This is a genomic window from Pseudomonas sp. UMAB-40 (assembly GCF_900095275.1).
GTDB lineage: Bacteria > Pseudomonadota > Gammaproteobacteria > Pseudomonadales > Pseudomonadaceae > Aquipseudomonas > Aquipseudomonas mandelii_B.
On record NZ_LT607569.1, the window covers coordinates 1 to 57,671 of the forward strand.

General features: G+C 59.2%; 49 protein-coding genes. 35 read left to right on the top strand and 14 right to left on the bottom strand.

Going from position 1 to position 57,671, the window contains the following annotated elements; translation table 11 throughout:
• On the top strand, nucleotides 1-1,020 hold a 1,020-nt coding region (locus K0F88_RS23715; RefSeq protein ID WP_219096727.1), incomplete at its 5' end, for a hypothetical protein.
• A gap of 63 nt (nucleotides 1,021-1,083) precedes the next feature.
• Here K0F88_RS23715 and K0F88_RS23720 read toward each other — a convergent pair.
• From K0F88_RS23720 to K0F88_RS23735, 4 genes are all read right to left on the bottom strand, one after another.
• Nucleotides 1,084-1,461, bottom strand: a complete 378-nt coding sequence (locus tag K0F88_RS23720; RefSeq protein ID WP_219096729.1) for a hypothetical protein — start codon at nucleotides 1,459-1,461, stop codon at nucleotides 1,084-1,086.
• Between the two features lie 75 nt (nucleotides 1,462-1,536).
• A complete protein-coding gene (locus K0F88_RS23725) occupies nucleotides 1,537-2,346 on the bottom strand; it encodes a putative RNA methyltransferase (protein WP_219096731.1) in 810 nt (269 codons plus the stop codon).
• The gene (gene dapE / locus K0F88_RS23730) at nucleotides 2,346-3,497 is read right to left on the bottom strand and encodes a succinyl-diaminopimelate desuccinylase (RefSeq protein ID WP_219096732.1); all 1,152 of its coding nucleotides are present in this window, start codon (nucleotides 3,495-3,497) and stop codon (nucleotides 2,346-2,348) included. The genes K0F88_RS23725 and dapE overlap by 1 nt, the downstream gene beginning before the upstream one ends.
• A gap of 214 nt (nucleotides 3,498-3,711) precedes the next feature.
• Nucleotides 3,712-6,303 carry a glycosyltransferase gene (locus tag K0F88_RS23735; RefSeq protein WP_219096734.1) on the bottom strand — a complete coding sequence of 864 codons (2,592 nt, stop codon included), beginning with the start codon at nucleotides 6,301-6,303 and terminating at the stop codon, nucleotides 3,712-3,714.
• Nucleotides 6,304-6,515: 212 nt separating this feature from the next.
• On the opposite strand from K0F88_RS23735, the gene tcdA reads away from it, so the two are divergent.
• Entirely contained in the window at nucleotides 6,516-7,334 is an 819-nt protein-coding gene (gene tcdA, locus K0F88_RS23740; RefSeq protein WP_219096736.1) for a tRNA cyclic N6-threonylcarbamoyladenosine(37) synthase TcdA, read from the top strand.
• A 92-nt stretch (nucleotides 7,335-7,426) separates the two neighbouring features.
• On the opposite strand, the gene K0F88_RS23745 is transcribed toward tcdA, so the two are convergent.
• The 4 genes from K0F88_RS23745 to K0F88_RS23760 all read right to left on the bottom strand — a co-directional run bounded on the left by K0F88_RS23745 (nucleotide 7,427) and on the right by K0F88_RS23760 (nucleotide 10,550).
• Nucleotides 7,427-7,831, bottom strand: a complete 405-nt coding sequence (locus K0F88_RS23745) for a SufE family protein (RefSeq protein ID WP_219096737.1) — start codon at nucleotides 7,829-7,831, stop codon at nucleotides 7,427-7,429.
• Entirely contained in the window at nucleotides 7,828-9,033 is a 1,206-nt protein-coding gene (locus K0F88_RS23750) for an aminotransferase class V-fold PLP-dependent enzyme (RefSeq protein WP_219096739.1), read from the bottom strand. Before K0F88_RS23750 ends, K0F88_RS23745 begins: the two co-directional genes overlap by 4 nt.
• A gap of 140 nt (nucleotides 9,034-9,173) precedes the next feature.
• Nucleotides 9,174-10,208, bottom strand: a complete 1,035-nt coding sequence (gene dapD / locus K0F88_RS23755) for a 2,3,4,5-tetrahydropyridine-2,6-dicarboxylate N-succinyltransferase (protein ID WP_219096741.1) — start codon at nucleotides 10,206-10,208, stop codon at nucleotides 9,174-9,176.
• A 33-nt stretch (nucleotides 10,209-10,241) separates the two neighbouring features.
• The gene (locus K0F88_RS23760; RefSeq protein WP_257605341.1) at nucleotides 10,242-10,550 is read right to left on the bottom strand and encodes an arsenate reductase; all 309 of its coding nucleotides are present in this window, start codon (nucleotides 10,548-10,550) and stop codon (nucleotides 10,242-10,244) included.
• Between the two features lie 290 nt (nucleotides 10,551-10,840).
• On the opposite strand from K0F88_RS23760, the gene K0F88_RS23765 reads away from it, so the two are divergent.
• Nucleotides 10,841-12,475 (top strand): Na+/H+ antiporter, encoded by a 1,635-nt coding sequence (locus K0F88_RS23765; protein WP_219096744.1) that lies wholly within the window; start codon nucleotides 10,841-10,843, stop codon nucleotides 12,473-12,475.
• A gap of 680 nt (nucleotides 12,476-13,155) precedes the next feature.
• Here K0F88_RS23765 and dapC read toward each other — a convergent pair.
• From dapC to map, 3 genes are all read right to left on the bottom strand, one after another.
• Complete coding sequence (dapC, locus tag K0F88_RS23770) at nucleotides 13,156-14,355, bottom strand: succinyldiaminopimelate transaminase (protein ID WP_219096745.1); 1,200 nt, start codon at nucleotides 14,353-14,355, stop codon at nucleotides 13,156-13,158.
• 154 nt (nucleotides 14,356-14,509) lie between these two features.
• Nucleotides 14,510-17,212, bottom strand: coding sequence for a [protein-PII] uridylyltransferase (locus K0F88_RS23775; RefSeq protein ID WP_219096747.1), 2,703 nt, complete (start codon nucleotides 17,210-17,212; stop codon nucleotides 14,510-14,512).
• 50 nt (nucleotides 17,213-17,262) lie between these two features.
• Nucleotides 17,263-18,045, bottom strand: coding sequence for a type I methionyl aminopeptidase (gene map, locus K0F88_RS23780; RefSeq protein WP_010462836.1), 783 nt, complete (start codon nucleotides 18,043-18,045; stop codon nucleotides 17,263-17,265).
• Nucleotides 18,046-18,418: 373 nt separating this feature from the next.
• On the opposite strand from map, the gene rpsB reads away from it, so the two are divergent.
• From rpsB to ispD, 23 genes are all read left to right on the top strand, one after another.
• On the top strand, nucleotides 18,419-19,156 hold the full coding sequence (gene rpsB, locus K0F88_RS23785; protein ID WP_007907989.1) for a 30S ribosomal protein S2: 738 nt from the start codon (nucleotides 18,419-18,421) through the stop codon (nucleotides 19,154-19,156).
• A 190-nt stretch (nucleotides 19,157-19,346) separates the two neighbouring features.
• Nucleotides 19,347-20,210: a translation elongation factor Ts gene (gene tsf / locus K0F88_RS23790; RefSeq protein ID WP_010462832.1), complete on the top strand. Its 864-nt coding sequence runs from the start codon at nucleotides 19,347-19,349 to the stop codon at nucleotides 20,208-20,210.
• A 209-nt stretch (nucleotides 20,211-20,419) separates the two neighbouring features.
• A complete protein-coding gene (gene pyrH / locus K0F88_RS23795) occupies nucleotides 20,420-21,163 on the top strand; it encodes a UMP kinase (RefSeq protein WP_003172271.1) in 744 nt (247 codons plus the stop codon).
• A complete protein-coding gene (frr, locus tag K0F88_RS23800; protein ID WP_010462824.1) occupies nucleotides 21,160-21,717 on the top strand; it encodes a ribosome recycling factor in 558 nt (185 codons plus the stop codon). The genes pyrH and frr overlap by 4 nt, the downstream gene beginning before the upstream one ends.
• Before the next feature lie 13 nt (nucleotides 21,718-21,730).
• Nucleotides 21,731-22,486, top strand: coding sequence for a polyprenyl diphosphate synthase (gene uppS, locus K0F88_RS23805; RefSeq protein WP_219096748.1), 756 nt, complete (start codon nucleotides 21,731-21,733; stop codon nucleotides 22,484-22,486).
• Complete coding sequence (locus tag K0F88_RS23810) at nucleotides 22,486-23,292, top strand: phosphatidate cytidylyltransferase (RefSeq protein WP_219096750.1); 807 nt, start codon at nucleotides 22,486-22,488, stop codon at nucleotides 23,290-23,292. Before uppS ends, K0F88_RS23810 begins: the two co-directional genes overlap by 1 nt.
• On the top strand, nucleotides 23,289-24,479 hold the full coding sequence (gene ispC / locus K0F88_RS23815; RefSeq protein WP_219096752.1) for a 1-deoxy-D-xylulose-5-phosphate reductoisomerase: 1,191 nt from the start codon (nucleotides 23,289-23,291) through the stop codon (nucleotides 24,477-24,479). The genes K0F88_RS23810 and ispC overlap by 4 nt, the downstream gene beginning before the upstream one ends.
• A 53-nt stretch (nucleotides 24,480-24,532) precedes the next feature.
• Nucleotides 24,533-25,885, top strand: coding sequence for a sigma E protease regulator RseP (gene rseP / locus K0F88_RS23820; RefSeq protein WP_219096754.1), 1,353 nt, complete (start codon nucleotides 24,533-24,535; stop codon nucleotides 25,883-25,885).
• Between the two features lie 74 nt (nucleotides 25,886-25,959).
• Nucleotides 25,960-28,350, top strand: a complete 2,391-nt coding sequence (gene bamA / locus K0F88_RS23825) for an outer membrane protein assembly factor BamA (protein WP_219096756.1) — start codon at nucleotides 25,960-25,962, stop codon at nucleotides 28,348-28,350.
• Nucleotides 28,351-28,395: 45 nt separating this feature from the next.
• Complete coding sequence (locus K0F88_RS23830) at nucleotides 28,396-28,899, top strand: OmpH family outer membrane protein (RefSeq protein ID WP_010462812.1); 504 nt, start codon at nucleotides 28,396-28,398, stop codon at nucleotides 28,897-28,899.
• Nucleotides 28,900-28,902: 3 nt separating this feature from the next.
• A complete protein-coding gene (lpxD, locus tag K0F88_RS23835) occupies nucleotides 28,903-29,958 on the top strand; it encodes a UDP-3-O-(3-hydroxymyristoyl)glucosamine N-acyltransferase (protein ID WP_219096757.1) in 1,056 nt (351 codons plus the stop codon).
• A gap of 108 nt (nucleotides 29,959-30,066) precedes the next feature.
• Nucleotides 30,067-30,507: a 3-hydroxyacyl-ACP dehydratase FabZ gene (gene fabZ / locus K0F88_RS23840; protein WP_008154051.1), complete on the top strand. Its 441-nt coding sequence runs from the start codon at nucleotides 30,067-30,069 to the stop codon at nucleotides 30,505-30,507.
• Nucleotides 30,504-31,280, top strand: a complete 777-nt coding sequence (gene lpxA, locus K0F88_RS23845) for an acyl-ACP--UDP-N-acetylglucosamine O-acyltransferase (RefSeq protein ID WP_131059164.1) — start codon at nucleotides 30,504-30,506, stop codon at nucleotides 31,278-31,280. The genes fabZ and lpxA overlap by 4 nt, the downstream gene beginning before the upstream one ends.
• Before the next feature lie 2 nt (nucleotides 31,281-31,282).
• Nucleotides 31,283-32,413, top strand: a complete 1,131-nt coding sequence (gene lpxB, locus K0F88_RS23850; RefSeq protein ID WP_219096758.1) for a lipid-A-disaccharide synthase — start codon at nucleotides 31,283-31,285, stop codon at nucleotides 32,411-32,413.
• Between the two features lie 11 nt (nucleotides 32,414-32,424).
• On the top strand, nucleotides 32,425-33,051 hold the full coding sequence (rnhB, locus tag K0F88_RS23855) for a ribonuclease HII (protein ID WP_010462803.1): 627 nt from the start codon (nucleotides 32,425-32,427) through the stop codon (nucleotides 33,049-33,051).
• 76 nt (nucleotides 33,052-33,127) lie between these two features.
• The gene (dnaE, locus tag K0F88_RS23860) at nucleotides 33,128-36,649 is read left to right on the top strand and encodes a DNA polymerase III subunit alpha (protein WP_219096760.1); all 3,522 of its coding nucleotides are present in this window, start codon (nucleotides 33,128-33,130) and stop codon (nucleotides 36,647-36,649) included.
• Between the two features lie 140 nt (nucleotides 36,650-36,789).
• Nucleotides 36,790-37,737: an acetyl-CoA carboxylase carboxyltransferase subunit alpha gene (locus K0F88_RS23865; RefSeq protein ID WP_010462799.1), complete on the top strand. Its 948-nt coding sequence runs from the start codon at nucleotides 36,790-36,792 to the stop codon at nucleotides 37,735-37,737.
• 148 nt (nucleotides 37,738-37,885) lie between these two features.
• Entirely contained in the window at nucleotides 37,886-39,214 is a 1,329-nt protein-coding gene (tilS, locus tag K0F88_RS23870) for a tRNA lysidine(34) synthetase TilS (protein ID WP_219096761.1), read from the top strand.
• A 274-nt stretch (nucleotides 39,215-39,488) separates the two neighbouring features.
• Nucleotides 39,489-41,120 (top strand): CTP synthase, encoded by a 1,632-nt coding sequence (locus tag K0F88_RS23875; RefSeq protein ID WP_010462795.1) that lies wholly within the window; start codon nucleotides 39,489-39,491, stop codon nucleotides 41,118-41,120.
• Between the two features lie 5 nt (nucleotides 41,121-41,125).
• The gene (gene kdsA, locus K0F88_RS23880; protein WP_007949350.1) at nucleotides 41,126-41,971 is read left to right on the top strand and encodes a 3-deoxy-8-phosphooctulonate synthase; all 846 of its coding nucleotides are present in this window, start codon (nucleotides 41,126-41,128) and stop codon (nucleotides 41,969-41,971) included.
• 156 nt (nucleotides 41,972-42,127) lie between these two features.
• Nucleotides 42,128-43,417, top strand: a complete 1,290-nt coding sequence (gene eno / locus K0F88_RS23885; protein ID WP_138964488.1) for a phosphopyruvate hydratase — start codon at nucleotides 42,128-42,130, stop codon at nucleotides 43,415-43,417.
• Nucleotides 43,418-43,588: 171 nt separating this feature from the next.
• Nucleotides 43,589-43,867, top strand: a complete 279-nt coding sequence (gene ftsB, locus K0F88_RS23890) for a cell division protein FtsB (RefSeq protein WP_008028992.1) — start codon at nucleotides 43,589-43,591, stop codon at nucleotides 43,865-43,867.
• A complete protein-coding gene (ispD, locus tag K0F88_RS23895) occupies nucleotides 43,864-44,571 on the top strand; it encodes a 2-C-methyl-D-erythritol 4-phosphate cytidylyltransferase (protein ID WP_219096763.1) in 708 nt (235 codons plus the stop codon). Before ftsB ends, ispD begins: the two co-directional genes overlap by 4 nt.
• A gap of 142 nt (nucleotides 44,572-44,713) precedes the next feature.
• On the opposite strand, the gene K0F88_RS23900 is transcribed toward ispD, so the two are convergent.
• Complete coding sequence (locus tag K0F88_RS23900) at nucleotides 44,714-45,610, bottom strand: LysR substrate-binding domain-containing protein (RefSeq protein ID WP_219096765.1); 897 nt, start codon at nucleotides 45,608-45,610, stop codon at nucleotides 44,714-44,716.
• A 107-nt stretch (nucleotides 45,611-45,717) separates the two neighbouring features.
• Between K0F88_RS23900 and K0F88_RS23905 the strand changes: the two genes are divergently transcribed.
• The 8 genes from K0F88_RS23905 (at nucleotide 45,718) to rpoS (ending at nucleotide 52,862) form a co-directional block, all read left to right on the top strand.
• Nucleotides 45,718-46,830 carry an S-(hydroxymethyl)glutathione dehydrogenase/class III alcohol dehydrogenase gene (locus K0F88_RS23905; RefSeq protein WP_027924991.1) on the top strand — a complete coding sequence of 371 codons (1,113 nt, stop codon included), beginning with the start codon at nucleotides 45,718-45,720 and terminating at the stop codon, nucleotides 46,828-46,830.
• Nucleotides 46,831-46,838: 8 nt separating this feature from the next.
• A complete protein-coding gene (fghA, locus tag K0F88_RS23910) occupies nucleotides 46,839-47,684 on the top strand; it encodes an S-formylglutathione hydrolase (protein ID WP_219096767.1) in 846 nt (281 codons plus the stop codon).
• Nucleotides 47,685-47,737: 53 nt separating this feature from the next.
• On the top strand, nucleotides 47,738-48,211 hold the full coding sequence (ispF, locus tag K0F88_RS23915; RefSeq protein WP_010462780.1) for a 2-C-methyl-D-erythritol 2,4-cyclodiphosphate synthase: 474 nt from the start codon (nucleotides 47,738-47,740) through the stop codon (nucleotides 48,209-48,211).
• A complete protein-coding gene (truD, locus tag K0F88_RS23920; RefSeq protein WP_219096769.1) occupies nucleotides 48,208-49,266 on the top strand; it encodes a tRNA pseudouridine(13) synthase TruD in 1,059 nt (352 codons plus the stop codon). Before ispF ends, truD begins: the two co-directional genes overlap by 4 nt.
• Nucleotides 49,254-50,003: a 5'/3'-nucleotidase SurE gene (gene surE, locus K0F88_RS23925; RefSeq protein WP_131059177.1), complete on the top strand. Its 750-nt coding sequence runs from the start codon at nucleotides 49,254-49,256 to the stop codon at nucleotides 50,001-50,003. Before truD ends, surE begins: the two co-directional genes overlap by 13 nt.
• Nucleotides 50,004-50,044: 41 nt before the next feature.
• The gene (locus tag K0F88_RS23930; protein ID WP_010462773.1) at nucleotides 50,045-50,680 is read left to right on the top strand and encodes a protein-L-isoaspartate(D-aspartate) O-methyltransferase; all 636 of its coding nucleotides are present in this window, start codon (nucleotides 50,045-50,047) and stop codon (nucleotides 50,678-50,680) included.
• A gap of 211 nt (nucleotides 50,681-50,891) precedes the next feature.
• Entirely contained in the window at nucleotides 50,892-51,749 is an 858-nt protein-coding gene (locus K0F88_RS23935) for a peptidoglycan DD-metalloendopeptidase family protein (RefSeq protein WP_219096770.1), read from the top strand.
• A gap of 105 nt (nucleotides 51,750-51,854) precedes the next feature.
• Complete coding sequence (gene rpoS / locus K0F88_RS23940) at nucleotides 51,855-52,862, top strand: RNA polymerase sigma factor RpoS (protein WP_010462770.1); 1,008 nt, start codon at nucleotides 51,855-51,857, stop codon at nucleotides 52,860-52,862.
• Nucleotides 52,863-53,333: 471 nt separating this feature from the next.
• Here the strand turns inward: rpoS and fdxA are convergent, their stop codons facing one another.
• Both fdxA and mutS read right to left on the bottom strand, forming a co-directional pair.
• Nucleotides 53,334-53,672 (bottom strand): ferredoxin FdxA, encoded by a 339-nt coding sequence (gene fdxA, locus K0F88_RS23945; protein WP_219096772.1) that lies wholly within the window; start codon nucleotides 53,670-53,672, stop codon nucleotides 53,334-53,336.
• 142 nt (nucleotides 53,673-53,814) lie between these two features.
• A complete protein-coding gene (gene mutS / locus K0F88_RS23950; RefSeq protein ID WP_219096774.1) occupies nucleotides 53,815-56,394 on the bottom strand; it encodes a DNA mismatch repair protein MutS in 2,580 nt (859 codons plus the stop codon).
• A gap of 199 nt (nucleotides 56,395-56,593) precedes the next feature.
• On the opposite strand from mutS, the gene K0F88_RS23955 reads away from it, so the two are divergent.
• Complete coding sequence (locus K0F88_RS23955; protein WP_219096875.1) at nucleotides 56,594-57,331, top strand: XRE family transcriptional regulator; 738 nt, start codon at nucleotides 56,594-56,596, stop codon at nucleotides 57,329-57,331.
• Nucleotides 57,332-57,671: the final 340 nt, after the last annotated feature.

Consider the following 57,671-nt stretch of genomic DNA (forward strand, 5'->3'; position numbering starts at 1 on the left):
GTACGCCTGACTGGCGTGGCCTTACGCGATGCTCCAATCCAGACCGTCTCTACGGTCGGCATACTGACGTTCAACTTGCCCAAAGCCTGGATCACCGAGAACCTCAATCGCAGTGTCAACCTCACCTACACCTACAAGGTGGGCGGCGCGGGGAGTCTGATTACGTCGTCACCGCTGGCAGTCCGGATTGTCGGCGCAGTGCCTGGAGGTGACGGTCAGCGTGTTGCCAGTGATCTCAATACGCAATACGCCGATACCCGTGAAAATTGCGGCAATGCGTCATTGCCTCCCCCGCTGTGTTCTGGCGTCATTTTGAGGGCAACAATAAATGGTGCCGGGTATCGCGCGTGGAATCCCAGTCCGCTGTCCCAGACCAATGGGGGAGTTTCTTTTTTTTACCTTCGCAAGGACGCGGCCTTCAGAGCCTTTCCTTCAAGCTATCCGAATGCCAGCGGAATCGTCTTTTTCCCTGCGCAGCTACGCCCTCAAGGTTCGGTGGAGATTCCAGTGTTGTGTATCTTTCCGATCGATGGAGGGACTGATATCAGGGGGAGCCAAGGTTGCGGTGAATCCAAAAATTACCCTTCCGTCAGTCGTTCCTGCGAGTTGCAGGGGATCACCACCGCAGCAGGCTGGCTCAGTCATTACAATCAAGGACCTGTGGGGTGGAAGTACCAGCGTCAGTGCGGTTTCAATGTACGAAGCAGTCAGGGGCAACTTACTGCTAACACATTCAATCAAGGCATTTTGGCAATGAAGCTTCTGGGAACAGAATCGTTCAATGGCTGGAATGAAATCCGCTTGGCCACCTGGCCACAGAACATCCACACGACCATCCCGATCAAGGCATTTTTTTACACGAGTAATGGCTTGGAAAACGCGAAGTTCAATCAGCAAGACTTTTACAAGTATTCAGGCAAGGCAGTGCCGATTATCAAACTGACCTTGCCCAGAACGATTGCCGAGTCCGCCCGGTTCGAATTCAACAAGTCCGATCAAACAGTGGGTAACTGGAATTGATGTTGACCCGAACGGCCGCAGATCCTGTCTTCGTCATGATCTGCGGCCGTTCGAAGCGTGATGTCACGCGGTTTTCCAGGTGATTTCTTCTTCACCATCCGCGCTGATGCGCATCCAGCGATCCGCGGTCTCTTCACCTTCTTCTTCAACCCAGCTGCCCGGTGCGCAACGCACTTCGACATTCAGCGCGGCAAACGCGGCGCGGGCGCAGGCGATGTCGTCTTCCCACGGGGTCTGGTCGCTGTCCAGGAACAGGCTGTTCCATTTGCCGACGGCTTTTGGCAGCCAGGTGACGGGCACGTTGCCGGCCTTGCACTTGTAGGTCTGGCCTTTCTGGACCCAGTCGCTGCACGGGCCGATAGCGGCGCCGAGCCAGGCCGCGATGGCCTTGTAGTCGACGTCGGTGTCTTTCAGGTAAATCTCGATATCGGGTTGGCGCATGGATGTCCTCACTGCGGGTCTGAAAAATCCATTCGCGGATTTAGCCGGCCTCGAGCTGTGGCTCGAAACCAAAAATTATTGAAGTACGAAATAATCGTAGCGCATCGACACGGTGACCTCGAACGGCTCGGCCTGCTCGATGACCGCTGCCCGGCGTTCGGCACTGGCGCGCCACCCGTGAGGCGTCATGGCCAGCAGGTTGGCGCGATCCTGACCCTTTGAAAGCGTCAGTCCGAATTCCAGGGTTTCACTGTGTTGCAGCGTCATGCCTTCCGGCACCAGGGCCAGATGCTTGTCGTCGGTGTATTCACGGACTTCGTCGTACAGCCGCTCGCGCAATTCCATCAGGTGTCCACTGGTCGGCCCGACTTTCATCAAACCGCCACCAGGGCTGAGCAGGCGCTTGGCCTCTTCCCAATCCAGCGGACTGAAGACGCTGGCGAGAAACTGGCAACTCCCCGAGGCCAATGGCACCCGGGCCATGCTGGCGATCAACCAGGTCAGCTGCGGGTTGCGTTTGCAGGCGCGTTTGACCGCTTCCCGGGAGATGTCCAGCGCGTAACCGTCAGCGTTGGGCAAGGCTTCGGCGATCTGCGCGGTGTAGTAACCCTCGCCGCAACCAATGTCCAGCCAGCGCTGGGGCGCGTACTGCGCCGCCAGTTCGGCCAGGCGCTTGGCCACCGGCGCGTAATGGCCGGCGTTCAGGAAGTCGCGACGGGCTTCGACCATGGCGAGGTTATCCCCAGGGTCGCGGCTGTTCTTGTGCTGCACCGGCAGCAGGTTCAGGTAACCCTGCCGCGCACGGTCGAAACGATGCCCGGCGGGGCAGGCCACGCCGTTGTCCACCGCGTTGAGCGGCTCGCTGCAGATCGGGCAGGCGAGCATCAGGCGAGCAACTTGATCAGGGTCTGGTAGTAGATTTCGGTCAGCACGTCGAGGTCGGCAGCCAGTACACGCTCGTTGACCTGGTGAATCGTCGCGTTGACCGGGCCCAGTTCAACCACTTGCGTGCCCATGGTCGCGATGAAGCGTCCGTCGGAGGTGCCGCCGCTGGTGGACGCCTTGGTTTCGCGACCTGTGATGTCCTTGATGCTCGACGCCACGGCATCCAGCAATGCACCTGGCTCGGTGAGAAACGGCAAGCCGGACAGCGCCCAGTCGATGTGCCAGTCCAGGCCATGTTTGTCGAGGATGTCGGCGACGCGCTTTTGCAGGCCTTCAACAGTGGATTCGGTGGAGAAGCGGAAGTTGAACACCGCCACCAGATCGCCCGGAATCACGTTGGTCGCGCCGGTACCGGAGTTGACGTTGGAAATCTGGAAACTGGTCGGCGGGAAGAAATCGTTGCCGTGGTCCCAATGCTCGGCGGCCAGTTCGGCCAGCGCCGGGGCGGCGAGGTGGATCGGGTTCTTGGCGAGGTGTGGATACGCCACGTGACCCTGCACGCCGCGCACGGTCAGTTTGGCGCCGAGGGAGCCGCGACGGCCATTCTTGACCACATCACCCACCAACGTGGTGCTCGACGGTTCGCCGACGATGCACCAGTCCAGACGCTCCTTTCGGGCGGCAAGGCGTTCAATCACAGCTTTGGTGCCGTGGTGCGCCGGGCCTTCTTCGTCGCTGGTGATCAGGAAAGCGACCTTGCCCTTGTGGTCCGGGTAGTCGGCGACAAAGCGCTCGGCGGCCACGGTCATGGAGGCGAGGCTGCCTTTCATGTCAGCCGCGCCACGGCCGCAGAGCATGCCGTGTTCGTCGATCAGCGCGTTGAACGGGTCGATCTGCCAGGCGGACACCGGGCCGGTCGGCACCACGTCGGTGTGACCGGCGAAGCACAGCACCGGACCGTCGTGTTTACCGTGGGTCGCCCAGAAGTTATCCACATCTTCGATGCGCATCGGCTCCAGGGTGAAACCAGCATCGCCCAGGCGCTGCATCATCTGCTTCTGGCAATCGGCGTCGACCGGCGTCACTGACGGACGGCGGATCAGGTCGATGGCGAGTTGAAGGGTCGGCGAAAGGTCGGCGTGGGCCGTCATGGAAAACTCCGGAGATCATGAATGTGGGCGCGGACTAAATGTGGGAGCCAGCCTGCTGGCGATGACGGTGTGTCAGTCAACTTAAACTGTGATTGTTACACCGCTATCGCGAGCAGGCTCGCTCCCACAGGGATTAGGAAGCGCCCCGCAAAATGGCGGTTATCTTAAAGCAAAACGGCGACCATTGGCCGCCGTTTAGTGCATCGGTAGAGATTTAGACTGCCGGTGCCGTTTCAACTTCAGGTGCCGGTTTCGGCAATGAAGACAGGAACGCCATGATCAGCGCCGCCAGGTACGGCAGCGACTGCACCAGCAACATGGTCACCCAGAAGCGCATGTCGTTGCTCGGCATGCCGTTCACCAGGTAGATCCCCAGCGCCGCGCCCCACAACAGCAGCATGATGAACACTTCTTCGCGCGCCTCCGAAATCGCCACCCAGAAGCCGTGGTTATCTGCGTTTTTCGGTGTGCGGAAAAACGGAATACTGCTGGTGAAGAAGCCGTACAGCACCGCTTTGGCAATGGTGTGCGACAACGCCAGGCCAGCCAGTGCCGCGCAGAACGCATCCTTCAGGTTGACCCCGACCGCACGACGGTAGAGGAAGATGATCTTGCCCACCTTGAACACGAACAGCGCCAGCGGCGGGATCGCGAAAATCAGCAACGGCGGATCGACCCGCTGCGGCACGATGATCATCGCCGCCGACCACAACAACGCGCCGACAGTGAAGAAGATGTTCATGCCGTCCGCCACCCACGGCAACCAGCCCGCGAGGAAGTGATAACGCTGGCCGCGGGTGAGTTCGGTGCCCTTGCCGCGCAACAGGCTGGTGGTGTGACGCTTGATAATCTGAATCGCGCCATAGGCCCAGCGGAACCGCTGTTTCTTAAAGTCGATAAAGGTATCGGGCATCAGGCCTTTGCCGTAGCTGGTGTGGTAATACGCCGCCGACAGGCCTTTTTCGAACACGCGCAGGCCCAACTCGGCGTCTTCACAGATGCACCAGTCGGCCCAGCCCAGTTCCTCGAGCACCGAACGCCGGGTCATGGTCATGGTGCCGTGCTGGATGATCGCGTCACGGTCGTTGCGGGTGACCATGCCGATGTGGAAGAAGCCTTTGTATTCCGCGTAGCAGAGCTTCTTGAAGGTGCTTTCGTTCTGGTCGCGGTAATCCTGCGGTGACTGCACCACGGCGATTTTCGGGTCGGCGAAGTGCGGCACCATGTGCTTGAGCCAGTTCGGGTCGACGCAATAGTCCGAGTCGATCACCGCAATCACTTCGGCATCTTTGGCGGTGTGCGGAATCAGGTAATTCAGCGCGCCGCCCTTGAAACCGGCCAGCGGCGCGACGTGGAAGAACTTGAAGCGCGGGCCGAGGGTTTCGCAATAATCGCGCACCGGTTCCCAGACCGCCGGGTCCTTGGTGTTGTTGTCGATGATCAGGACTTCGAAGTCCGGATAGTCGAGGTTGGCCAGGGCGTTGAGGGTCTGTTTGACCATCTCCGGCGGCTCGTTGTAGCAAGGGACGTGAATCGACACTTTCGGTCGGTAGTCCGATTCGCCCACCACCGGCAGGAATTCGCGCCGACGCTTGTGGGTCCAGACCGCTTCGGCCAGTTCGTGCGCCTCGGTCAGCAGTACGATAAAGACCCCGAGTGCGCCAAGGGCGAGGAGGAAACCGACCGTCAAGCTGAACCAGGTGCTGTATTGCAGGCTGTAGTCGTAACCGATCCACACCAGCACCGATCCGCAAAGGAAGGCGATAAAGGTCAGGAAGGTGCGACCGCGTTGACGCAGGGCCGAGCCGTCGATCATCAGCAGGGTCAGGGACAGCAGCGCGAGGACCACCGAACCGACCGCCAGCACGCGCCATTGCGGAATCGCGACGACCGGGCCGTCGAAGTTGAATTTCTGCTGGCGCGCGGCGTTGAAAACACCCCAGTAAGCGCCCACCGAACCTTCGTCGCTGGCCTTCCACGGTTGGTCAAACGCTTCGATCACGAAGTAGTTGAAACCCTGGCGGTTGAGCTTGTTGACCAGCGTGCGCAGGTAAATCGCCTGGTCCGCCGGCGACGCATCGGCGCCGCCGCGCATGCGGCCGTTGCTCGGCCAGCCGACTTCCGATAGCAACAAAGGCTTTTTCGGGAACATCTTTTTCAGATCACGGGCACGGTCGAGTACGAACTGCCCGGATTGCTCCATCGGCACATGTTCCCAGTACGGCAGGACGTGGGCGGCGATCAGGTCGACGTGCTTGGCCAGGCTCGGGTTTTCTTCCCAGACGTGCCATTGCTCGGACGTGGTCACTGGCACTTTCACCGCCGCGCGAACGCGATCCAGAATAATGCTGAGTTCTGCGGCGGTAATTTCCTTACGGAAGATTGCCTCGTTGCCTACAACCACGCGAACCACGCTGCGGGAGGTGTTGGCGAGTTCGATGGCGCGCAGGATTTCACGCTCGTTGCGTTCCTCGTCCGGGCTGATCCAGATACCGAGGGTGACCCGCAGGCCGAACTCTTCCGCCAGTTTGGGAATGTCTTGCAGGGAGCCGTCGACCGAGTAAGTACGGATGTTGTCCGTCAGCTTGCTCATGATCTCCAGGTCGCGACGCATTTCATCGTCGGTCGGGTACTGCTCTTTCTGCGGATACTGGCCTTGCTGGAACGGCGAGTAGGAGAAGCCGGAGATCTGTTCGGGCCAGTTGGGGGCGGTGACCGGGCGATTGATCAGCGCCCAGAAGCCGGTAAACAAGGCAGCGATGGCAAGCACCACAACCAGGTTGAGTCCAAATTTACGCGATGACATAGCTATTTCAGGTTCCAAAGGCTGTGGAACGAAGGACCGGTCGGCGTGTGCCAAGGGGCGCGCATCCTACACCGGGCATTCCCTGAGCGTATAGCTGACAGGGAAATGCCCTACGTTTGGCAATCCCGTTTCGCATAAGTTCTTACACTTGTCGCGGGAACTTAGATCTTGTTGCTGTCTAGCCCTATAATGCGCGCCGGTTTTTGGGGTTAATGGTCATGAGTACAGAAGATCCGCGGTTTGCAGGCATCGCCCGTTTATATGGCATCGACGGCCTGGAGCGTCTGCGCGCGGCCCATGTGGCCATCGTCGGCGTCGGTGGCGTCGGTTCCTGGGCGGCGGAAGCCATCGCGCGGTGTGGCGTGGGCGAGATTTCGCTGTTTGACCTGGATGACGTCTGCGTCAGCAACGCCAACCGTCAGTTGCACGCGCTGGACAGCACCGTCGGCAAACCCAAGGTCGAGGTGATGGCCGAGCGCTTGCGCGGGATCAACCCGGACTGCACGGTGCACGCGGTGGCGGATTTCGTGACGCGCGAGACCATGGCCGAGTACATCACGCCAAACATCGACTGCGTGATCGATTGCATCGACAGCGTGAATGCGAAAGCGGCGCTGATCGCTTGGTGCAAGCGCCGCAAGATCCAGATCATCACCACCGGCGGGGCGGGCGGGCAGATCGACCCGACATTGATCCAGGTTTGCGACTTGAACCGCACCTTCAATGATCCGTTGGCGTCGAAAGTGCGCTCGACCCTGCGCCGGGATTACGGCTTCTCGCGCACCGTGACGCGTCATTACAGCGTGCCGTGCGTGTTTTCCACCGAACAACTGCGCTACCCGAAACCGGATGGCAGCATCTGTTTGCAGAAGAGTTTTGTCGGCGATGGCGTGAAGCTCGACTGCGCCGGCGGGTTTGGCGCGGTGATGATGGTGACGGCGACGTTCGGCATGGTCGCGGCGACCAAGGCTGTGGATAAGATTGTGGCGGGTGTGCGGCGGCCGGCGGATCGGGTCAAACCCGGGGTTTGAAACGCGATCCTTGTAGGAGCCGGCTTGCTGGCGATCCAGGCACCGCGGTATCCCTGACACACCGCGGCGCAGGATCGCCAGCAAGCCGGCTCCTACAGGGCTAACTCTCGCATTCGCTGGAGCACGGCATTAAGGCCATTACTGCGCGAAGGCGACAGTTGCCGTGAAAGCCCAAGCTGATTGAACCACTCCGGCAAATCCACCTGCCGTAACTCATCCGCCGATAACCCATTGACCCGCGCCAGCAACAACGCCACCAACCCACGAATCAATCGCGCATCACTGCTCGCTGCAAACTGCCAATGGCCGTCATTCAACGAACCCACCAGCCACACCTGGCTTTCACAGCCATGCACGCGGTTGGCGTCGACTTTATCCACATCACTCAACGCCGGCAGACGGTCGCCCCATTGCATCAGCAACCGCGCCCGCTGTTCCCAGCCAGGCGCATTCTGAAAGGTTTCGAGTGCGATAACGGCATCGGCCGGCAAGCTCATCGCAACAACTCCAGCGCCTGATCCAGCGCTTCAAAGAACCGCTCAAGGTCTTCGGAATCGTTGTACAGCGCCAGCGACACCCGGATCGCTCCGGCCAACTCAAAGCTTTTGAGCAACGGCATCGCACAGTGATGGCCGGCGCGCACGGCGATACCCTGTTCGGTCAGCAAATGCGCCAGATCAGCGTTATGCACACCCTCGACGACAAAACTGGCCAGCGCCAGTTGCGGTTTGCCCAGCAGGCGTATGCCGTTGCGCGCCTCAAGGCCCTTCAACAGATAGTCATGCAGCGCCGCTTCATGGGCCGAGACCGCGTCCTGATCGAGGCCAGCGAGGTAATCCAGCGTCGCCCCAAGACCGATCACACTCGATATTGGCGGCGTTCCGGCCTCAAACCCCAGTGGCGCGGGGCGAAAGCGTGCGCTGTGGTAATCCGCATCCAGCACCATTTCGCCGCCGAACTGCCAATGGCGCAGTTGTTTCAGCGCTTCATGGCGACCGAACAGCACGCCCAGACCGTCGGGGCCATAGAGTTTGTGGCTGGAAAAGACATAGAAATCGCAACCCAGCGCCTGCACGTCATGGCGACCATGTACCACGCCTTGCGCGCCATCGACCACGGTTAACGCGTCGTGCGCCTTGGCCATCGCCAGCAAGGCGGGCAACGGCTGCCAGGCACCGAGCACGTTCGACAGCTGACTGACCGCCAGCAAGCGGGTTCTTGGGCCGATCAATTGCGCGGCGGCGTCGAGGTCGATCAAACCGTCAGCGTCCAGCGGCAGGATCACCAGTTTCAAGTCGCGACGCAGGGCCAGTTGCTGCCACGGCAGCAGGTTGGCGTGATGCTCCAGGGCGCTGATGACAATCTCATCGCCCGCAGTGAATAAATGCTCAAGGCCATAGGCCAGGAGGTTCAGCGCGGAGGTCGCGCCGTGGGTAAAGATGATCTGCCCGCACTCGCCGGTATTCAGCCATTGCGCGACTTTGCTGCGGCTGGCTTCGAATGCCTGGGTGGCATGGGCGCCGGGCAAGTGTTGCGCCCGATGCACGTTGGCCGCGCCGTTGGCGTAGTAATGCGCCAAAGCATCCAGCAGGGCTTGAGGTTTTTGCGTGGTGGCGGCGTTGTCCAGATAGGTCTGGTCTTGCCGTTGAAGTGCGGCGATGGCCGGGAAGTCGGCGCGCCAGGGAGAGAGAATCATCATGTTTTTCGGCCCTGGTGAAGATGGGCGGATATGCGCCTGACCTTGTGGGAGCGGGCTTGCCCGCGAAGCTTTTGGCGGCTTCAAGGGCCTCTTCGCGAGCAAGCCCGCTCCCACAGGTTCTGTTTCGTTGCCCGCGACGCTTAGTTGTGAGCGTGCAGCGCTTCGTTCAATTCGATCGCCGATTTGTGGGTTTTGCATTCCACTGCACCGGTTTCCGAATTGCGGCGGAACAGCAGGTCAGGCTGACCGGCCAGTTCACGGGCCTTGACGACTTTCACCAGCTGGTTTTTTTCATCCAGCAGCGCGACTTTGGTACCGGCGGTCACGTACAGGCCCGACTCGACGGTATTGCGATCGCCCAACGGAATGCCGATACCGGCGTTCGCACCGATCAGGCAGCCTTCGCCGACCTTGATCACGATGTTGCCGCCGCCCGACAGGGTGCCCATGGTCGAGCAACCGCCACCCAGGTCCGAACCCTTGCCGACGAAGACCCCAGCCGAAACACGGCCTTCGATCATGCCCGGGCCTTCGGTGCCGGCGTTGAAGTTGACGAAGCCTTCGTGCATCACGGTGGTGCCTTCGCCGACGTAGGCGCCCAGACGAATACGTGCCGCGTCAGCGATACGCACGCCGGCCGGCACCACGTAGTCGGTCATTTTCGGGAACTTGTCTACCGAGAACACTTCCAGCAACTCGCCGCGCAGACGGGCTTCCAGTTGGTGCTCGGCCAGTTCGGCCAGGTCGATGGCGCCCTGGCTGGTCCAGGCCACGTTCGGCAGCAGCGGGAACACGCCCGCCAGGTTCAGGCCGTGCGGCTTGACCAGGCGATGGGACAGCAGGTGCAGTTTGAGGTAAGCCTCAGGCGTGGAAGTCAGTTGAGCGTCTTCGGCCAGGATGGTCGCGACCAGCGGCTTGTGGCTCTCGGCCAGACGAGTCAGCAAAGCAGCTTGTGCAGCGTCGACGCCTTTCAGCGCTTCAGCCAGTTGCGAGGCCTGAGCGGTACTGAATGCGATGGCCTGATTGCCTTCGGTGTAGCCCAGAATCGGCGCGATGGCCGCGACCAGTTCGGCCGACGGGTTAAGCAGTGGCTGTGCGTAAAACACTTCCAGCCATGCGCCTTGACGGTTTTGAGTGCCGACACCAAAGGCCAGGCTGAACAGGGTAGTGGACATGTAAATACCTCTAACAAAATTGAACGGGCAGGCTTACTTGAGCGCCGCCGCGTAGATATCTGGCTTGAAGCCAATCAGGGTTCGGTCACCGAGATCGAGCACCGGGCGCTTGATCATCGAGGGTTGTGCGAGCATCAGTTCGATTGCTTTCGCTTGGTCGAGATCGGCTTTACGTTCGTCGTCGAGCTTGCGAAAGGTCGTGCCTGCACGGTTCAACACCACTTGCCAGCCGTGCTCGTCGCACCATTGGGTCAAGTGGTCACGGTCGATTCCGGCCGTCTTGTAATCATGGAAGTCATAGCTGACAGCGTGTTCATCGAGCCAGGTGCGCGCCTTTTTCATGGTGTCGCAGGCTTTGATGCCGAAAAGGTGCAACGTTTTACTTGAAACGGTCAAGGAATTGCCCCCTTTGCAGGTGCTGGAAATTAAAGGTGACGGATTATGCCATGACCGGACGGTTTCGCGGCGGCCGCGGTCGTTAAGTCATCGCAACCCCTGTGTGAGCCAGTTCTCTCCCGCAGGGGGGGGCAGGCAGTTCGCGACTGCATGCGACATTGGTGCAACGGTCAGCCCGCAGTCTAAGCGGCTAATATGGCACTTCAATGCTGTCGATTGCCTGGGAACCGCGCTTTATGCAAACCGCCTACACCGTCCTGATCCTGTTGATGCTGGTCGGCGTTTCACGCCTGATCGGACGGGTGATCCCGCTGCCGCTGCCATTGGTGCAAATTGCCGCGGGTGCGGTGCTGGCCTGGCCGACCCTGGGTCTGCATGTGGCGCTGGATCCCGAATTGTTCCTCTTTCTGTTCCTGCCGCCGCTGCTGTTCTCCGACGGTTGGCGTATGCCCAAACGAGAACTGTGGCGCCTGCGCGGGCCGATCCTGACCCTGGCGGTGGGACTGGTGTTGTTTACGGTGGTCGGCGCCGGCTATTTCATACATTGGTTGTTGCCGAGCATTCCTCTGCCGGTGGCCTTTGCGCTGGCGGCCGTGCTGTCGCCGACGGATGCCGTAGCGGTCTCGGCGATTTCCCAGAACCGCTTGCCGACGCCGCTGATGCACATGCTGCAAGGCGAGGCGCTGATGAACGATGCCTCGGGCCTGGTGACGTTTAAGTTTGCGTTGGCCGCAGCGGTAACCGGCGTGTTTTCACTGGCCAACGCGAGTATGACGTTCGTGTTGGTGGCGGTTGGCGGCCTGGCCGTGGGTGTGGCGCTGAGCTGGCTGGTCGGGCGTTTGAGGTCGTGGATGATCGCTCGTGGTTGGGATGATCCGGCGACCCACGTCGTTTTCATGTTGCTGCTGCCGTTTGCCGCCTACGTGCTGGCCGAGCGCCTTGGCGCCTCGGGCATTCTGTCGGCGGTGGCAGCGGGGATGATGCAGAGTTGGCTCGATCTGCTGCCGCGCCAGACGAGTACCCGGCTGCTCAACCGCAGTGTCTGGTCGTTGCTGGAGTTCGCGTTCAACGGCTTGATCTTCCTCCTGCTGGGCTTGCAGTTGCCGGACATCATCAAGGCCGTGGCCAGCCACGAAACCTCGCTGTGGCCGACCTTGCTTTACCGCTGCCTCGACGTGGTGGTGATTTTTCTGGTGCTGCTGGTGTTGCGCTTTGTCTGGGTGCAGAGCATCTGGCGTTTGTCGGTTCTGCTGCGACGATTGCGTGGCAAAGGCGACATGACTCAAGTGCCGACCGCGCGCTCCTGCTGGTTGCTGACGGTCGGCGGCGTGCGCGGGGCGGTGACACTGGCGGGCGTGCTCTCGGTGCCGCTGCTGATGGGGGGTGATGCGTTTCCCGAGCGGGATCTGCTGATCTTCATCGCCGCCGGGGTGATTCTGCTGTCCCTGATAGCCGCCTGCATCGCTTTGCCGCTGTTGCTGCGCGGCATCGAAAAAAGCCCTGACGACAAGCGGCGCAATGAAGTGCGTGACGCCTGGCGAAAAACTGCAGAAGCGGCGATTCATGCACTCGAAGCCGAAGAGGCCACTCCCCAGGACGCAGCTCAGTCCGCGTTGGCCGCCGAACTGAAGGCGCGGATCATGTCCGAGTATCGCCATCAACTGGACGTGTTCAATGATTCGGCAGAGGCCCAGGCACTGGCATTTCAGATGGATTTGCTGGAGCGGCGTCTGCGGTTGAAGGCGCTGCGAGCGCAGCGCCTGGAATTGTACAAGCTGAGCCGTCATCACCAGATTGGCGATGACGTGTTGCGAGAAGTGTTGGGGGAACTGGATTTGAGTGAGGCCAACCTGGGTCAAGTGAAGTCCTGAGCGAAGGGTCGACCTGACGGTTTTCAGCGTGGGTAAACCGAGTTGATGAACTTGATATCTTGCTCGGACAGTTGGTTGTTTTAAGGGACTTCGATCTTGTCCCGCATGACACTCGCGGGAAAGGCGTAATGCATGATTGATTTCGGGTCATAAGGTGTTTGACGGATCTGGGTCGGTGCCCAGCGTGCGGAGGATGACAGGTAGTTGCCACTCGCCTCGTTATCGCGGGCTTCGGAAACGTTAATAGTAAAGCCAGTATCGTTGAGGTCGTACCTGCGGCAGCAGGGTTTTGGAATATTTATATGTTATCGCTGCTTGTGGGTGTTAAATAGTTCTGATTTTTTAAGACGCAGGAAAACTGCTCGCGTGGCCGTTTCAAGTGCTTCGCATCCGGTAAGTTGTAATCGATATAAAGATAAGTGGCGAATGTTGTGGTGTTTCAGTATGTTTGTGGTTTTGGCTCTTTCGCATTGTATTGCGCGTTGTGAATGTTAAAAGTACTCCATTTGGTTATATGTAAGAATGGTTGCGGGAAACTGTGTGGCTTCTTTTGTTGTGGGCATGCGAAGGCGCTACTAAAGAGTTAGAAGGGCTCTCAAGTAGTTTGGAAGTTTGCAGTGGATTAAGTTCGGCTTTATAACAAAGCCCCGCGCCATGGGGTATGGCGCGGGTGGGCAGTGTTATTTATTGCGCGTAATAAAGGCGCGAATGCGTTCTGCGGCTTCTATGCATTCTGCCAGTGGCGCAACTAGCGCCAAGCGAATGCGACCTGCGCCCGGGTTGAAGCCATCCACCGCACGGGACAAATATGAGCCCGGCACCACGGTCACGTGTTCTTCCATAAACAAATCACGGCAAAACGCCTCGTCGTCGCCTTCAACATTTGGCCACAAGTAAAAACCACCATCCGGACGCTGCACGTCCATCACCGGGCTGAGGATTGCCAGCACCGCATCGTACTTCTCGCGGTACAGCGCACGGTTGGCGCGGACATGCACTTCGTCATTCCACGCGGCGACGCTGGCCAATTGGGTCTGAACCGGCATGGCGCAGCCGTGGTAGGTGCGATAGAGCAGGAAGCCTTTGAGAATGTCGGCATCGCCGGCGACAAAACCTGAACGCAGGCCCGGCAGGTTGGAGCGCTTGGACAGGCTGTGGAACACCACGCAGCGCTTGAAGTCCTTGCGGCCCAGCTCCACGCAAGCACTGAGCAGACCGGCCGGCGGGGTTTGTTCGTCGAAATACAGCTCGCTGTAGCATTCGTCCGCAGCGATCACGAAGTCGTATTCGTCAGCCAGTGCGATCAGTTTTTTCAGGGTGTCGACCGGAATCAACGCGCCGGTCGGGTTGCCTGGCGAGCACAGGAACAGGATCTGGCAGCGTTTCCAGATGTCCGGCGAGACAGCGTCGAAATCAGGGTTGAAGCCGTTTTCGTCCAGGCATGGCAGATAGTGTGGCTTGGCCCCAGCGAGGAACGCCGCGCCTTCGTAGATCTGATAGAACGGGTTCGGGCTGACCACCAGGGCGTCTTCGCCACGGTTGACCACGGTCTGGGTGAAGGCAAACAGCGCTTCACGAGTGCCGTTGACTGGCAATACGTTACGCGCCGGGTCGAGCCAGCCGTTCGGGACACTGAAGCGGCGTTCGCACCAGGCGGCGATGGCTTCGCGCAGGGCGGGGATGCCGAGGGTAGTCGGGTACACGGCCATCTGATCCAGATTGCTTGCCAGGGCTTCAGCGACAAAGCTTGGCGAGCGGTGCTTCGGCTCGCCGATGGACAGCGCGATGGCGCGCTTGTCCGGGTTTGGCGTGACGCTGCCGAGCAGGGCGCGGAGCTTCTCGAACGGGTAGGGCTGCAACTGGTTCAACGCGTTGTTCATCGGTCGATCTCGTTCAATGTGGAGGCCTGCACTCTGTAGGAGCCGGCTTGCTGGCGATAGCATCACCTCGGTGTGTCAGGTGCACTGGAGTGATCCCATCGCCAGCAAGCCGGCTCCTACAAAGGGCTGATCTCCCCAGGGGAAAATTGTTGGTTCAGATACTGATGCGTGACAGTTTGATATCCGGTTCATGGCTGACGCTCAGCTGTTCAACGATCGCATCCTGCAACCGGGTGCACAGCAGCGGGTCGGACAGCGGATGGTTGTTCGCGTCGGTGATAAAGAACACGTCTTCCACGCGTTCGCCCAAGGTCGCAATCTTGGCGTTCTGCAGCGACAGGTCGAACTCGAGGAAGATCGTGCCAATCCGCGCCAGCAGGCCGGGGCGGTCCGGAGCGCTGAGCTCAAGCACCGTCACCGGACGCTGAGCGTCGTTGTGGATCGTCACCTGTGGCGCAAACGCGAAATGCTTGAGCTGGCGCGGCACGCGGCGCTGGATGATGGTCGGGTAGTCGTCCGGGTTGCGCAGGGCTTCGGTCAGACCGTCGCGGATCTGTTTGACCCGCTCTGGGTTATCGCCGATCGAGTCGCCGTCAGTGTCGAGCACGATATAGGTGTCGAGCGTGAACTGGCTGCTGGAGGTGATGACCCGGGCGTCGTGAATGTTCAGGTTGAGCTGGTCCATCGCGGCCACGGTCACGGCGAAGAAGTCATGTTGGTCAGGTGCGTAGATGAAGATCTGCGTGCCGCCCTCGAATTCGCGCTGGGTGGTTTCCTTGATCAGCACCAGCGGCCCGCCATCGGCCGGTTGCTGGAGGATCGCGTCACTGTGCCAGGCCACGTCGCCAGCGGTGTGACGCAGGAAGTAGTCATCGCCCAATTGCGACCACAGTTGTTCGACATCGTCTGGGTCGGTGCCGCCGCGCACCAGGATGTCCAGGGCTGCGCTCTGGGTCTGGCGGATCTGCTCTTCGCGGTCCACCGGGTTTTCCAGGCCGCGGCGCAAGGCCCGCTTGGTCTCGGTGTAGAGCTGGCGCAACAGGCTGGCGCGCCAGGAGTTCCACAGTGTCGGGTTGGTGGCGTTGATGTCGGCGACGGTCAGCACGTACAGGTAATCGAGGTGGGTTTCGTCACCGACGATCTGCGCGAAATCGTGGATGACTTGCGGGTCGGACAAGTCCTTGCGCTGGGCGGTGGTCGACATCACCAGGTGGTTCTGCACCAGCCAGACGATCAATCGGCTGTCCCACACCGGGAGTTGGTGGCGCTGGCAAAAGGCTTCGGCATCCACCGCACCGATTTCCGAGTGGTCGCCATGCCGGCCCTTGCCGATGTCGTGGTACAGGCCCGCCAGGTAAATCAGCTCGGGTTTGGGCAACTTGGCCATGAGCTTGCTGGCCAGCGGGAATTTTTCCGACACCTGGGTGTACTGCAACTTACGCAGGTGCTTGATCAGATTCAGGGTGTGGGCATCGACCGTATAGATGTGAAACAGGTCGTGCTGCATCTGCCCGACAATGAAGCCGAACTCCGGCAGATAACGCCCGAGGATGCCGTAACGGTTCATGCGGCGCAGGTTGCGGTGGATGCCGATCTTGCACTTGAACAGTTCGATGAACAGGCTGGTATTGCGAATGTCGTTGCGAAAATCATCGTCGATCAGGTGGCGGTGCTCGCGCAGCAGACGAATGGTGTCGGCACGCACGCCTTTGATTTCCGGTTGCTGGGCCATCAGCACGAAGATCTCGAGCATGGCGAACGGCGTGCGACGGAACACGTTGTCGTTGCGCGCTTCGATATAGCCATCGTGCAGCTGGAATCGTGAGTTGATCGGCTGCGGCGGCGCTTCGTCTTCCGGGGCGAGGATGACTTCTTCGAAGTGCTGGATGATCAGGTCGCTGAGCTGGGCGATGCTCATGACCACCCGGTAATACTGCTGCATGAAGTTTTCGATGGCTTGCTTGGCGTCATCGCCCTCGAAACCCAGCAGCCCGGCAATCGAGCGCTGGTGGTCGAACAGCAAGCGGTCTTCGGAGCGACCGGCGAGCATGTGCAGCGCGTACCGGACCTTCCACAAAAACTCCTGGGACGAGGCGAGCAGGGCGTTTTCGCTTTCGACCAGGAAACCTTCGCCGGCCAGGGCTCTCAGGTTCAGGGTGCCGTATTCGCGACGGGCCACCCACAGAATCGTCTGAATGTCCCGCAGGCCGCCGGGCGAACCTTTGACGTTGGGTTCCAGGTTGTATTCGGTGTCGTTGTATTTGTGGTGACGGGCCTTTTGCTCGGCGCGTTTGGCCAGGAAGAAGTCCTTGCTCGGCCACATGTGCGCGGTGCTGGTGACGTCAAGCATGCGCTGGCGCAAACGCTCGGGGCCGCAGATGGTGCGGCTTTCCATCAGGTTGGTGACAACCGTCAGGTCGGCGCGGGCTTCAATGGCGCATTCGTCCACCGAGCGAACGCTCTGGCCGACTTCCAGGCCGATGTCCCACAACAGCGTCAGAAAACGCTCGATGGAATCACGGAAAACTTCGTGATCGGCGCTGTCCAGCAGGATCAGCAGGTCGATGTCGGAATAAGGGTGCAACTCGCCGCGACCGTAGCCGCCGACCGCGACCAGCGCGATGTCGGCGTCTTCGCTCCAGTTGAATTGCTCCCAGGCCTTTTGCAGGATGTTATCGACGAACCAGGCGCGATCCTCGATCAGCCGGCGAATGTCCCGGCCGCTGCGAAAGCGCCCGTCGAGCACCTCGCGGGCCTGGCGGATCGCCTTCTTGAAGGCCGCGATCGGGCTTGCCTTCAGGGCCAGTTCAGCCTGGAACTGGCCGCGGTCGAAGAGTTCGGGATCCACCTGCGGCATCGATTGGCTTTCCTATCTATCTATAAGGCTGGTAGCTGCCTGGGGTCGGATCAGGCCGAAACGCGCGGGATGGTGTCATCGGCGCGCAAGGTGAAGATCTCGTAACCGGTCTCGGTCACCAGCAGGGTGTGCTCCCACTGGGCCGACAACTTGCGGTCCTTGGTGATCGCGGTCCAGCCGTCGCCCAATACTTTGGTGTCGGCCTTGCCCTGGTTGATCATCGGCTCGATGGTGAACGTCATGCCCGCTTTCAGCTCCATGCCGGTACCGGCGCGGCCGTAATGCAGGATTTGCGGCTCTTCGTGAAACACCTTGCCGATGCCGTGACCGCAGAACTCGCGAACCACCGAGAAACCGTTCTTTTCAGCGTGTTTCTGGATGATTTCACCGATGTCGCCCAGGCGGCAGCCGGGTTTGACGATCTCGATGGCCTTGTACATGCATTCCTGAGTCACTTGCGACAGGCGCTCGGCCCAGACCGGCACGCTGCCGACGTGGAACATGCGGCTGGTGTCGCCGTGGAAACCGTCCTTGATGACGGTGACGTCGATGTTCAGGGTGTCGCCATCCTTCAGCGGCTTCTCGTTCGGGATGCCGTGGCAGACCACGTGGTTGATCGAGGTGCAGATCGACTTCGGGTAGCCTTTGTAATTGAGCGGGGCAGGGATGGCTTTCTGCTCGTTGACGATGTAATCGTGGCAGATGCGGTCCAGTTCTTCGGTGGTGATCCCCGGCTTGACATGTTCGGCAATCATTTCCAGCACATCGGCGGCCAGTTTGCCGGCGACGCGCATCTTTGCGATGTCCTCGGGGGTTTTGAGGGTGACGGTCATACAGGCTCTCTCTGCGCTCGATGGCGCTTGCTAAAACGAAATGGGCATTGCGCGATCAATCTTCGCGGCCCTGAAAAACGCGATTCTAACAGACGATCAGCGCAAATCTGAGCCTCTGTGCATCGCTTCTCTCTATAGATTGGCGCATTCTCGGGCGATTCCAAGTGCGCGGTTGAAGTCGCGCATCAGGAATTGAGAATCCGGGTTCCGTTTTTTGCAGCCCTGTGATATAAAATGCGCCGCTTTCCGGGGATACCCCGAAAGGCTTAAATCCACACACGTGTCGACACGATGACCTGGGTGCCTTCAGCTGATGCTGCTGGTTGGTCATTGGGATACGTGGAGGCCAAACCCGACTTATTAAGGAACTATCATGTCCCAAGTCAACATGCGCGATATGCTGAAGGCCGGTGTGCACTTCGGTCACCAGACCCGTTACTGGAACCCGAAAATGGGTAAGTACATTTTCGGCGCGCGTAACAAGATCCACATTATCAACCTTGAAAAAACCCTGCCAATGTTCAACGAAGCTCTGACTTTCGTAGAGCGTCTGGCCCAGGGCAAAAACAAGATCCTGTTCGTCGGCACCAAGCGTTCCGCTGGCAAGATCGTTGCTGAAGAAGCAGCACGTTGCGGTTCGCCGTACGTCGATCACCGCTGGTTGGGCGGCATGCTGACCAACTTCAAAACCATCCGTGCTTCCATCAAGCGTCTGCGTGACCTTGAAGTGCAAGCCGAAGACGGTACTTTCGCCAAGCTGACCAAGAAAGAAGCGCTGATGCGCACTCGCGATCTTGAGAAGCTCGATCGTTCCCTGGGTGGTATCAAGGACATGGGCGGTCTGCCAGACGCTCTGTTCGTTATCGACGTTGATCACGAGCGCATCGCGATCACCGAAGCCAACAAGCTGGGCATCCCGGTTATCGGCGTAGTCGATACCAACAGCAGCCCGGAAGGCGTTGACTACATCATCCCAGGCAACGATGACGCAATCCGCGCTATCCAGTTGTACATGGGTTCGATGGCTGACGCAGTCATCCGCGGTCGCAACCACGTTGCTGGCGGCACCGAGCAGTTCGTTGAAGAAGCTCCGGCGGCTGCAGCTGAGTAATTGACGCCCTGGCGTTAACTCAGTAAGCAAAAAGGGGGCTTGGCCCCCTTTTTGCCACCTCGAAAACCGTTTGTGGGCAGCGCAGCTACAGCCTTTGTAACGTGCAGCCGCTAACAAATGGGGTCGGGAAGAATTGATCGCCCGTTTGATCGGGTGGAATGGTTGAAAACCTATCCAAGAGGATTTTGAAATGGCAGAGATTACTGCAGCGTTGGTTAAAGAACTGCGTGAGCGTACCGGCGAAGGCATGATGGATTGCAAAAAGGCCTTGACCAAGGCCGGCGGCGACATCGAAAAAGCCATTGATGACATGCGTGCTTCCGGCGCCATCAAGGCTGCCAAGAAAGCAGGCAACGTAGCTGCTGAAGGCGCGATCGCTCTTAAAGAAGACGGTAAAACCGCCGTTCTGCTGGAAGTGAACTCGCAGACCGACTTCCTGGCCCTGCAAGACGACTTCAAGGCATTTGTTGCTTCCAGCGTTGAAAAAGCGTTCGCTGACAAACTGACTGACGTCGCTCCGCTGATCGAAGCTCAAGAAGCCGATCGCCTGGTTCTGGTCGGCAAGGTTGGCGAAAACGTCAATATCCGTCGCCTGGCTCGCGTTGAAGGTGATGTTGTCGGTGGTTACCTGCACGGCAACAAGATCGGTGTTGCGGTTGTTCTCAAGGGCGGTACCGTTGAGCTGGCCAAAGACATCGCTATGCACGTAGCGGCCACCAACCCTGAATTCCTGCTGCCATCGGAAGTTTCCGCTGAAGCGGTCGAGCGCGAAAAAGGCGTGTTCCTGACCCTCAACGCTGACAAGATCGCTGGCAAGCCAGAAAACATCGTTGAAAACATGGTCAAAGGCCGTATCAGCAAGTTCCTGGCTGAAGCAAGCCTGGTTGAGCAGGCGTTCGTCAAGAACCCTGAAATCAAGGTCGGCGAACTGGCCAAGAAAGCCGGTGCAGAAATCGTATCTTTCACCTACTTCAAAGTAGGCGAAGGCATCGAGAAGCCGGTCGACAACTTCGCTGAAGAAGTTGCTGCCCAGCTGGCTGCCGCCAAGCAATAAGACAGTTTTCAACTGTCGCCCTGAAGAGGCTGCCCGCTCACGCGCGCAGCCTCTTTTCAGATGGGGTACCAATTTTTAATTGGTTTCCTTTTGGAACTGGCTTACAAAGCCATGTTCCGATGGCGCTGAAGCAGCGCCAAGCTAGAGTGAACGCCAGCTGTAAACAGCTCGCAAAGAATTTTTAAAATACGCCGCAGGAGAGATTCGCAATGGCTCAGCAGGGCAGTGGTTATCAGGCTCGCTATAAACGCATTCTACTCAAGCTTAGCGGCGAGGCCCTGATGGGCTCGGAAGAGTTCGGGATCGATCCGAAAGTTCTGGATCGCATGGCGCTTGAAGTCGGCCAACTGGTCGGCATCGGTGTTCAGGTCGGTCTGGTGATCGGCGGTGGCAACCTGTTCCGTGGTGCAGCGCTGAGCGCGGCCGGCATGGATCGGGTAACTGGCGACCACATGGGCATGCTGGCCACTGTGATGAACGCCCTGGCCATGCGCGATGCGCTGGAACGTGCCAATATCTCGGCCATCGTGATGTCGGCCATTTCCATGGTTGGCGTGACCGATCACTACGATCGTCGCAAAGCCATGCGTCACCTGAACGCCAAGGAAGTAGTGATCTTCGCGGCCGGTACCGGTAATCCGTTCTTCACCACGGATTCGGCAGCGTGCTTGCGCGCAATCGAAATCGATGCCGATGTCGTGCTCAAGGCGACCAAGGTCGATGGCGTCTACACCGCTGACCCATTCAAAGACCCGCATGCCGAGAAGTTCGATCATCTGACTTACGATGAAGTGCTGGATCGCAAGCTGGGCGTGATGGATCTGACGGCCATTTGCCTGTGCCGCGACCACAAGATGCCGTTGCGCGTCTTTAACATGAACAAGCCCGGCGCCCTGCTGAACATCGTACATGGCGGCGCTGAAGGGACCCTGATCGAGGAAGGCCAACAATGATCAATGAAATCAAGAAAGACGCTCAAGAGCGCATGAAGAAATCCGTTGAATCGCTGCTGCACAACTTCGGCCGTATTCGTACCGGCCAGGCGCACCCAAGCATTCTTGAGGGTGTGATGGTGCCGTATTACGGTTCCGACACGCCGATCAAGCAAGTGGCGAACATCACGGTCAAAGACGCTCGTACCCTGCAAGTCGTGGCCTTTGAGCGCAACATGCTCGGTGCTGTCGACAAAGCCATCGGTAGCGCGGGTCTGAACCTCAACCCGACCAACCTGGGCGAGTTGCTGCTGATCTCCATGCCGGCCCTGACCGAAGAGACCCGCAAGGGCTTCACCAAGCAGGCTCGTGACGTCGCTGAAGATGCCCGAGTTGCCGTGCGCAACATCCGTCGCGATGCCAACAGCTCGCTGAAGGATCTGGTCAAGGAAAAAGAAATCAGCGAAGACGAAGAGCGTCGCGCCACTGGCGAGATCGACGATTTGACCAAGAAGTACGTGGCTGAAATCGACGCGCATTTGGCACAGAAAGAAAAAGACCTGATGGCCGTATAAGGGTCGCGTTTTCATGGAAAAGACTAAGCAGACTGCGCCGTCCGCGGTGCCGCGCCATGTCGCGATCATCATGGATGGTAATAATCGCTGGGCGAAAAAACGCTTTATGCCGGGTGTCGCCGGGCATAAAGCGGGCGTGGATGCGGTTCGCGCAGTGATTGAGGTGTGTGCCGAGGCCGGGGTCGAGGTATTGACCCTGTTCGCCTTCTCCAGTGAGAACTGGCAGCGCCCGGCCGATGAAGTCAGTGCCTTGATGGATCTGTTCTTCAAGGCGTTGCGTCGTGAGGCCAAGCGCCTCAATGACAACAACATCAGTCTGCGCATCATCGGTGATCGTTCGCGCTTTCATCCTGAGCTTCAGGCGGCCATGCGTGAAGCCGAGGCGATGACCGCCGGTGCCAACCGCTTTGTCTTGCAGATCGCCGCCAACTACGGCGGTCAGTGGGACATCGCGCAGGCCGCACAGCGTCTGGCACGGGAGGTTCAGGCCGGGCACTTGCGTCCGGAGGACATCACCCCGGAGCTGTTGCAGACCTGTCTGGCCACCGGCGATCTGCCGTTGCCGGACTTGTGCATCCGCACCGGCGGCGAACACCGCATCAGTAACTTCCTGCTCTGGCAACTGGCTTATGCCGAGTTGTACTTCTCCGACCTGTTCTGGCCGGACTTCAAACACGACGCCATGCGTAACGCGCTGGCCGATTTCGCTTCTCGCCAGCGCCGCTTCGGTAAAACGAGCGAGCAGGTCGAGGCTGGAGCCCGGGTTTAATGCTCAAACAACGAATCATCACTGCGCTGATCCTGCTGCCGATCGCTTTGTGCGGGTTTTTCCTGCTCGAAGGCACAGGCTTTGCGCTGTTCATCGGGCTGGTCGTGACCCTCGGTGCGTGGGAATGGGCTCGCCTGGCAGGCTTCAATGCCCAGCCGATGCGCGTGGCCTACGCGGTTGTGGTCGCATTGATGCTGTTTGTCATGCACATCCTGCCGGGACTCGCGCCCTGGGTGTTGGGTGCTTCGGTGCTCTGGTGGGGCGTGGCGACGTATCTGGTGCTGACTTATCCGCGTTCCAGCGAGCACTGGTCCAGTGCCGCCTGCAAGCTGGTGATCGGTTTACTGATCCTGCTGCCGGCCTGGCAGGGGCTGGTCCAGATCAAGCAGCAACCCCTGGGTAACTGGTTGATCATGGCGGTGATGGTGCTGGTCTGGGGTGCTGATATCGGCGCGTATTTTTCCGGCCGGGCCTTTGGCAAGCGCAAGCTGGCGCCGCAGGTCAGTCCTGGCAAGAGCTGGGAAGGCGTGTATGGCGGCTTGCTGCTGAGCCTGGTGATTACGGTGATCGTCGGTTTTGTACGCGACTGGAGCTTCGTGCAGATGCTGATGGGCCTGATCGGTGCGGCAGTGATCGTCTTCATCTCGGTTGTGGGCGACCTCACCGAGAGCATGTTCAAGCGTCAATCGGGGATCAAGGACAGCAGTAACTTGCTGCCAGGCCACGGCGGTGTGCTGGATCGCATCGACAGCCTGACGGCCGCGATCCCGGTATTCGCCGTGTTGTTGTGGATGGCTGCACCGTGAGCCGCCCACAACAGATTACCGTCCTGGGGGCGACCGGCTCGATCGGTCTGAGCACCCTGGACGTGATCGCTCGCCATCCCGAGCGTTATCAGGTGTTCGCCTTGAGCGGTTTCACTCGCCTGAGTGAGTTGCTGGCCTTGTGCGTGCGCCACACGCCGAAGTTTGCCGTCGTGCCGGAAGCGGGCGCTGCCCGAACCTTGCAGGACGACTTGCGCGCCGCAGGCCTGTCGACCCGTGTGCTCGCAGGGGAAGAGGGGCTGTGTCAGGTCGCTTCCGACCCAGAGGTCGATGCGGTCATGGCGGCCATCGTCGGTGCGGCGGGCTTGCGTCCGACCCTGGCGGCGGTCGAGGCGGGCAAGAAGATCCTGCTGGCCAACAAAGAAGCACTGGTCATGTCGGGTGCGCTGTTCATGCAGGCCGTGCGTAAAAGCGGTTCGGTGCTGCTGCCGATCGACAGCGAGCACAACGCGATTTTTCAGTGCATGCCGCAGGATTTCGCCCGTGGGCTTGGCGCGGTGGGCGTGCGGCGGATTCTGCTGACAGCTTCTGGTGGTCCGTTCCGACAGACACCGATGGCCGAACTGGCGCATGTTTCCCCTGAGCAAGCGTGCGCTCATCCGAACTGGTCCATGGGTCGCAAGATTTCGGTCGATTCGGCCAGCATGATGAACAAAGGGCTCGAGTTGATCGAAGCCTGCTGGCTGTTCGACGCCAAGCCATCCCAGGTCGAAGTGGTGATTCACCCGCAGAGCGTGATTCATTCGCTGGTCGACTATATCGATGGTTCGGTGCTGGCGCAGTTAGGCAATCCGGACATGCGCACGCCGATCGCCAACGCCCTGGCCTGGCCGGAGCGCATCGATTCAGGTGTGGCGCCGCTGGATCTGTTTGCCATCGCGCGACTGGACTTCCAGGCACCCGATGAAGATCGTTTCCCTTGCCTGCGCCTTGCGCGTCAGGCCGCCGAAGCCGGCAATAGTGCGCCGGCCATGCTCAATGCAGCAAATGAAGTGGCTGTCGCGGCGTTTCTCGACGGGCGGGTTCGCTACCCGGAAATCGCGAGTATCATCGAGGAAGTGTTAAGCCTCGAGCCGGTCGTCGCGGTCGATGATCTCGAGGCGGTGTTTACGGCCGACGCGAAAGCGCGAGTACTCGCCGAACAATGGTTGAGCCGTCACGGGCGGTAAGTGCTGCAATACGTTGACCCATGCGGCACTGGACAGGATTGCGGAGAAAGTAGATGAGCGCGCTCTATATGATTGTCGGCACCCTGGTTGCACTGGGCGTGCTGGTCACCTTCCACGAGTTCGGCCATTTCTGGGTCGCACGTCGCTGTGGGGTCAAGGTACTGCGTTTCTCCGTGGGCTTCGGTATGCCGCTGCTGCGCTGGCACGACAAGAAAGGCACTGAGTTCGTCGTCGCCGCGATCCCGCTGGGCGGTTACGTGAAGATGCTCGACGAACGCGAGGGCGAAGTGCCGGCCGATCAGGTCGATCAATCCTTCAATCGCAAATCGGTCCGTCAGCGCATTGCCATCGTGGCGGCCGGGCCGATTGCCAACTTTCTATTGGCAATGGTGTTTTTCTGGGTGTTGGCCATGCTCGGCAGCGAGCAGGTGCGGCCGGTCATCGGCGCGGTCGAGTCCGGCAGTATCGCCGCCAAGGCCGGTCTGGGTGCCGGTCAGGAAATTATTGCCATCGATGGCGAGCCAACGTCTGGTTGGGCCGCGGTCAATCTGCAACTGGTCCGTCGTCTTGGCGAGAGCGGTTCTCTTCAATTGCTGGTGCGTGAGCAGGGCTCCACGGCGGATTCACCCCGTGAGCTGATGCTGGATAAATGGCTCAAGGGTGCTGACGAACCGGATCCGATTCGTTCGCTGGGTATTCGCCCTTGGCGTCCGGCGTTGCCGCCGGTGCTGGCTGAACTTGATTCGAAAGGGCCGGCACAGGCTGCGGGCCTGAAGACCGGTGATCGGCTGTTGGCGCTGGATGGCAAGTCCCTTGATGACTGGCAGCAGGTGGTCGACACGGTCCGTATGCATCCAGATACCAAAATCATGCTGCGCGTTGAGCGTGATGGTGCTCAAATCGACGTCCCTGTGACCTTGGCCGCTCGCGGCGAGAGCAAGGCGCCCACCGGTTATCTGGGCGCTGGGGTGAAAGCGGTCGATTGGCCACCAGAGATGATTCGCGAAGTCAGTTATGGTCCGGTGGCCGCAATTGGGGAGGGTGCTCGACGCACCTGGACCATGAGCGTACTGACCCTCGATTCGCTCAAGAAAATGTTGTTCGGCGAGCTCTCGGTAAAAAACTTGAGTGGACCGATAACCATTGCTAAAGTGGCGGGCGCTTCTGCCCAGTCGGGTGTCGCTGATTTCCTGAATTTCCTTGCTTATCTGAGTATTAGCCTGGGGGTTCTGAATTTGTTGCCCATTCCTGTACTGGATGGGGGACATTTGTTGTTTTATCTGATCGAGTGGGCGCGTGGTCGTCCCTTGTCGGATCGGGTGCAGGGTTGGGGGATACAGATCGGTATCAGTTTGGTGGTCGGGGTGATGTTGCTTGCTCTGGTCAATGATTTGGGCCGTCTGTAACACTTCGCTGAATTGCGAATCTGCCGCATTTTGCGGCAGTTTGTTTATTGCCAGTTGGAATAAGAAAGGACTTCATGAAACGTCTGCTGCTAACTGCGGTTCTCACCGTATTGATGATCGCCGAAGTTCACGCCGAGTCCTTCACTATCTCTGATATTCGCGTCAATGGCCTCCAGCGGGTCTCCGCGGGTAGCGTCTTTGGTGCTTTGCCGTTAAACGTCGGTGAACAGGCGGATGATCGTCGCCTGGTGGAATCCACTCGTGCGCTGTTCAAAACCGGGTTCTTTCAAGATATCCAGCTGGGCCGCGATGGCAACGTCCTGGTCATCACGGTAGTCGAGCGCCCGTCGGTCGCCAGTATCGAGATCGAAGGTAACAAGGCGATCTCTACTGAAGACCTGATGAAGGGCCTGAAACAATCCGGTCTGGCCGAAGGCGAGATCTTCCAGCGCGCCACCCTCGAAGGTGTGCGTAACGAACTGCAGCGCCAATATGTCGCCCAGGGTCGCTACTCGGCCACCGTCGACACCGAAGTGGTGCCGCAGCCGCGTAACCGCGTCGGCCTGAAGGTCAACATCAATGAAGGCACCGTTGCGGCTATCCAGCACATCAACGTGGTGGGTAACACGGTCTTCCCTGACGAAGACCTGATCGACCTGTTTGAATTGAAGACCACCAACTGGCTGTCGTTCTTCAAGAACGATGACAAGTACGCCCGTGAAAAACTGTCCGGTGACCTGGAGCGTCTGCGCTCCTACTACCTGGACCGTGGCTATATCAACATGGATATCGCTTCGACCCAGGTGTCCATTACTCCAGACAAGAAACACGTCTACATCACCGTCAACGTCAACGAAGGCGAGAAGTACACCGTTCGTGACGTCAAGCTGAGCGGCGACCTGAAAGTCCCTGAAGACCAGGTCAAGTCCCTGCTGCTGGTTCAGAAAGGCCAGGTATTCTCGCGCAAGCTGATGACCACCACGTCCGAGCTGATCACCCGTCGCCTGGGTAACGAGGGTTACACCTTCGCCAACGTCAACGGCGTGCCTCAGCCGCACGATGAAGACCACACGGTGGACATCACTTTCGCTGTCGATCCGGGCAAGCGTGCTTACGTCAACCGCATCAACTTCCGTGGCAACACCAAGTCCGAAGACGAAGTGCTGCGCCGTGAAATGCGTCAGATGGAAGGCGGCTGGGCTTCGACCTACCTGATCGACCAATCCAAGACCCGTCTTGAGCGTCTGGGCTTCTTTAAAGAAGTCAACGTCGAAACCCCGGCAGTACCGGGTGTCGATGACCAGGTTGACGTGAACTACAGCGTTGAAGAGCAGGCTTCCGGTTCGATCACCGCCAGCGTCGGTTTCGCCCAGAGCGCCGGTCTGATCCTCGGTGGTTCGATCACCCAGAACAACTTCCTGGGTACCGGTAACAAGGTCAGCATCGGTTTGACCCGCAGTGAATACCAGAGCCGATACAACTTCGGTTATGTCGACCCGTACTGGACTGCTGATGGCGTGAGCCTGGGTTACAACGCCTTCTATCGCACCACTGACTACAAAGACCTCGATGTCGACGTAGCCAGCTATGCCGTAGACAGCCTGGGTGCTGGTGTCAGCGTCGGTTACCCGATCAGCGAGACTTCGCGTCTGACCTTCGGCCTGACTGCACAACAGGACAAGATCAAGACCGGTCAGTACACCGTTGACGAGATTTTCGACTTCGTTAACCGCGAAGGCGATAACTACCTGAACTTCAAGGCGTCTGCCGGCTGGTCCGAGTCGACGTTGAACAAAGGTGTACTGGCGACCCGCGGCCATTCCCAGAGCTTGACGCTGGAAACCACCACGCCGGGTAGCGACCTGTCGTTCTTCAAACTTGATTATCGTGGTCAGCTGTTCCAGCCAATCACTGAAAACTACACCGTTCGCCTGCACACCGAACTGGGTTATGGCGACGGCTACGGTTCCACCGATGGCTTGCCGTTCTATGAAAACTACTATGCTGGTGGTTTCAACTCGGTTCGTGGCTTCAAGGACAGTACCCTGGGTCCGCGCAGTACACCTAGCCGTGGTCAGGCTGTAACGGGTAACGCCGGTACGCTCGCCGACCCGGACCAGGATCCGCTGCCGTTTGGTGGTAACGTCTTGATGCAGGGTGGTGTCGAGTTACTGTTCCCGCTGCCATTCGTCAAGGATCAGCGTTCCCTGCGTACTTCGGTATTCTGGGATGTGGGTAACGTATTCGATTCCAAGTGCGACAAAACGACGAACGCCAATGTCGGTTCGACCTCTCAAACAGAGTGCAACGACATCAGCCTGAGCAACGTTGCGAGTTCCGTCGGTGTGGGCGTGACCTGGGTCACCGCACTGGGTCCTCTGAGTTTCGCGTTGGCCATGCCGATCAAGAAACCGGATGAAGCTGAGACTCAAGTGTTCCAATTCTCTCTTGGTCAGACGTTCTAAGCGTTTGCCTCAAAATAACGACAATGGATTTTGTAGGAGTGCATCGTGCGTAAGTTGACTCAATTGGTTCTCCTGGCGACCGTACTGGTTGCAGGTCCGGCTTTTGCCGACATGAAAATCGCCGTTCTGAACTATCAGATGGCCCTGCTGGAATCCGATGCTGCCAAGAAATACGCTGTGGATGCCGAGAAGAAGTTTGGCCCGCAACTGTCCAAGCTCAAGACGCTGGAAAGCAGCGCCAAAGGCATCCAGGACCGTCTGATGGCTGGCGGCGACAAGATGCAGCAAGGCGAGCGTGAACGCCTTGAGCTCGAATTCAAGCAAAAGGCCCGTGACTTCCAGTTCCAGTCCAAGGAACTGAACGAAGCCAAAGCCGTTGCCGACCGTGAAATGCTGAAACAGCTCAAGCCGAAACTGGACAGCGCTGTGGAAGAAGTCATCAAGAAAGGTGCTTTTGACCTGGTCTTCGAGCGTGGCGCAGTGATTGATGTCAAACCTCAGTACGACATCACTCGCCAGGTGATCGAGCGCATGAATCAGCTGAAGTAATCCATGACAGCGACTATAAAACTCGGCCAGTTGGCCGAGTTCCTCGGCGCCACGCTACGTGGCGACCCGGAGAAAGAAATTACTGGGCTAGCCACTTTGCAAGAGGCTGGCCCAGCTCAGTTGAGCTTTCTCGCAAACCCCCAATACCGTAAATACCTGGTGGACTGCCGGGCCGCAGCGCTGTTGCTGAAGGCCGCTGACGCTGAAGGTTTTGCCGGCGATGCCTTGGTGGTGCCTGATCCGTATCTGGCCTACGCGCGTATTTCCCATCTGTTCGATCCCAAGCCCAAGGCGCAGGCCGGTATTCACCCGACAGCGGTAGTGGCCGCGGACGCAGTGGTTGATCCGGCGGCGAGCATCGGTGCCTTTGCGGTGATCGAAAGCGGCGCGCGTATTGCTTCCGGTGTGACCGTGGGGGCGCATTGCTTCATCGGTGCCCGTAGCGAAATCGGCGAAGGCGGCTGGCTGGCCCCGCGCGTCACGCTGTACCACGACGTGCGCATCGGCAAGCGGGTAGTGATTCAGTCCGGTGCCGTGCTGGGTGGCGAAGGCTTCGGCTTTGCCAACGAGAAAGGTGTCTGGCAGAAAATCGCCCAGATCGGCGGTGTATTGGTCGGTGATGATGTGGAGATTGGCGTGAATACCGCTATCGATCGCGGTGCGCTGGCCGATACCGTATTGGGTAACGGTGTGAAGCTCGACAATCAGATTCAGATCGCCCACAACGTACAGGTTGGTGATCACACCGCCATGGCCGCGTGCGTGGGGATCTCTGGCAGCACCAAGATCGGCAAGCATTGCATGCTTGCCGGTGGCGTAGGGCTGGTGGGGCATATCGAAATCTGCGACAACGTTTTTATCACCGGAATGACCATGGTGACCCACTCGATTACCGAAAAGGGTTCCTATTCTTCCGGTACGGCGATGCAACCAGCCGCCGAATGGCGCAAAAGCGCGGCCCGTATCCGTCAGCTCGATGACATCGCGCGACGTCTGCGACAGCTGGAAAAGCGTGTAGGGGACGTGACCCCTGACGGTAATGCTTCATCAGATGGCTGATACCATTTCCATATCAAGTGTGCACAGCCGCTAGACTGCCTCCTTGATTTGCTAGAGGAGTGCGCGTCAGTCGCGCGCTCCCAATCTTTACATAGGCTTCCCCCCGAAATGATGGACATCAACGAGATTCGCGAATACCTGCCTCACCGTTACCCGTTCCTGCTGGTGGACCGGGTCGTGGATCTGGATGTGGAAGGCAAGCGCATTCGCGCCTACAAGAATGTCAGCATCAACGAACCGTTCTTCAATGGCCACTTCCCCGCGCATCCAATCATGCCGGGCGTATTGATCATCGAAGCGATGGCTCAGGCTGCCGGTATCCTTGGCTTCAAAATGCTCGACGTGAAGCCTGCCGACGGCACGCTCTATTACTTCGTCGGCTCCGACAAGCTGCGTTTTCGCCAGCCCGTCACTCCAGGCGATCAATTGATCCTCGAAGCTCGTTTCATCAGCTGCAAGCGTCAGATCTGGAAGTTCGAGTGCCAGGCTTCGGTCGATGGCAAGCCAGTCTGCTCCGCTGAAATCATCTGCGCGGAACGCAAACTATGAGTTTGATTGACCCTCGCGCAATCATCGATCCGACGGCCGTTCTGGCCGAAGGTGTCGAGGTCGGCCCTTGGTCGATCGTCGGCGCAGGTGTGGAAATCGGCGAGGGGACAGTGATCGGGCCGCATGTGATTCTCAAAGGCCCGACCCGAATCGGAAAGCACAACCGCATCTACCAGTTTTCTTCGGTAGGCGAGGACACGCCCGATCTGAAATACAAAGGCGAAGAAACACGTCTGGTTATCGGTGACCACAACGTCATCCGTGAAGGCGTGACGATTCACCGTGGGACCGTTCAGGACCGTTCGGAAACGACCCTGGGCGATCACAACCTGATCATGGCCTATGCGCACATCGGCCACGACAGCGTAATCGGCAACCACTGCATTCTGGTCAACAACACCGCGTTGGCTGGCCATGTGCACGTTGAAGACTGGGCGATCCTGTCCGGTTTTACCCTGGTTCACCAGTATTGCCACATCGGCGCCCACAGCTTTTCCGGCATGGGTACCGCCATTGGCAAGGACGTTCCAGCTTACGTCACGGTGTTCGGCAACCCTGCCGAAGCCCGCAGCATGAACTTCGAAGGCATGCGTCGCCGTGGTTTCAGCGAAGACGCGATCCACGCCCTGCGTCGTGCCTACAAGGTGGTTTACCGCCAGGGCCTGACGGTTGAGCAGGCACTCGCCGAGTTGGCCGAACCTTCGGACCAGTTCCCGGAAGTCGCGGTGTTCCGTGATTCCATCCAGTCTTCGACCCGCGGCATCACACGTTAATCATGGCTAATCTGCGTATTGCGCTGGTGGCGGGTGAGGCTTCCGGTGACATTCTGGGCGCGGGCCTCATGCGCGCCCTCAAGGCTCAGCATCCGGCGGTGGAATTCATCGGTGTCGGTGGTCCGCTGATGCAGGCCGAGGGCCTGACTTCGTATTTTCCGATGGAACGGCTTTCGGTCATGGGCCTGGTGGAAGTGCTGGGTCGATTGCGCGAGTTGATGGCGCGTCGCAAAAAGCTGATCGGCGACCTCATCGCCGAAAAGCCGGACGCGTTTATCGGCATCGATGCCCCGGACTTCAATCTCAATATCGAACTCAAGCTGCGTCAGGCCGGGATCAAGACTGTGCATTACGTCAGCCCGTCGGTGTGGGCGTGGCGGCAGAAGCGGGTGCTGAAGATTCGCGAAGGCTGCGACTTGATGCTGACGCTGTTTCCGTTCGAAGCGAAGTTTTATAAAGAAAAAGGCGTGCCGGTGCGGTTTGTCGGGCATTCCCTGGCTGATGCGATCCCGCTTGAAGCTGATCGCTCCGCTGCTCGGGCCGAACTCGGTTTGCCGGAGGGGCCGCTGGTTGCGTTGATGCCCGGCAGCCGTGGTGGCGAAGTCGGCCGCCTCGGTGCGTTGTTCCTCGATACTGCCCAACGCTTGCGGGCCTTGCGCCCCGGCGTTCGGTTCGTCATGCCTTGCGCCAGCCCTGAACGCCGCGCGCAGCTTGAAGAGTTGCTGGCCGGCCGCGACCTGCCGCTGACCCTGCTCGATGGCAAATCCCATCTAGCCCTTGCCGCGTGCGACGCCGTGTTGATTGCCTCCGGCACGGCGACCCTTGAGGCGCTGCTGTACAAGCGGCCGATGGTGGTCGCTTATCGTCTGGCGCCGCTGACGTTCTGGATTCTCAAGCGCATGGTGAAAAGCCCCTACATCTCGTTGCCGAACCTGCTGGCCCAGCGTCTTTTGGTGCCTGAGTTGCTGCAGGACGACGCGACGGTCGAAGCCCTGGCCCAGACCTTGTCGCCGTTGATCGAGGGTGGAGAAGAACAGACCCGCGGCTTCGACGAAATCCACCGGACCTTGCGTCTGGATGCCTCCAACCAGGCGGCGGATGCCGTGCTGAAACTGATTGGCCCAGTACAATGAGTAAAACAAGCATGCAAATGGGGCTGGATTTCACCTTGGTCGCTGAAGTGGAAGATCTGGTTGCCGGTGTCGACGAAGTCGGTCGCGGCCCGCTCTGCGGCGCCGTGGTCACGGCTGCGGTGATTCTCGATCCGAATCGGCCGATTCTTGGTCTGAACGATTCGAAGAAGCTCACCGAAGCCCGCCGCGAAAAGCTCTACGACGAAATCTGCGAAAAAGCCCTGAGCTGGTGCATCGCCCGGGCCGAAGTCGAAGAAATCGACGAGCTGAATATTCTGCATGCCACCATGCTGGCCATGCAGCGTGCGATCGAAGGGCTGCACATCCAGCCAAAACTGGCGATGATCGACGGCAACCGCTGCCCGAAACTGTCCATGCGCGCCGAAGCGGTGGTGCAGGGTGACGGCAAGGTGCCGGCCATCGCTGCGGCATCGATTCTGGCCAAGGTCAGCCGTGACCGTGAAATGGCCGCTTTCGAATTGATTTACCCGGGTTACGGCATTGGCGGCCACAAAGGCTACCCGACACCCGTTCATCTGGAAGCCCTGGCCCGATTGGGGCCAACGCCGATTCACCGTCGTTCTTTTGCCCCGGTGCGCCTGGCTTACGAGGCTCGCGAAAACCTGATCGAGAGTTAGTCGCGAGGCTGATGTTTTACTCAAGGCCCGGTACAATCCGGGCCTTGTTGTCTTCACGTTTCTAGACAGGATCACTATGCCGGCTTCATTCGTTCATCTACGCCTGCACACTGAATATTCCCTGGTCGACGGTCTGGTGCGGATCAAACCGCTGGTTAAGACCCTGGTCGGCATGAACATGCCTGCCGTCGCGGTCACCGACCAGAACAACATGTGTTCCCTGGTCAAATTCTATAAAGCCGCTATGGGCGCAGGCATCAAGCCGATCTGCGGCGCCGACCTGTGGCTGTCGAACAAGGACCCGGACAACGCCCTGAGCCGGATCAGCCTGTTGGCGATGAACGCTGTCGGCTATCGCAACCTCACCGAACTGATTTCCCGCGGCTTCATCGACGGCCAGCGCAATGGCTCGGTCATCATCGAGCGCGAGTGGGTGGCCGAAGCCAGCGAAGGCTTGATCATGCTGTCGGCGGCCAAAGAGGGCGAGATTGGCCTGGCCATGCTCAGTGGCAATCCGGCAGAAGCGGAAAACCTCGCGCGCGAATGGATGGCCGTGTTCCCGGATCGTTTCTATCTGGAGATCCAGCGCACCAACCGCCCCAACGACGAAGAGCAGTTGCACGGCGCCGTGGCGCTGGCCGAGAAAATCGGTGCGCCGCTGGTCGCCACCAACGACGTGCGTTTCATCAAGCAGGAAGACTTTGCCGCTCACGAAACCCGCGTCTGCATCGGTGAGGGCCGCGCCCTCGACGATCCGCGGCGTTCGAAGAATTACAGCGATCAGCAATACCTCAAAAGCGCCGAGGAAATGGCCGAGCTGTTCAGCGACATTCCCGAAGCGCTGGTCAACACCGTCGAGATCGCCAAGCGCTGCAACATCGAAGTGAAGCTGGGTACTCACTTCCTGCCCAACTTCCCGATCCCTGATGGCATGACCATCGACGAGTATTTCCGTAAGGTTTCCTTCGATGGTCTGGAAGAACGCCTCAGCGTTCTGCTGCCCCGGGATACTACCGAAGACTACGAAACCAAGCGACAGGTCTACGTCGACCGGTTGAATTTCGAACTGGATATCATCATCCAGATGGGCTTCCCCGGTTACTTCCTGATCGTGATGGACTTTATCCAGTGGGCCAAGAGCAACGGCGTGCCGGTGGGGCCTGGCCGGGGCTCGGGTGCCGGGTCGCTGGTGGCCTATGTGCAGAAGATCACCGACCTCGATCCGTTGGAATATGACCTGCTGTTCGAACGTTTCCTTAACCCGGAACGGGTCTCCATGCCCGACTTCGACGTCGACTTCTGCATGGACGGTCGTGACCGCGTGATCGACTACGTGGCCGAGAAATACGGCCGCAACGCGGTGAGCCAGATCATCACCTTCGGTTCCATGGCGGCCAAGGCTGTGGTCCGAGACGTGGCGCGGGTGCAGGGCAAGTCCTATGGTCTGGCGGATCGTCTATCGAAGATGATTCCGTTCGAAGTCGGCATGACCCTGGAAAAAGCCTACGAGCAGGAAGAAATCCTCCGCGACTTCATCAAGGTCGATGAAGAAGCCGCGGAAATCTGGGAAATGGCGCGAAAGCTTGAGGGCGTGGTGCGTAACGTCGGCAAGCACGCCGGTGGTGTGGTGATCGCGCCGACCAAACTGACTGACTTCTCGCCGATTTATTGCGATGAGGCCGGTGACGGTCTGGTCACCCAGTTCGACAAGGACGACGTCGAGGCCGCCGGCCTGGTGAAGTTCGACTTCCTCGGTCTGCGGACCCTGACGGTCATCGACTGGGCACTGAAAACCATCAACCGCGACCGCGCCAAGGTCGATCAACCGCCGCTGGACATCGCGTTCATCCCGCTGGATGACAAGCCGACCTACCAGCTGCTGCAAAAAGCTGAAACCACCGCGGTGTTCCAGCTTGAGTCGCGCGGCATGAAAGAGCTGATCAAAAAGCTCAAGCCCGACTGCCTGGAAGACTTGATCGCCCTGGTGGCCCTGTTCCGTCCGGGCCCTTTGCAATCGGGCATGGTGGACGACTTTATCAACCGTAAGCACGGTCGCGCCGAACTCGCGTACCCGCACTCGGACTACCAGTACGAAGGCCTCAAGCCCGTATTGGCACCGACTTACGGCATCATCCTGTACCAGGAACAGGTGATGCAGATTGCCCAGGTCATGGCCGGTTACACCCTCGGCGGTGCGGACATGCTGCGTCGGGCCATGGGTAAGAAAAAACCTGAAGAAATGGCCAAGCAGCGCGGCGGTTTCATTGACGGTTGCAAGACCAACAATATCGACGCCGACCTGGCCGGTAACATTTTCGACCTGGTAGAAAAATTCGCCGGTTACGGTTTCAACAAGTCCCACTCCGCCGCCTACGGCCTGGTGTCGTACCAGACCGCGTGGTTGAAGACGCACTACCCGGCGCCATTCATGGCCGCGGTACTGTCGGCGGATATGCACAACACCGACAAGGTCGTGACCTTGATCGAAGAAATTCGCACCATGAAGCTGCGTCTCGACGCACCGGATGTGAATACTTCCGAGTTCAAGTTCACGGTGAATGATGAGGGCCGGATTATTTACGGCCTCGGTGCGATCAAGGGGGTGGGCGAAGGTCCGGTGGAAGCGATCACCGAGGCGCGTCGGGACGGTCCGTTCAAGGACCTGTTCGATTTCTGCGCCAGGGTCGACCTCAAGCGAATCAACAAGCGCACGCTGGACGGTCTGATCCGCAGCGGTGCACTGGATCGTCTGGGCCCTTGTTTTCATGACGAACCGAAAGCCTATCAAGCGAGCATCGACCAGAACCGCGCGATCTTGTTGACCGCGATGGAAGGGGCGATCAAGGCCGCCGAACAAACCGCCCGCACCCACGACAGCGGCCACGCCGACTTGTTTGGCGGGCTGTTCGTCGAAGCAGACGCCGACGTCTACGCCAATCACCGCAAGGCCAAGGAGCTGACCCTCAAGGAGCGCCTGAAAGGGGAGAAAGACACCCTGGGCCTGTACCTGACCGGTCACCCGATCGACGAATACGAAGGCGAGATTCGCCGTTTCGCCCGTCAGCGCATCATCGACCTGAAACCGGCTCGCGATACGCAGACCGTCGCGGGCATGATCATCGCCCTGCGGGTGATGAAGAACAAAAAGGGCGACAAGATGGGTTTCATCACCCTCGACGATCGCTCCGGGCGGATCGAAGCCTCGCTGTTTGCCGAAGCGTTCCATTCGGCACAATCGCTGTTACAGACTGACGCGATGGTGGTGGTCGAAGGCGAAGTCAGCAACGACGACTTCTCCGGCGGCTTGCGTCTGCGGGTCAAGCGGGTGATGAGCATGGAAGATGCGCGCACCAACCTCGCCGAAAGCCTGCGCCTGAAGCTGCAGACCAAGGATTTGAAGGGCGATCAGCTACGCTGGCTGGGTGAGTTGTTCAAGCGTCACCGCGGCGCGTGCCCGATCACCATGGAGTACACGAGCCCCGATGCGAAGGCCTTGCTACAGTTTGGCGAGACCTGGCGGATCGACCCGGCGGATGCGTTGATTCAAGCCTTGCGTGACCAGTTCGGGCGAGACAACGTCTTCCTCCAATACCGTTGACGGTCAGGGTCTGTTGTTGTGGCCCGATCTCGACCAGCATTTTTAATCTCGACCTGAACGCGCCTGTCCCTTAAGGTAGGGCGCGAATAGACAACCGGCCGGCCCAAGCTCTCTTGGATGTCGACCCAAGACGGACGCCTATGAACCCGAATTTTCTAGATTTCGAACAGCCGATCGCCGACCTGCAAGCCAAGATCGAAGAGTTGCGCTTGGTCGGTAACGACAATTCGCTGAATATCGGCGATGAGATCTCCCGCCTGCAGGACAAAAGCAGCACGCTGACCGAAGACATCTTCGGCAAGCTGACCAGCTGGCAGATCGCACGTCTCGCGCGTCACCCGAAACGTCCGTATACCCTGGACTACATCGAACACATCTTCACCGAGTTCGACGAACTGCACGGCGACCGTCACTTCTCCGATGACGCCGCGATCGTGGGCGGTATTGCCCGTCTGGACGATCAGCCGGTGATGATCATCGGTCACCAGAAAGGCCGTGAAGTGCGCGAGAAAGTTCGCCGCAACTTCGGCATGCCGCGCCCGGAAGGCTACCGCAAGGCGTGCCGCCTGATGGAAATGGCTGAACGTTTCAAAATGCCGATTCTGACCTTCATCGACACTCCGGGCGCTTACCCTGGCATCGACGCTGAAGAGCGCAACCAGAGCGAAGCGATTGCCTGGAACCTGCGCGTCATGGCCCGCCTGAAAACCCCAATCATCGCCACCGTTATCGGTGAAGGTGGTTCCGGTGGCGCTCTGGCGATCGGCGTTTGCGATCAGCTGAACATGCTGCAGTACTCGACCTACGCGGTGATCTCGCCAGAAGGTTGCGCCTCGATTCTGTGGAAAACCGCCGAGAAAGCGCCGGATGCTGCTGAGGCCATGGGCATCACCGCCGAGCGCCTGAAAGGCTTGGGCATCGTCGACAAAGTGATCGGTGAGCCCTTGGGCGGCGCGCACCGCGATCCAGCGGCCGCGGCGGCTTCGATCCGTGCCGAGCTGAGCTCGCAACTGGCGATGCTGAAGAAGTTCGACAACGAGGCGCTGCTGGCCCGTCGTTACGAGCGTCTGATGAGCTACGGTCTCTGATCTGACACTGCTTCGGCAGATGATCAAAAACCAGTGTGGGAGCGAGCTTGCTCGCGATAGCGGCTTAACATTCAACTAATCGGTTGTCTGTTACACCGCTATCGCGAGCAAGCTCGCTCCCACAGTTGATTTGGGCGACGTGAACTTTATGAGCTCATCCAGGATTGATTTGTCAGCCAAGCTACTCCTGAGTCTGAAGCCTTGGCGCAACGCCAAAACCTGGCGCATTGCTTTCAGTGGCGGGCTCGATTCCACCGTCCTGCTGCACCTGCTCGCCCACCTCGCAAAAAACCAATCCCTGCCAACGCTCAGCGCCCTCCATGTCCACCATGGTCTTCAGGCTGCGGCCGATGCGTGGCCCGCACATTGCCAATCCGTCTGTGATGCCTTGGGCGTGCCGCTGCAGGTGGTTCACGTTCAGGTTCAGTCCGGCGCCAGCCTTGAGCGCGCCGCCCGGGATGCGCGCTATGGCGCGTTCATTGAGGCCACTCAAGCCAATGAACTGCTGCTGACCGCGCAGCACCGTGACGATCAAGCGGAAACCCTGCTGTTTCGGCTGTTGCGCGGGGCAGGGGGGAGGGGCTTGTCGGGGATGCCTCGCGAACGCGTCCTGGGTCGCGGGCATCTGGTGCGTCCGTTGCTCGATGTCTCACGCGCCGCGCTTGAGGCGTATGCGGCCGAGCATCAGCTGAGCTGGATCGAGGACCCGTCGAACCAGGACCGCCAGTTCTCGCGCAACTACCTGCGCCATCAAGTGTTCCCGGTATTGACCGAACGCTGGCCGCAAGCGATCGCGACCATGGCCCGCAGCGCCGCGCATCTGAGCGAAGCGCAGGGGTTGCTCGATGACCTGGCGCACATCGATCTGGCCAGCGCCAGTACCGCCAATGAATTCGATTGGCTGGGTTTGCCATCCCTGGCGTTGGCGCCTTTGGCAAAACTCTCCACTGCGCGTCAGCGCAACGCAGTGAGTCACTGGCTCACAACGCGGACACGGCTGCCGGATAGCGACCATTGGTCGGGTTGGGATGATTTGCGCGATGCCACGGGTGATGCCCGTCCGGTCTGGCGATTGGCGCAGGGCGAATTGCATCGGGCGGGTGGGCGTATCTGGTGGCTGTCGGGCTACTGGCTGCGCATTCCGCCCTCCGCCGGCGTCTGGGCTGATCCCTCGACAGCGCTGGTGTTGCCGGAAAATGGTGTGCTGACACTCACCGGCCAAATCCCCGCTGGCTCGCTGCAGATCCGCTATCGTGAAGGAGGCGAGGTCATGAATCTGCCTGATCGCGGCCACCGGGATCTCAAGCGTTTGCTCAACGAACGAGGGGTTCCGGGCTTCGTCCGTGGCAGATTGCCGCTGCTTTACCGGGACGCGCAATTGCTGGCGGTGGCCAACCTGCGGGGCCTCGATGGCAACGAGCAGGAGGGCTGGCATTTGCAGTGGGACCCACTGAGCGAAGATCAAGGTTTGAGCTGAAAGGGGCTTTCCGGTAGACTACGCTCCCTTCTTGATACAACTTCTGTGGATTCGCCTGAATTGCAGGAGTTGCCGATTACCAAGCAGTCTTTGCTGGGCGATTCCAAAAAATGTGTAGCGAGCAACGTACCGGTGTTTCATCTGCCGGTCTGTCCCAACGCGGCGGTTTTTTTGAAAGGTGCACTGTGATTAATGCAGGTGATCGGGGGCTTCGGCCTTCCTTCGCTTTCCCCGGCGGCTCGGACCGCTTTAACGCAGACTTCTAGGGTTTTTCATGACGCGCTACATATTCGTCACGGGCGGTGTTGTTTCTTCATTGGGGAAAGGCATCGCATCGGCTTCATTGGCGGCCATCCTGGAGGCGCGGGGACTTAAGGTCACCATGCTGAAGCTGGACCCGTACATCAACGTTGACCCGGGCACCATGAGCCCGTTCCAGCACGGTGAGGTGTTCGTCACCCACGACGGCGCCGAGACCGACCTGGACCTGGGCCACTACGAGCGGTTCATCCGCACGACCATGACCCAGAACAACAACTTCACCACCGGCCGTGTCTACGAACACGTCCTGCGCAAAGAGCGCCGTGGTGATTACCTGGGCGCCACCATCCAGGTGATCCCGCACATCACCGACGAAATCAAGCGCCGCATCATCAAGGGCGCCGGCGATGCCGACGTGGCGATGGTCGAGATCGGTGGCACCGTGGGTGACATCGAGTCGCAACCGTTCCTCGAAGCGATCCGCCAATTGCGTTTCGAAGTCGGCGCCAAACGCGCGATGCTGATGCATCTGACGCTCGTGCCTTACATCGCCACCGCCGGCGAAACCAAAACCAAGCCAACCCAGCACTCGGTCAAGGAACTGCGTTCCATCGGCCTGCAGCCAGACGTGCTGGTATGCCGTTCCGATCACCCGATCGACATTTCGTCGCGTCGCAAGATCGCGCAGTTCACCAACGTTGAAGAACGTGCGGTGATCGCGCTGGAAGACGCCGACACCATCTACAAGATCCCGGGTATCCTGCACTCCCAGGGCCTGGACGATTTCGTCGTCGAGCGTTTCGGCCTGCAATGCGGCAGCGCCGATCTGTCCGAGTGGGAAGCCGTGGTTGACGCCAAGCTGAACCCGGAACACGAAGTCACCATCGCGATGGTCGGCAAGTACATGGAACTGCTGGACGCCTACAAGTCGCTGATCGAAGCGATGAGTCACGCCGGCATCAGCAACCGCACCAAGGTCAACCTGCGCTACATCGATTCCGAAGACATCGAAAACCAGGGCACCGCGCTGCTGGAAGGTGTCGACGCGATCCTCGTACCGGGCGGCTTCGGACTGCGTGGCGTGGAAGGCAAGATCACCGCCGTTCAATACGCTCGTGAAAACAAGGTTCCCTACCTCGGCATCTGCCTGGGCATGCAAGTGGCCGTGATCGAGTTCGCCCGTAACGTGCTGGGCTGGAAAGACGCCAACTCCACTGAGTTCGATCGCGCCAGCGGCCATCCGGTCGTGGGTCTGATCACCGAGTGGGAAGACGCTACCGGCGCGGTCGAAACCCGTACTGAATCGTCCGACCTGGGCGGCACCATGCGCCTCGGCGCTCAGGATTGCCTGCTGGAACCGGGTTCCCTGGTGCACGATTGCTATGCCAAGGACGTGATCGTCGAGCGTCACCGTCATCGCTACGAAGTGAACAACAACCTGCTGCCGCAAATCATGGAAGCCGGCCTGAAAATTTCCGGTCGTTCCGGTGATGGCGCGCTGGTTGAAGTGGTTGAAGCCCCGGATCATCCATGGTTCGTCGCTTGCCAGTTCCACCCTGAGTTCACCTCGACACCACGCGACGGTCACCCGTTGTTCAGCGGTTTCGTTAAAGCAGCTTTGGTTCAACACCAGAAGAAGGCGTAAATCCGATGGCGCAGAAGATCATCCGTGTAGGCGATATCGAGATTGCCAACGACAAGCCAATGGTGCTTTTCGGTGGCATGAACGTGCTGGAAAGCCGCGACATGGCGATGCAGGTCTGCGAAGAATACGTAAAGGTCACCGAGAAACTCGGTATCCCTTACGTGTTCAAGGCCAGCTTCGACAAGGCCAACCGTTCCTCCGTGACCTCTTACCGTGGCCCCGGCCTGGAAGAGGGCATGCGGATTTTCCAGGACATCAAGCAAGCCTTCGGCGTGCCGATCATCACCGACGTCCACGAGCCTGACCAGGCCGCGGTCGTCGCTGAAGTCTGCGACATCATCCAGCTGCCGGCCTTCCTGTCGCGCCAGACCGACCTCGTGGTCGCGATGGCCAAGACCGGCGCGGTGATCAACATCAAGAAAGCCCAGTTCCTCGCCCCGCATGAGATGAAACACATCCTGAGCAAGTGCGTGGAAGCGGGTAACGATCAGTTGATCCTCTGCGAACGCGGTTCGAGCTTTGGCTACAACAACCTGGTCGTCGACATGCTCGGCTTCGGCATCATGAAGCAGTTCGAATACCCGGTGTTCTTCGACGTGACCCACGCGCTGCAAATGCCCGGTGGTCGCTCCGATTCCGCCGGCGGTCGTCGTGCTCAGGTCACTGACCTGGCCAAGGCGGGCATGAGCCAGTCGCTGGCCGGTCTGTTCCTCGAAGCCCACCCGGACCCGGATAACGCCAAGTGCGACGGCCCTTGCGCCTTGCGCCTGGACAAACTGGAGCCATTCCTGGCCCAGCTCAAAGCCCTGGACGAACTGGTGAAGAGTTTTCCGACGGTAGAGACCGCGTAAACCTCATTTCTCCGGTAAAGTACCGCACGATTTGTTGCTCAGGCCCTCGGGCCTGAGCCTTATCGTCCGCAAGTCTGCCCGCTGCACACCACTTGCCGACGGTAAAAGATTTCCTCTAGCTGCGTCGTTTTCGTCAACTTTGGAGTGTTTACAACAATGGCAAAAATCGTCGACATCAAAGGTCGTGAAGTTCTCGACTCCCGTGGCAATCCCACCGTGGAAGCGGACGTGCTTCTCGATAACGGCATCATCGGTAGCGCTTGCGCGCCGTCCGGTGCTTCCACTGGCTCGCGTGAAGCGCTCGAGCTGCGTGATGGCGACAAGAGCCGTTACCTGGGCAAAGGCGTGCTCAAAGCCGTCGCCAACATCAACGGTCCGATCCGCGACCTGTTGAAAGGTACAGACCCAAGCGACCAGAAAGCGCTGGATCACGCGATGATCAAGCTCGACGGTACTGAAAACAAAGGTTCCCTGGGCGCCAACGCGATCCTCGCCGTTTCCCTGGCCGCGGCCAAGGCAGCAGCACAGGACCAGGACCTGCCGCTGTACGCTCACATCGCCAACCTGAACGGCACCCCGGGTGTTTACTCGATGCCGGTTCCGATGATGAACATCATCAACGGTGGCGAGCACGCCGATAACAACGTCGACATCCAGGAATTCATGGTTCAGCCGGTTGGCGCCAAGTCTTTCTCGGAAGGCCTGCGCATGGGCACCGAGATTTTCCATCACCTCAAAGCTGTGCTGAAGGCCCGTGGCCTGAGCACTGCCGTGGGTGACGAAGGTGGTTTCGCACCGAACCTGGCTTCCAACGAAGACGCGTTGAAAGTGATCTCCGAAGCCGTGGCCAACGCCGGTTACAAGCTGGGCACCGATGTGACCCTGGCACTGGACTGCGCAGCCAGCGAATTCTACGAAGACGGCAAATACAACCTGTCCGGCGAAGGCCAGGTGTTCACCGCTGAAGGTTTCGCTGACTACCTGAAAGGCCTGACCGAGCGTTATCCGATCATCTCGATCGAAGACGGCCTGGACGAGTCCGACTGGGCTGGCTGGAAAATCCTCACCGACAAGATCGGCGAGAAAGTCCAACTGGTAGGCGACGACCTGTTCGTGACCAACACCAAGATCCTGAAAGAAGGCATCGATAAAAAGATCGCCAACTCGATCCTGATCAAGTTCAACCAGATCGGTACCCTGACCGAAACCCTGGAAGCCATCCAGATGGCTAAGGCCGCTGGTTACACCGCCGTGATCTCGCACCGCTCCGGCGAAACCGAAGATTCGACCATTGCCGACCTGGCGGTGGGCACCTCGGCTGGCCAGATCAAGACCGGCTCCCTGTGCCGTTCGGACCGCGTGTCCAAGTACAACCAACTGCTGCGTATCGAAGAGCAGTTGAACGGCAAAGCCAAGTACAACGGTCGCAGCGAATTCCGCGGTTGATCGTTAACTGGTAAAAAGACACCGGATTGTGTCGGAAAAATCGCTACAGCGATGGATTTGCCACTAATCTGATGCCTTATACGCACAAGCCTGGGTCTTCCAGGCTTCGTGCTATCAGAAGCTTCAAAGTTTTGGCATGGCTGTCTTTTTTCACTGGATACCTGATATTCGATGCGCAGTCCCAATTGGTTGTTCCTCGTCTTGCTCTTGCTGCTGGCTGGCCTGCAATACCGCCTGTGGGTGGGAAATGGCAGTCTGGCGCAAGTGGCCGAGTTGACTCAGCAGATCGCAGATCAGCACGCTGAGAACGAAGGGTTGCTGGAGCGCAATCGGGTCATGGACGCTGAAGTCAGTGAGTTGAAAAAAGGAATGGAGACCGTTGAAGAGCGCGCTCGCCATGAGTTGGGCATGGTCAAGGACGGTGAAACCCTTTACCAGTTGGCTCAATGAGTCACTCGTTACCGGCCTTCTGGGCCGTGATTCCTGCCGCGGGCATCGGTGCCCGTATGGCCGCGGACCGTCCCAAGCAATACTTGCAACTGGGCGGGCGCACTATTCTCGAACACAGCCTTGGCTGTTTCCTTGATCATCCTGCCCTGAAGGGGTTGGTGGTCAGTCTTGCTGTTGATGATCCCTTCTGGCCGAACTTGGCGTGTGCTACCGATCCGCGTATTCAGCGGGTCGAGGGCGGCGATGAGCGTTCCGGGTCGGTGCTCAATGCTTTGCTTCATCTACATGCGCAGGGTGCTGACGATGAGGATTGGGTGCTGGTTCACGACGCCGCACGGCCGAATCTGAGTCGCGACGATCTGGACAAGTTGCTGACCGAGTTGGCTGATGACCCGGTGGGCGGGCTGTTGGCAGTGCCGGCACGCGATACCCTGAAGCGGGTCGACAAGCACGGTCGGGTGGTCGAAACCGTGGATCGCAGTGTGATCTGGCAAGCCTATACCCCGCAGATGTTTCGCCTTGGCGCGTTGCATCGGGCGTTGGCCGACAGTCTGGTGGCCGACGCGGTCATCACCGACGAGGCTTCGGCGATGGAGTGGGCAGGTCTGGCGCCGCGACTGATTGAAGGTCGGTCCGACAACCTCAAGGTCACGCGACCCGAAGACCTGGAATGGTTGCGACAGCGTTGGACGAATCGTCGCTGAATGACTCGTTGACTGTTCGAGCGCCATCGCGAGCAAGCTCGCTCCCACATTTGTTCTGCGTGTACACCCATTCAGTGCTCACCGCAGATTCCCTGTGGGAGCGAGCTTGCTCGCGATGGCGGCGGCACAGCCAACACCTGACTCAACCCCGATACTCCGGCCGCTCAGCCAACCCTTCCTTCAAATAATCCACCAACTTGCGCACCTTGGGCGACAGATGCCGTTGCTGCGGGTAAAGCGCCCAAACCGCCGTGTTCGGCGGTTGGTGAGCCTCCAGCAGTGAAATCAATTCGCCGTTTTTCAGATGCTCCAGCACGTAATAGTCCGGCAGCTGACACAAACCCACCCCCTGTAGCGCCGCATCCAGAACAGCTTGCCCACTGTTGCAGCGCCAGTTTCCCTGCACTCGCTGGGAAAATTCCCGCCCGTTCTGTTCCAGTTGCCACATGTCTGAACTGCCGATGAGGCAATTGTGGCGGCTGAGTTCCGACAAGCTGTGTGGGCGACCATACCGTTCCACGTAGGAAGGTGACGCGCACAAATACATGCGCCGTGGTGCCAGGCGTGTGGCGACCAATCGTGAATCCTGAAGACGTCCGAGGCGGATCGCCAGGTCCAGCCCTTCGTGCACCAGGTCGAGCGGGCGGTTGCTCAGTTCGATGTCGACGCGCAATTGTGGATATAGGCCCATGAAACGGGTCACCAGCGGCACGATGAAGCGTTCGCCATACGCCACGGCGCAGGTCATGCGCAGCATGCCCTTGGGTTCGCTGGTCAGGTCGCCGACTGCGCGCAAGGCTTCTTCGCGACCGTCCTGCAAGCGCTGGCAATGTTGCAAAAAGGTTTGCCCGGCTTCGGTCAGCGTAACCCGGCGAGTGCTGCGGTAAAGCAGTCGCGTCTGAAGACGCTCTTCGAGGCGTGCGATTTGTCGACTGATGTGAGAGGAAGAAACCCCAAGGCGTTCCGCCGCCGCCGTGAATTGGCTGCACTCGGCCACGGCGACGAACTCGTCGATCCCTTCCCAACGGTTTTCAGACATCAAAGATTATCCCTGTATGGCAATAATGTTTTGCTTTTGCCCGGATTATTCCTCGTAAGGCGCTGTATTACACTCCCTGTCTCGTTTTTATTCACTGGAGAATCCACATGATCAAGTCGCGCGCTGCCGTTGCCTTCGAGGCCAAGAAACCTCTCGAGATTGTCGAAGTCGATGTCGCCATGCCCAAGGCCGGTGAAGTTCTGTTGCGAGTGGTGGCCTCCGGTGTCTGTCATACCGATGCCTACACCCTGTCGGGCGCCGACCCGGAAGGCATCTTCCCGTCGATCCTCGGTCACGAAGGTGGCGCGGTGGTTGAAGCGATTGGCGAGGGCGTGACCTCCGTCGCGGTCGGCGACCATGTGATCCCGCTGTACACCCCGGAATGCCGCCAGTGCAAATTCTGCCTGTCGGGCAAAACCAATCTGTGCCAGGCGATTCGCGCGACTCAAGGCAAGGGCCTGATGCCGGATGGCACCTCGCGTTTTTCCTACAAGGGCCAGCCGATTTTCCACTACATGGGCACCTCGACCTTCTCCGAATACACTGTGCTGCCGGAAATCTCCGTCGCCAAGATTGCGAAAGAAGCGCCCCTGGAAAAAGTCTGCCTGCTGGGTTGCGGTGTCACCACCGGCATCGGCGCGGTGCTCAATACCGCTAAGGTAAAACCGGGTGACACCGTGGCTATTTTCGGTCTCGGCGGCATCGGTCTGTCGGCCGTGATAGGCGCGGTCAAGGCCAAGGCTGCGCGCATCATCGCCATCGACATCAACCCGGCCAAGTTCGAGATCGCCAAGCAGCTCGGTGCAACCGACTGCGTGAACCCGAAAGATTTCGACCGTCCGATTCAGGAAGTCATCGTCGACATGACTGACGGCGGCGTCGACTTTTCCTTCGAGTGCATCGGCAATGTGCAATTGATGCGTGCGGCGCTTGAGTGCTGCCACAAGGGTTGGGGCGAGTCGGTGATTATCGGCGTGGCCGGTGCCGGCCAGGAAATCTCCACCCGTCCATTCCAGCTGGTGACCGGGCGCGTCTGGCGTGGTTCGGCATTCGGTGGCGTGCGCGGTCGCACCGAGTTGCCAAGCTATGTCGAGATGGCCGAAACCGGTGAAATCCCGCTGGATACCTTCATCACCCACACCATGGGCCTGGAAGACATCAACAAGGCTTTCGACCTGATGCACGAAGGCAAAAGCATCCGTAGCGTCATCCATTTCTGAGGTCGGTCATGAGCCTGGAAAATATCTCCTGCCAGAAAAGCTTCGGCGGCTGGCACAAACGCTACAAGCACCGCTCCGATGTGCTCGGCTGCGACATGGTGTTCGCCGTGTACCTGCCGCCGCAGGCGGAGCAGGGCGGCAAGTTGCCGGTGCTGTATTGGTTGTCCGGCCTGACCTGCACCGACGAGAACTTCATGCACAAGGCCGGCGCGATGCGCGTGGCCGCCGAGCTTGGATTGATCATCGTTGCACCGGACACCAGCCCTCGCGGACCCGATGTGCCGGGTGATCCGGACGGCGCCTGGGACTTCGGTCTCGGTGCCGGGTTTTATCTGAATGCCACGCAGGAACCCTGGTCCCGGCACTATCGGATGCATGACTATGTCGTGCAGGAATTGCCGGCATTGGTCGAAGCCCATTTCCCTGCGTCGGACAAGCGCGGTATCAGCGGTCACTCCATGGGTGGCCACGGCGCGCTGGTCTGTGCCTTGCGCAATCCGGGGCGTTATCAGTCTGTGTCAGCGTTCTCGCCGATCAACAATCCGATGGATTGCCCGTGGGGTCAGAAGGCGTTTTCCCGTTACCTGGGCGAAGACCGTTCGAAGTGGCGCGAGTGGGATGCCTGTGCACTGATCGCCGAAGCCGACGAGAAGTTGCCGCTACTGGTCGATCAAGGTGATCGCGATGATTTCCTCGCCACCCAGCTCAAACCTGAAGCCTTGCAACAGGCCGCCAAACTGGCCGGTCATCCGCTGACGTTGCGCCTGCAACCCGGCTACGACCACAGCTATTTCTTCATCGCCAGTTTCATCGACGACCACTTGCAACATCATGGGCGCGCTCTAAGCGCCTAATGTTCGACAAAGCAGGTAGAATCACGCCCTGACAAAAATCGGGGCGTTTTTTTATGCGTATTGGCCACGGCTATGATGTGCACCGTTTCGCTGAAGGCGATTTCATTACTCTGGGCGGTGTGCGGATTGCACACGGCTTCGGGCTGCTCGCTCACTCCGACGGTGACGTCCTGCTGCACGCCTTGAGCGATGCCTTGCTCGGCGCCGCTGCGCTGGGTGATATCGGCAAGCACTTCCCGGACACCGACCCGACATTCAAGGGCGCCGACAGCCGTGTGCTGTTGCGTCACGTCGTCGCACTGATCCACGCCAAAGGCTGGAAAGTCGGCAACGTCGATAACACCATCGTCGCCCAAGCGCCGAAAATGGCCCCGCATATCGAATCGATGCGCGCGCTGATTGCCGCGGATCTTCAAGTTGAGTTGGATCAAGTGAACGTGAAAGCTACCACTACCGAAAAGCTTGGCTTTGTCGGTCGCGAAGAAGGCATTGCCGTGCATTCCGTTGCCTTGTTGCTGCGCGCATGAACGAAGTGCAATTGCTCGGCCCGCGAGCCTATGGCGACGCCCTCGGTACGGCGGTTTTAAAAGCCACGGCGGAAGATTTCCAGGTCGATGAAGTGCTCGATATCCCTCTCAGTGGCGATGGCGAACACTTGTGGATCTGGGTGGAAAAGCGCGGTCTGAATACCGAAGAAGCGGCACGGCGCATTGCCAAGGCGGCGGGTGTGCCATTGCGCACCGTCAGTTATGCAGGCCTCAAGGATCGTCAGGCGCTGACTCGCCAGTGGTTCAGCGTGCAGCTGCCGGGCAAGGCTGATCCTGATTTGTCGGCGGCGGAAAACGACACGCTGAAAATCCTCAAGACCGGTCGGCACAAGCGCAAGCTGCAACGCGGTGCCCACTCGGCGAATGGCTTCACCTTGCGCCTGACGCAATTCTCTGGCGACAAAGCCGCGATTGAAGAGCGGCTGCAGCTGATCGCCAAGCAAGGTATTCCCAATTATTTTGGTGCCCAGCGTTTCGGCTTTGATGGCGGTAACGTGGTCGATGCCCGTGCCTGGGCCGCGCGCAAGGCGTTGCCGGAGCAACGCAATGTCCGTTCGCGTCTGCTCTCCACCGCCCGCAGTTTTCTGTTCAACCAGGTATTGGCGGCGCGTGTGGCAGATGGCACCTGGCAGCAAGCGCAGGTCGGCGATTTGCTGGCCTTCACTGACAGCCGCAGTTTTTTCCCGGCAGGTGAAGCCGAGTGCAGCGACCCGCGCCTGGCGATTCTCGACCTGCACCCGACCGGCCCCCAGTGGGGCGAAGGTGACTCGCCGGCGACCGGCGCTGTCCATGTACTGGAGCAGGCAATCGCCGCTCGCGAAGCAGATCTGCGCGATTGGTTGATTAACGCCGGAATGAGCCACGAACGTCGCATCCTGCGGCTGCCCATTGGTGGGTTGACGTGGCATTATCCCGAGCCTGACATTCTGCAACTGGAATTCGTCCTCCCGGCCGGATGCTTTGCCACCGTATTGGTGCGCGAGCTTGTTGATCTGGTGCCGGTGGGGCAGACGGACAGCCCATGCGTATTCTGATTTCTAACGACGATGGGGTAACCGCACCCGGTCTTGCCGCGCTTTATGCTGCGCTGGCGGATTACACCGAGTGCGTGGTTATCGCCCCGGACCAGGACAAAAGCGGCGCCAGCAGTTCGCTGACGCTCGACCGTCCGTTGCACCCGCAAACCCTGGCCAACGGCTTTATCAGCCTGAACGGCACACCCACCGATTGCGTGCACCTGGGCCTTAACGGCTTGCTGGAGCGCGAACCGGATATGGTGGTTTCCGGCATCAACCTGGGCGCCAACCTGGGCGACGACGTGCTGTATTCCGGCACCGTTGCGGCGGCACTTGAGGGGCGTTTCCTTGAGCGTCCTTCGTTCGCCTTCTCGTTGGTCTCACGGCAAGTGGAGAACCTTCCCACGGCCGCTTACTTTGCGCGCAAACTGGTCGAGGCCCACGCCGACCTCGACTTGCCACCGCGCACGGTATTGAACGTGAACATTCCCAATTTGCCGCTGGACCACATTCGCGGCATTCAGCTGACCCGCCTCGGACACCGCGCACGTGCGGCGGCGCCGATGAAAGTGGTCGACCCACGCGGCAAATCCGGTTACTGGATCGCCGCCGCCGGGGACGCCGAAGATGGCGGCCCGGGCACCGATTTCCATGCGGTGATGCAGGGCTATGTGTCGATTACTCCGCTGCAACTGGATCGCACCTTCAATGATGCCTTCAGAAGTCTCGATGGCTGGTTGGAGGGGCTGCGCTAATGGCTCGTGAACAAGACGATATTCTGCGTCGCGGCATCGGGATGACCTCGCAACGAACCCGCGAGCGCCTGATTCAACGCCTGTATGAGGAGGGGGTTTCCAACGCCAAGGTGCTGGAAGTCATCCGTCGTACACCGCGTCACTTGTTCGTCGACGAAGCGCTGGCTCATCGTGCCTACGAAGACACGGCGCTGCCGATCGGACACAACCAGACCATCTCCCAGCCTTATATGGTGGCGCGCATGAGCGAGCTGCTGCTGGAGGCCGGTCCCTTGGACAAGGTGATGGAAATCGGCACCGGCTCGGGCTACCAGACGGCGGTGCTGTCGCAGCTGGTTGAACGGGTGTTCTCCGTGGAGCGCATCAAGGTTTTGCAGGACCGGGCCAAAGAGCGCCTGGTGGAGCTGAACCTGCGCAACGTGGTGTTTCGCTGGGGCGATGGCTGGGAAGGCTGGCCGGCACTGGCGCCATACAACGGCATTATCGTGACGGCGGTGGCCACCGATGTGCCTCAGGCGCTGCTGGATCAGTTGGCGCCTGGCGGGCGACTGGTGATTCCTGTCGGCTCCGGTGAGGTGCAGCAACTGATGCTGATCATCCGCGAAGAACAGGGCTTTTCCCGTCGTGTTCTGGGGTCGGTTCGCTTCGTGCCACTACTCAACGGGCCGCTGGCCTGAGCATTTGTTCAAGCACGCTGAATTCTCTTCGATTGCCCGGGTCTTACAGCGGCATCGATGCGTTAAACAGGATTCATCGGCAGGCAGCAAACGTGTGCGCGAAGCGATTTCGCTTCATTAAAGGTAAAGCCTGTTCGGCCCGTTATACTTGCGACATTTCGTGCCGAAACACGGCAATCCACTATTTCAGCCACCACAAAGGGAGCGGCGGGTGAGTCTCACAGTCATTGCGCAGCGTATGGGTACAAAGAGCTTTCAGCGCCTGGTGACTGGCCTCGTCTTGAGCACCTTGCTGGTCGGTTGCTCCAGTTCCAAAACGAGTGACGTGCGTGTCGTCGATCGCAACAAGACTGTCGCCCAGCGTCCGGCGGTGACCACGGGTCAATACGTCGTTCGACCAAAAGATACGTTGTTCTCGATCGCTTTTCGCTACGGCTGGGACTACAAAGCCCTCGCCGCACGGAACAATATTCCTACGCCGTATACGATCCATCCGGGTCAGACAATTCGCTTCGACGGTCGCACCGGATCAACGTCGGCGCCGGTGGCCAGTGCTACCGATTCAACGCCTTCGTCGTCGCTGAAAACCACGGTAATCCGGCGTCAGCCGAATGGCGCAACCACCAGCACAGCGGTGGTTGCACCGTCCGTCGCCAGCAAGGCGACCCCTGCTCCGATGCCTCCTGCCGGCCCGGCCCCGACCGGCTGGGGATGGCCATCTAATGGCATTCTGATTGGAAAGTTCTCCTCAAACGGTAGTTTGAATAAAGGAATTGATATCGCCGGGGATTTGGGACAGCCTGTTTTAGCTGCGTCTGATGGGACGGTGGTATACGCCGGGAGTGGCTTAAGGGGCTACGGCGAATTAGTCATCATCAAACACAGCGACACCTACGTCAGTGCCTACGGACATAACCGCAGGCTGTTGGTTCGGGAGGGGCAGCAGGTCAAGGTCGGACAGACAATTGCCGAAATGGGGTCAACGGGTACAGACCGGGTGAAACTGCATTTTGAGATTCGCCGACAAGGTAAACCTGTAGATCCGCTGCAGTTCCTGCCACGTCGTTGATTTGTTACCAGCCTGTTCCGTCACGTAGAGGGGACAGGCTCCAGCGTTGCCAAGGATAAAGGCGCCGCTTGAGCTTGGGGTCGAACTCACCAAAGGACTATAACAATGGCTCTCAGTAAAGAAGTGCCGGAGTTTGACATCGACGATGAGGTTCTCCTTATGGAGACCGGCATCGCTACGGATTCGATGTCGAATGATGAAGGGGCTGCTCCACCTTCCGTTCGTGCCAAATCCAAACACTCCGCTTCGCTAAAGCAACACAAGTACATCGACTACACGCGGGCGCTTGATGCCACGCAGCTGTACCTCAACGAAATCGGCTTTTCCCCGCTGCTCTCCCCGGAAGAAGAAGTTCATTTTGCGCGTCTGTCGCAAAGTGGCGATCCGGCCGGGCGTAAACGCATGATTGAAAGCAACCTGCGGCTGGTGGTGAAAATCGCCCGGCGTTACGTCAATCGTGGGCTGTCGCTGCTGGACCTGATCGAAGAGGGCAACCTCGGACTGATCCGGGCGGTGGAGAAATTCGATCCTGAGCGCGGCTTCCGCTTTTCGACTTACGCTACCTGGTGGATTCGTCAGACCATCGAGCGCGCAATCATGAATCAGACCCGGACTATCCGGTTGCCGATCCATGTGGTCAAAGAGCTTAACGTGTACCTGCGGGCTGCACGGGAGCTGACCCAAAAACTCGATCACGAACCCTCACCCGAAGAAATCGCCAACCTGCTGGAAAAACCAGTGGCAGAGGTCAAGCGCATGCTCGGCTTGAACGAGCGGGTTTCTTCGGTCGACGTCTCGCTGGGTCCGGATTCGGATAAAACCCTGCTGGACACCCTTACGGATGACCGACCAACCGATCCATGCGAACTGTTGCAGGATGACGACCTGTCCCAGAGCATCGATCAATGGCTTTCGGAACTGACCGACAAGCAACGCGAAGTGGTGGTACGCCGCTTCGGCCTGCGCGGTCACGAGAGCAGCACACTTGAAGACGTGGGCCTGGAAATTGGCCTGACCCGGGAACGGGTCAGACAGATTCAGGTGGAAGGCCTGAAGCGTCTTCGGGAGATTCTCGAGAAGAACGGCCTGTCGAGCGAGTCACTGTTTCAGTAAATAACGCGCTTGAGTGGCATTGGAAAACCCCGACTGGTTCGGGGTTTTTTAATGCCTGGGATATGGCTGGCAAGCGCCTCAGGTTTGTAGTCTCGCGCTGTAAGTCTTTGCTTACTCTTTCGTAAGTGTTCGTTATTTTTACAGTGTGGTAGTCGCCCATCTGTTACATCTGTCAGAGGTATCTAATTGACTTATATGGTTATTGATAAATATTAAAAGCATATGACAGGCAGTTTTGCGGATTGGGGACGATTGCTCTCGGTGAGGAATTCTCTAGTATCTGAACTGTGTCGACGGACAGACACACCCTTCAAGGATGAGGGGAATGGACATCGCAGGAAGCGATTCATCAGGACGATGAAAAGGAACACAGGGAATAGGGAAAAAATGTGGGCGGGTCAAACCGCCCCTTTTTTTGCCTGCAGAAAAGCAAAAAGGCCCGCTAGGGGCCTTTTGGGAACGCGGGGGAAATCAGCGTTCGAGGTCTTTGAGCTTGCTACCTACAGATTTGTTGATGACGCGATCAAACTCTTCAGCATCGGGCATCGATTCTTTCTTCTCGGTGATGTTGGGCCAGATTTCGGCCAACTCAACGTTCAGCTGAATGAACTGCTGCATGTCTTCCGGGACTTCATCTTCAGAGAAGATGGCCACGGCAGGGCATTCTGGTTCGCACAGTGCGCAGTCGATGCACTCATCCGGGTGAATCACCAGGAAGTTCGGGCCTTCGTAAAAGCAGTCCACCGGACAGACTTCTACGCAGTCGGTGTACTTGCACTTGATGCAGTTGTCGGTGACGACGAAGGTCATTTCTAATTTTCTCCTCAGGCGGCGGCAGCGGAGCCCCTTCACGTTGGGGTCGCCAGGTTCGGGAGCGATAGTCTGCAGGCCAGGCTATTAGCCTGCAGCATCCCAAACCGCGCGAGATTCTAACAGCTTGCAGGCAAGTGCGTTAGATCCGTGTCTTTAGTGTATAGAGCATTTCTAGCGCGCGACGCGGTGTCATGTCGTCCAGATCCAGTTTGGCCAGTTCATCCAGCACCGGATGCGGCAGGCTGGCAAACATATCGCTCTGCTGCGGCGCGGCCGGTTTGCCTTTGGCGGGTTTCGGCACTTCATGGGGCAGGGCAGTCGCTTCCAGTCGGCCGAGGTGCTCGCGAGCACGCACGATCACTTCGCTCGGCACACCAGCCAACTGCGCAACCGCCAGACCGTAGCTCTGGCTGGCAGGCCCGGGCAGCACATGGTGCAGGAACACGATGCGTTCGTTGTGCTCGGTGGCATTGAGGTGAACGTTGGCCACCAGCGGTTGCGCTTCGGGTAGCACCGTCAGCTCGAAGTAGTGGGTGGCGAACAGCGTATACGCCCGCAGATGGGCCAGACGTTCGGCGGCGGCCCAGGCCAGGGACAGACCATCGAAGGTGCTGGTGCCGCGGCCGACTTCGTCCATCAACACCAGGCTGCGTTCGGTGGCGTTGTGCAGAATGTTTGCGGTTTCGCTCATTTCGACCATGAAGGTCGAGCGCCCGCCCGCCAGGTCATCGCTGGAGCCGATCCGGGTGAAGATCCGGTCCACCAGCGACAATTCGCAACTGGCCGCCGGCACGAAACTGCCGATGTGCGCCAGCAGTACGATCAGAGCGGTCTGGCGCATGTAGGTGGATTTACCGCCCATGTTCGGACCGGTGATCACCAGCATGCGCGTGTTGTCGTCGAGGCTCAGGTCGTTGGCCACGAACGGCGTTGTCAGCACTTGCTCGACCACGGGGTGACGACCCTGGGAGATGCGCATGCACGGCTCGTCAACGAAGCGCGGGCAGTTCAGGTCGAGGTTCAGGGCGCGTTCGGCGAGGTTGCTCAGCACGTCCAGTTCGGCCAGTGCGGCGGCGGTGTCTTGCAGCGGCGGCAATTGGGCGATCAAGTCTTCGAGCAGCGCTTCGTACAGCATCTTCTCGCGGGCGAGGGCGCGGCTCTTGGCCGACAGCGCCTTGTCCTCGAACGCTTTCAGTTCCGGCGTGATGAAGCGCTCGGCACCTTTGAGCGTCTGGCGGCGGATGTAGTCGGCCGGAGCCGATTCAGCCTGCTTGCTCGGCAACTCGATGAAGTAACCGTGAATGCGGTTGTAGCCGACTTTCAGGTGCGACAGACCGGTGCGGGCCTTCTCCCGTGCTTCCAGATCGATCAGGAACTGCCCGGCGTTTTCGCTGAGTGATTGCAGGTCGTCGAGTTCGCTGTCGTAACCGGTCTTCAACACGCCACCGTCACGGATCACCGCCGGCGGGTTGTCGATGATGGCTTTTTCCAGCAGTGCCGCAAGTTCCGGGTAGGTGCTGGTGGTCTTCGCCAGTTGAATGATGTGCGGTGCTTCCAGCTCCGTCATCGCCACTTGCAACTCAGGCAGTGCACCGAGCGCATCGCGCAGGCGAGCGAGGTCGCGAGGACGGGCATTGCGCAGGCCGATCCGCGCCAGAATCCGCTCGATGTCACCGATTTCCTTGAGCTGCGGTTGCAGTTTTTCAAAACGGTAACCGTCGAGCAGGCAAGTGATCGAAGTCTGGCGCGCCAGCAATACGCTGAGATCGCGCAGCGGACGGTTCAGCCAGCGAGTCAACAGACGACTGCCCATGGCCGTCTGGCAGCGATCGACCACCGATTGCAACGTGTTGTCGCGTCCGCCCGCCAGGTTGGTGTCGAGTTCCAGGTTGCGACGGCTCGCGCCATCCAGCACCACGGTGTCGTCCAGGCGTTCATGGCGCAGGCTGCGCAGGTGCGGCAGGGCAGTGCGCTGGGTTTCCTTGGCGTAACTGAGCAAGCAACCGGCGGCGCCGATGGCCAGGGTCAGGTTCTCGCAGCCGAAGCCTTTCAGGTCCTGGGTGGAGAATTGCTGGCAAAGACTTTTCAGCGCCGAGTCGCGCTCGAAATCCCACGGCGCACGGCGTCGAACCCCACGACGTTTTTCCGCCGGCAGGTCCTTTGGCCAGTCATCCGGAATCATCAGCTCCACCGGATTGACCCGCTCCAGCTCCGCCAGCAGGTTTTCCCAGCCTTTGATCTCCAGCACGGTGAAGTTGCCGCTGGTGATGTCCAGCACCGCCAGACCGAACAGGCGTTCGTCACCCAGCACCGCCGCGATCAGGTTGTCCCGACGCTCATCCAGCAGCGCTTCATCACTGACCGTACCCGGCGTGATGATCCGCACCACTTGCCGATCCACCGGCCCCTTGCTGGTCGCCGGATCGCCGACCTGTTCACAGATCACCACCGATTCGCCGAGCTTCACCAGTTTCGCCAGGTAACCTTCGGCGGCGTGGTAAGGAATCCCACACATCGGAATCGCCTGACCGGCCGACTGCCCGCGGGCGGTCAGGGTGATGTCCAGCAACTTGGCGGCCTTCTTCGCGTCTTCATAGAAGATCTCGTAGAAGTCGCCCATGCGGTAGAACATCAGCTGGTCGGGGTGCTGGTTCTTCAGGCGCCAGTATTGCTGCATCATTGGCGTGTGAGAGGACAGATCGGAGAGTGCTTTATTCATCGGATATCAGGCAAATTCGTTGAAAGGTGTAGGGCAAAGGAGGGACATCGGCCCGGCTTTTCCGCGATGGGCGCAAGGTTAACATGAGCCGTCTGCCGGACGCAGGCATGAAAGCCCTGCTGCACATTTCTGTTGTTTATGCACGATCTATGCGAATCAGCATTTGTCTTCCGAAAAAAGTTCAAGCACTATGCCCGTTATGCAAAAACGCAATGTTTCTACCGTCTTAAGAGCACTGCTCGATCAGCACGGGATCTCCCCCACGGAGCTTCACCGTCGCACCGGCGTGCCTCAATCCACTCTCTCGCGGATCCTCAGCGGGAAGATCGTCGATCCTTCGGATAAACACATTTCGAAGATCGCCGAGTACTTCGCCGTGAGTACCGATCAGTTGCGCGGACGCGTGGATGTCGCTGCCACCGCCGCCAATGCCGGGCGCGATCAATTGCATTCCGAACTCAAGGACATAAGTCTGTGGGACGACGACACACCCGTCGATGATGACGAGGTGTCGGTCCCCTTTCTTCGCGAGGTTGAATTGGCTGCTGGATCAGGAAGATTCGTCATCGAAGAAAGTGAGCGCTCTAGCCTGCGCTTCGGCAAGCGCAGCTTGCGTCACAACGGTGTGCAGTTCGATCAGGCCAAATGTGTGACGGTGCGCGGCAACAGCATGTTGCCGGTGTTGCGCGATGGCGCCACCGTTGGCGTGAATGCAGGCAAGTGCGGGATTGGCGACATCATTGATGGCGACCTGTACGCCATCAATCACAACGGCCAGTTGCGCGTGAAACAGCTTTATCGTTTGCCTACCGGTATTCGCCTGCGCAGCTTCAATCGCGATGAGCACCCGGACGAGGACTACACCTTCCAGGAAATCCAGGAAGAACAGATCGTCATCCTCGGTCACGTTTTCTGGTGGGGCATGTACGCCCGTTAACCTCGCCGCACTGCATTAGAACCCGCCTCCGAGCGGGTTTTTTTTCGCCCGCCCAAAACCGTCAGCGCCTTTGTTTGCGAGGTTTTCATGCGCTAGCGCATTCTAAACGCATAAATAAATGCATTTACGCATTGACTGTATATGCATCAATGCATATTCTTTGTCTCAAGCCGCTCAACACAGCAGCTCGAAATGAAGCTCTTTAGTTCCACCACAAAAGGCAGCGATGAACCGGCCTCAACGGTTCAGAGGGTTGGCAACTGACCCGGGTGTGCAGCGTAAAGCACCAGAAGCAGTTATCCGGCGGGCAGGGACCGCGGTCGGAAAAACAATCTGAATG

What these genes read in the sequence shown, in the direction of transcription:
- lpxB (WP_219096758.1), top strand. Translation starts at nt 31,283, where the DNA reads ATGGCTAATCTGCGTATTGCGCTGGTGGCGGGTGAGGCTTCCGGTGAC.
- kdsA (WP_007949350.1), top strand. Translation starts at nt 41,126, where the DNA reads ATGGCGCAGAAGATCATCCGTGTAGGCGATATCGAGATTGCCAACGAC.
- lpxA (WP_131059164.1), top strand. Translation starts at nt 30,504, where the DNA reads ATGAGTTTGATTGACCCTCGCGCAATCATCGATCCGACGGCCGTTCTG.
- K0F88_RS23720 (WP_219096729.1), bottom strand. Translation starts at nt 1,461, where the DNA reads ATGCGCCAACCCGATATCGAGATTTACCTGAAAGACACCGACGTCGAC.
- tcdA (WP_219096736.1), top strand. Translation starts at nt 6,516, where the DNA reads ATGGTCATGAGTACAGAAGATCCGCGGTTTGCAGGCATCGCCCGTTTA.
- K0F88_RS23865 (WP_010462799.1), top strand. Translation starts at nt 36,790, where the DNA reads ATGAACCCGAATTTTCTAGATTTCGAACAGCCGATCGCCGACCTGCAA.
- bamA (WP_219096756.1), top strand. Translation starts at nt 25,960, where the DNA reads ATGAAACGTCTGCTGCTAACTGCGGTTCTCACCGTATTGATGATCGCC.
- pyrH (WP_003172271.1), top strand. Translation starts at nt 20,420, where the DNA reads ATGGCTCAGCAGGGCAGTGGTTATCAGGCTCGCTATAAACGCATTCTA.
- eno (WP_138964488.1), top strand. Translation starts at nt 42,128, where the DNA reads ATGGCAAAAATCGTCGACATCAAAGGTCGTGAAGTTCTCGACTCCCGT.
- tsf (WP_010462832.1), top strand. Translation starts at nt 19,347, where the DNA reads ATGGCAGAGATTACTGCAGCGTTGGTTAAAGAACTGCGTGAGCGTACC.
- dapC (WP_219096745.1), bottom strand. Translation starts at nt 14,355, where the DNA reads ATGAACAACGCGTTGAACCAGTTGCAGCCCTACCCGTTCGAGAAGCTC.
- mutS (WP_219096774.1), bottom strand. Translation starts at nt 56,394, where the DNA reads ATGAATAAAGCACTCTCCGATCTGTCCTCTCACACGCCAATGATGCAG.
- K0F88_RS23735 (WP_219096734.1), bottom strand. Translation starts at nt 6,303, where the DNA reads ATGTCATCGCGTAAATTTGGACTCAACCTGGTTGTGGTGCTTGCCATC.
- ftsB (WP_008028992.1), top strand. Translation starts at nt 43,589, where the DNA reads ATGCGCAGTCCCAATTGGTTGTTCCTCGTCTTGCTCTTGCTGCTGGCT.
- dapD (WP_219096741.1), bottom strand. Translation starts at nt 10,208, where the DNA reads ATGTCCACTACCCTGTTCAGCCTGGCCTTTGGTGTCGGCACTCAAAAC.
- K0F88_RS23725 (WP_219096731.1), bottom strand. Translation starts at nt 2,346, where the DNA reads ATGCTCGCCTGCCCGATCTGCAGCGAGCCGCTCAACGCGGTGGACAAC.
- truD (WP_219096769.1), top strand. Translation starts at nt 48,208, where the DNA reads ATGAACGAAGTGCAATTGCTCGGCCCGCGAGCCTATGGCGACGCCCTC.
- K0F88_RS23775 (WP_219096747.1), bottom strand. Translation starts at nt 17,212, where the DNA reads ATGCCGCAGGTGGATCCCGAACTCTTCGACCGCGGCCAGTTCCAGGCT.
- K0F88_RS23905 (WP_027924991.1), top strand. Translation starts at nt 45,718, where the DNA reads ATGATCAAGTCGCGCGCTGCCGTTGCCTTCGAGGCCAAGAAACCTCTC.
- dnaE (WP_219096760.1), top strand. Translation starts at nt 33,128, where the DNA reads ATGCCGGCTTCATTCGTTCATCTACGCCTGCACACTGAATATTCCCTG.
- K0F88_RS23760 (WP_257605341.1), bottom strand. Translation starts at nt 10,550, where the DNA reads ATGAAAAAGGCGCGCACCTGGCTCGATGAACACGCTGTCAGCTATGAC.
- K0F88_RS23875 (WP_010462795.1), top strand. Translation starts at nt 39,489, where the DNA reads ATGACGCGCTACATATTCGTCACGGGCGGTGTTGTTTCTTCATTGGGG.
- lpxD (WP_219096757.1), top strand. Translation starts at nt 28,903, where the DNA reads ATGACAGCGACTATAAAACTCGGCCAGTTGGCCGAGTTCCTCGGCGCC.
- tilS (WP_219096761.1), top strand. Translation starts at nt 37,886, where the DNA reads ATGAGCTCATCCAGGATTGATTTGTCAGCCAAGCTACTCCTGAGTCTG.
- fghA (WP_219096767.1), top strand. Translation starts at nt 46,839, where the DNA reads ATGAGCCTGGAAAATATCTCCTGCCAGAAAAGCTTCGGCGGCTGGCAC.
- fabZ (WP_008154051.1), top strand. Translation starts at nt 30,067, where the DNA reads ATGATGGACATCAACGAGATTCGCGAATACCTGCCTCACCGTTACCCG.
- ispF (WP_010462780.1), top strand. Translation starts at nt 47,738, where the DNA reads ATGCGTATTGGCCACGGCTATGATGTGCACCGTTTCGCTGAAGGCGAT.
- K0F88_RS23810 (WP_219096750.1), top strand. Translation starts at nt 22,486, where the DNA reads ATGCTCAAACAACGAATCATCACTGCGCTGATCCTGCTGCCGATCGCT.
- map (WP_010462836.1), bottom strand. Translation starts at nt 18,045, where the DNA reads ATGACCGTCACCCTCAAAACCCCCGAGGACATCGCAAAGATGCGCGTC.
- K0F88_RS23750 (WP_219096739.1), bottom strand. Translation starts at nt 9,033, where the DNA reads ATGATGATTCTCTCTCCCTGGCGCGCCGACTTCCCGGCCATCGCCGCA.
- K0F88_RS23955 (WP_219096875.1), top strand. Translation starts at nt 56,594, where the DNA reads ATGCAAAAACGCAATGTTTCTACCGTCTTAAGAGCACTGCTCGATCAG.
- fdxA (WP_219096772.1), bottom strand. Translation starts at nt 53,672, where the DNA reads ATGACCTTCGTCGTCACCGACAACTGCATCAAGTGCAAGTACACCGAC.
- ispD (WP_219096763.1), top strand. Translation starts at nt 43,864, where the DNA reads ATGAGTCACTCGTTACCGGCCTTCTGGGCCGTGATTCCTGCCGCGGGC.
- K0F88_RS23930 (WP_010462773.1), top strand. Translation starts at nt 50,045, where the DNA reads ATGACCTCGCAACGAACCCGCGAGCGCCTGATTCAACGCCTGTATGAG.
- rseP (WP_219096754.1), top strand. Translation starts at nt 24,533, where the DNA reads ATGAGCGCGCTCTATATGATTGTCGGCACCCTGGTTGCACTGGGCGTG.
- K0F88_RS23745 (WP_219096737.1), bottom strand. Translation starts at nt 7,831, where the DNA reads ATGAGCTTGCCGGCCGATGCCGTTATCGCACTCGAAACCTTTCAGAAT.
- surE (WP_131059177.1), top strand. Translation starts at nt 49,254, where the DNA reads ATGCGTATTCTGATTTCTAACGACGATGGGGTAACCGCACCCGGTCTT.
- rpoS (WP_010462770.1), top strand. Translation starts at nt 51,855, where the DNA reads ATGGCTCTCAGTAAAGAAGTGCCGGAGTTTGACATCGACGATGAGGTT.
- frr (WP_010462824.1), top strand. Translation starts at nt 21,160, where the DNA reads ATGATCAATGAAATCAAGAAAGACGCTCAAGAGCGCATGAAGAAATCC.
- rpsB (WP_007907989.1), top strand. Translation starts at nt 18,419, where the DNA reads ATGTCCCAAGTCAACATGCGCGATATGCTGAAGGCCGGTGTGCACTTC.
- K0F88_RS23765 (WP_219096744.1), top strand. Translation starts at nt 10,841, where the DNA reads ATGCAAACCGCCTACACCGTCCTGATCCTGTTGATGCTGGTCGGCGTT.
- K0F88_RS23900 (WP_219096765.1), bottom strand. Translation starts at nt 45,610, where the DNA reads ATGTCTGAAAACCGTTGGGAAGGGATCGACGAGTTCGTCGCCGTGGCC.
- uppS (WP_219096748.1), top strand. Translation starts at nt 21,731, where the DNA reads ATGGAAAAGACTAAGCAGACTGCGCCGTCCGCGGTGCCGCGCCATGTC.
- rnhB (WP_010462803.1), top strand. Translation starts at nt 32,425, where the DNA reads ATGCAAATGGGGCTGGATTTCACCTTGGTCGCTGAAGTGGAAGATCTG.
- dapE (WP_219096732.1), bottom strand. Translation starts at nt 3,497, where the DNA reads ATGACGGCCCACGCCGACCTTTCGCCGACCCTTCAACTCGCCATCGAC.